Below are 57,671 nucleotides of genomic sequence, written 5' to 3' on the forward strand. Positions count from 1 at the left end.
GCTCTGTCGATAGCTTGGTAGAAAAGTGTTTTGCGCTCTAAACGCTAAATCGAGAAATTTGTAATTATCGTGATTGTATGCCTGTAGTAACACAGGTCTAAAAAGGGGTAAGTCATTGGCGATATAGGGTGTAACCACAAAAATTATACCAAGTATCGGTTTCACGATATTTCAATCCTATATCCCAAATATCGTTTAGTTGTTGCTCTATGCAACTTGCCTGCTACGTGAGGTAGATGTTATTTGGTCCGCACTCCTCTGTTTAATAAATATTTGCACACATTGAGTATTTTTCAACAAGTCAGTAATCGCTGGTATGGGGCCAGTATGAGTGTAAAATTAGTCACGATTGTTTCTGGAGGAGTATAAAAAACAGCTGTAATACTACAATTAGATCTATTGGTATCGATAGGCTAGGTAGTTGTCGGGGCTGAAATCTAGTTCTTCTTTTATTGCTGATTTGTCAATGGGAAGACATGAGTTATCTTTGGTAGCCAGAGGGCTGACTGTTGACTGTTGACTGTAAAGTCCAGCATTGTATTTCGTACAGCCGCATAGTAAATAGCAGAATCGCCGCTATTTTCCAATAGCGCTATTCGTCATAAATTTGATAGTATCTAGCTGATCAAGTGATTTGACTACAATAAATTCTAATGGAGTAGAACTTGACCTATTTGTTTTTATTTTTTGCGATCATTACCGAAGTTACAGCTACCCTACTACTTAAGGCTTCCAACGGTTGGGAAAAGTGGTGGCTGGGAATGGCCTCTATCTTTTTTTATTCTCTGGCGAGTCTATTTCTTGCGTTTGTACTAAAAAATATGAATGTGGGAATGACTTATGCCATCTGGTCAGGCGTTGGTATTGCTCTTGTTTGTGCAGCTTCTGTGGTTATTTGGCAGCAAAAGTTTGACGTATACGCTGTGAGTGGAGTTGCTTTGATATTTATGGGTACGGCTCTAATTACTATAAAATCCACTGTGTTTGAGCAGTAGCTTTTTCCTACAGCTTTTATAGGGCGGCTTTACTCAGAGAAAGGCCGGTGAGATTGGATTTACGGTGTAAATGCATCAATGAATTGCTGGCCTCCTCCGAAGAATAGGTTTGGGGCATTCTTTGAAGTGCCTCTTTTGTCATTTAGGTAAACCTGGTTTACTGCAATAATATATATGGTGTTGCGAATTAGGCAATTTTTGCGGTTCAACGGGGTGGGCTTGGCCTATTATTATAGATGACTGTAAACCCTTTGATGATATCTCTTAAAAGGGAAGGTATGGCTGTGGTTGAGTTGTGTGTTAAGGAAGTGTTATATGAAGCAGAGCACGCACGAAAGCTATGGGACTGCAGCTGATTTACAGTTGGCCTTGATTCGAATTTATATCGGGCTCAATTTTACCCATCATTTTGCTGAGAAGTTTGGTCTGTTGGGCGCAGACGCTTACAATTTTGTTGTTCATTATTTTGAGGGGATTGGATACTCATCCTCTATGGTGATTATCTCTGGTATTTGTGCGTTCTCTGCATTTGTTGGATTTACTTTCGGTTTGTTTACGCGGTTTGCCGCTGTTGGGACTGCTCTTTATTTGATGATTGCATTATTTGAAGGGCGGCATTATCTCGCAGGTTTTTCATGGGCAAGTCATGTCAGTGGTATAGATATTAGTGGAAATATACAAACCGTTTATGGTGGGTGGGAATACCCTCTTTTTTGGGCTTTTATTTGCTTATCTTTTGTGTTAACTGGTGGCAGAAAGTGGTCTGTAGATCAATATTTGAGGAAGACAAATTCTTCGGTGTTACAGTTTCTAAGTAGGTGATCTGGATTGTCTGAAACTAGGTGTAACCTATGGATAATTAGTGATTTATCGATGAGGCAATTTTTAGCTTTTGCTGATGAGGTGAGATACTCGTAGTGCAAAAAGAAATCGTTCGCCAAGATTTTTATCATCTTTGGTATGATAAAAGAGGAAGGTCAAGAACCACTGTAGGACATTTTTCAGATTTTGAATTGATTCAATACTCCAATCCTGTGCCCGAATATCACTATCGTGATTTGCCTAAAGTTATTCGAAGTGAGTTTGCAATTTTGCCTCCTGGGTGGAAAAGCGATTTTCACTCTACTCCGAACCCTCAATGGGTTATTACATTATCTGGCTGTTGGCGTACGACAACTCGGGACGGTGTTGAGGTGACATATAGGCCTGGAGATGTTCATTTTGGGGGAGATACGCCTGTTAATGGTATAGCTATTGACCAGCAGGGGCATTGTACGATTAATCCCTCCAAAACAGATCCCGCGAAATTACTTATATTAACTGTCGACTCTTTGCTTCCTGCTCCTGAAGAGTGAGTATCTAATGGTTTGCCTGATAGGCTCCGGATCATATTTCCTGTAGCTATTGAAAGCTATTTTTGATTAAAAAATCGCATATTTTAAACATTTACTTCGGTTGTTGAGTGGAATACGATTTTTCTCGAGATAATTCTATTTGTTAACTTAGGCTTTGAGAGCTGGGGAGGGTTTATGCCTGCAAAGGAGTTTTTCAGTAATGTCAAAAGTGCTTTAAAGGACTATTTTGGTAATAAGGCAACAGCACTTTGGCATACCTTTGATGATTCTGAAGTGGCGGTGGCAGGGAACTATCAGTGTGTAGATCTTGATGGTCGTGCTTGGTTGTGGACTCCTCGTGGAATGACAACAAACCGGTTAATTGTAACTGCTCACGGGTATCGCAGAACCACATCCAGTTTCAAAATAGAGCACAATGTTAACCTGCATTTTTACTCGCGTGATAAATTCAGTGTGAATGATCCTGGACTTGGGAGGTTTTATGATCGGGGGGCCAATTCTGTTGAAGATTTAGGTTTAAATGATACTTGTTTTAACTACATCCTGACGAAGTATACCAGTAGCGCTACTAATAGACACAATACTAACAATGAAACTTACACTTCGATTAATGCGATTATGTCTCACAATGATAGTGATAGTCGAAGACGCAGAATTCAGAATGCTAATAATATCGGAATGGTTGCCAAGGCAAATAGCATTCAGTCCTTTCAGCCGCCCAGTATTCTGACCATAAGAAATAGACAGTTTATGGCAGCTGTAAACCTGAAGTGGGTTTTGGATACCTTGGCGAAAAAGGGACATCACTTTAATGACATTGATTGTCTCTTCTGTAGAAATACTCTTTGGACTGGCACAGTAGCTGTGATGTCGGGTCTGTCCGGAGGAGATAAATATAGTGATGATGTTGCTATAAATTAGTAGTACTCGAAGGGGTTATTTTATAGTGTCGATATGGCCTTTTTTTGCGGTAAGAGCATTTATTGATCTACTTGGTGCTTTGAATTATCTCGTTGATATTTCCTTCTTTGTATGTTGATTGCATAAAAATTACTAGTAGGGAGAATATGACCTTACTAAACAGTTCAATTTGATTAGATTTGTAAGTGAGAAGGGATCGGATCGTCAGTGTCCCGCGGGTTAGCTAGTGCGGCTTCAATGGCAGCCTGTATCCCAAGGGCGGCAGTTTCTTTTGACATGCTGGGATTGCCGATATTTTCGGGTAGTGCGGCAATCTGGGGTAGCTGAGGAAGGTGTATCCAGCCGGCGGGGATATTTAGTTGATTAGTCGCGATATAGTGAAGCGCGCCATACATCATATGGTTGCAACAAAAAGTACCCGCAGTATCAGAAATGTCGGCAGGAATACCAATATTGCGCATTGCCATAACCATTGCGCGGATAGGGAGTGTGCTGTGATAAGCGACAGGACCATTTTGTACAGTCGGCTCACCCTGCATTTCAACTCCCCGGTTATCTTTCAAATTATATCTGGTGGAATCATTATAATTTTGTGCAATTCTCTCAGCCGTAATGATTGCACGGCCACTGTACTCTCCTAACATCACCACTAATTGCGGTTCTATTTCTTCAATAGCATCCGTGACAACTTCAATGCTTTCAAAGAAGTTGTTGGGTATCAAAAGACCATGAATATCACCATTGGCTATTCGTGTTCCGTCCAGCATACGCATAACTGATTCCGCGGGATTTATCGGTGTGTTACCAAAGGGCTCAAAGCCAGTCAATAAAACTTTTGCCATAGAGATGTTATCGTAAATAGATACAGAAAGATTGATATATTGTTATTTGTCAAAGGTAGCGTTGTGCAGGCTACCTTTGACTGGTTCGTGATCGGCTATTCAACTAAACCTAATTGCTCCAGGAAAGTGTATTTATCCCAGTCCACCCAGCTTTCCACCATTTTTCCATCTTTATATCTATCGGTATGTACGCCAGTCCAACTGCTGGTTTTTCCTGTTGCGTCATACTGTAGGAATTTACCCGTATGGGTGGCGGTAATCCTCCAGCGGGTACAAACATAATCACCCTCGGCAACTTGTACCAGAATTTCTAATTTTGTGTTGGAGAATCCCTGGTGAAATTCTGCGACTAAATCCAGGCAGTCTTTTATCGATAAAACCGACGTGGAACCGCCAGCATAGGGCATTTGGTGATTTTTATAATCCGGTGATAAATAATCTGTCGCTTTGTCGGGGAAGTTGTCCCCCCACAATTCCAGTATCGCTTTTGATGTCTCTTTGTGATTGTTCGCCATTTTTGTCCCACTGTCAGTTAGGTCGGAATTTGGTAGCCCAAGCATAGTTCAGTGAATTTAAGGGGGGAGCGAATCGAAGTGGGATTAGATTCAATATTGATAGTCGATTGATATGAGTTGGCGCAGATTACAAGGTAAATATATTGAGTAACTACTTTAAGCTTTACAGGGTGTTGTGCGTTCTGCGAACTTTAATAGAGTATTCAACTGCTGGGTTTTAGTGGCACTAGGCTTTTTAAGGTCTGGTTCGGCCAGTTCTTTATGGGTAAAACTATGACAAGTAGCGCAATCAAAGCCTTACTAAAGCGTCGTCGAATGCTACCCGTTTTGATACTTGGTGGAATTTTAATGGCTATGTCGCTGGTGGCCAGTCGACAGAAACCACAAAGATACGAAGGGCAAGTTCCGGAACTGCTGGTGGAAGCCATCGAAGTGAAGCGAATGCCTATTCGAGCTGAAACTGTTGCTTTTGGAGAGGTGATGCCGAGCCTTATCCTTGAGGCAAACTCTGAAGTTGGTGGTCGTGTGGTTTCAGTGTCGGCTGATTTGGAACCTGGCGCAATAATATCTGCCGGGGCACCAATCCTAAATATTGACGAAACCAGCTATCAATTGGCCGTTGCTCAAGCGGAGAGTGACTTGGCTGTTTATCGCGCAAAATTACAAGAACTGGAGGTTGAAAAGGCTAATAGCCAGCGTTCGTTGGAAATAGCTCAGAGGACACTGGAATTAGGGGAACAGGAATTACAGCGAAAAGAGCAGTTGGCGGTTAAGGGGATTGTTTCTCGCTCAGCGGCTGATGCGGAGGAGCAACGGGTATTGAAGTTGCGACAAGAAGTTGAACTTCAAAAGGGTAATCTCTCCCTATTTCCCACTCGTAGGCAGGTGATAAAGGCCCAGATAAGTCGTGCTGAAGCGCTGCTTGGTGAAAGTCGCTACCAGTTATCGCGAACCCGGATAAGCCTGCCCTATAACGTGCGGATCGGTGATGTCTATGTGGAGGCTGGCCAGTCTGTTGCCCATGGGACTCCGCTTTTTGTCGCTTATGGCATGGATCAGGTGGAGGTTTCAGCCGAACTGACAATGGCTCAAATAGTGCCTCTTTTTCGGAGTATTGAATCTCCCAGTGATCAAACTTTCTCGCCTGACGACTTCTCAGATGCCTTATTGGGATTGGAGGCCAGGGTTGGACTGGTAGGTGGTATTGAACCGGTGGAATGGCGGGGCAGGGTAGTGAGAGTTGGAGGTACCATGGATACCACAAGCAGAACTCTCTCCGTAGTGGTTGCAGTGGATAACCCTTATCGAAATATAGTAGCCGAGGGTCGGCCGCCCCTATTTCGTGGTATGTATGCCCGGATTAAGCTTGTTGCACCTCCTTCGCCAGCTTTGGTTATCCCTCGCAGAGCCATGCATGAAGGGCGGGTCTACTTGGCTGAAAATAATCAATTGAAGATTCGCACCATAACGGTGGACTACTACCTGGGTGATCTAGCTGTTATCCGCTCTGGCTTGGTGCCTGGAGATCAGGTGATAACTACTGATGTTATCCCAGCAATCAGCGGGACGGCAGTATCTGTCATCGATGTCAAAAAGGGAGTTTCAGACCTGGCCGTGGCAGCAGAGGAAGTTGGCGAGTGATTCGCTTTTTTGCGATCCACCCAACTGCTGCCAATTTGCTTATGGTGGGTTTAATGCTGGCTGGCTTTTTCGTATTGCCGACGATGAAGCGAGAGACTATGCCGGAAATCGACAAGTTCGAAGTACAAGTCTCAGTATTTTATCCTGGTGCAGCTACCGCTGAGGTCGAAGACAGTATCTGCCTCCCCCTCGAAGAGGCAACGGATGGCATCCCATTTATTGATGAGCGCCGTTGTGAAGCTGCAGACAATCTTGGCGTGATGAAACTGAAAATGCAGGAAGCAGGTGATATGGGGCAGTTTCTTGCCGACATTGAATCTGCAGTAGATGCGATAGACTCCCTTCCTGCTGAGAGCGAAAGGCCAGTCATAGAAGAGCTGGGACGCACCCAGCCGGTGGTGAGTGTTGCCCTAAGCGCAGATTTGCCTTTGATCCAGCTCAACCAATTGGCCGAGCACTATCGCCGAGAGTTACTTCGTCATCCGCTGGTGCCCATTGTCAAAATTTCCGGTTTTTCAGACCATCAATTGCAAGTGGAAATTTCAGATTACAATTTGCGACAGTATGGACTGAGTGTTGCCGATCTTGCCGCAATTATCGATAAGCAGGCAATTGATATGCCCGCCGGTAAGGTAACTGCACCTGATCGGGAGTATCAGGTTCGTTTTACCGAAAAGCGGCGCACCGCAGCTGAGCTTGAAGCACTTATTGTTGTAAAAGGGATGGCTGGCGCAGAGGTGCGCTTGGGCGATATTGCCACTATCTACGACAGTTTTGAAAAGGAGGAGGACAAAATCACTTTTGATGGGCAGCGAGCCGCATTGCTTGTTGTTCAGAAAAACAGCGTGGATGACAGTTTGAGGGTGCTGGAAGCGGTTCGCGAATTTGTCCAGGCGGAAAATGCCCGTTTACCGGAAGAAATGCGGTTGATTCTTACTCAGGATAGCGCCTCAATTGTTGCTGATCGTTTAAGGATGATTATTACCAACGCCTGGCAAGGGCTTATTCTTGTTGCGCTGACCCTTTATTTGTTTTTTAGCGGGCGATATGTGTTTTGGGTGGTGATGGGCTTGCCCGTTTCATTTCTCGGCGCCTTTGCTGTGATTACTGCTTTGGGTATATCCATCAATATGATCAGCTTGGTGGGGCTGCTGATTGCAATTGGCATCTTGATGGATGATGCCATTGTGCTTTCGGAAAGTATCGCCACCGAATACCGGGATGGCCGTACACCTCTTCAGGCGGTGGTTATCGGAACCAAGCGTGTTGCAAGGGGGGTTATCTCCTCATTTGTTACTACTGTGATCGTTTTTTCTGGATTAGCTTTTATCAAAGGGGACATGGGGCAGGTCCTCAAAGTTTTGCCTGTTGTTTTGATCTCTGTACTAGTGGTTAGCCTGATTGAAGCCTTTCTTATTCTCCCCGCCCATTTGCGTCATGCCCTTTCGTACAAGGAAAACCCACCAACCTGGAAAATCGCTTTTGCTCAGCGGTTTGAGTTGTGGAGAGAGTATGTCGGGCGTGTCGCTGATAAAGCGGTTGAATACAGATATGCTTTTGTCGGCGGCGTAGTGGGACTATTTTTTGTTACGGTGAGTTTACTTCCTGCGGGGTTAGTTAAATTCCAAGGGTTTCCTACATTGGAGGGAGATTTACTACAGGCCCGAATTCTAATGCCCCAAGGAACCTCCCTCGTAGAAATGGAAAAGCTGGTGGCGTATCAGAAGAAGGCCCTGTATTTAGCTGCTGAAAACCTCTCAGGGAAAGAGGTAGCGCCTCTTATCGAGCACATTAGTGTTACTTACGGGGTGAATGGCGATGCTTTTGAGAGTGGAGCTCATGTAGCCACAATAAATGTCGACCTACTGGCTGCAGAAGTTCGCCATACAAGTATCAGTGAGTTACGTCAGGCCTGGAGTAAGGCTGCTGGCGATATACCTGGTGCGATCGCGATTTTGTATAAGGAGCCATCGCCTGGTCCAGCTGGACGAGCTATTTACCTTCGCTTGGCCGGGCTGGATATTGATCAGCTAAAAGGAATATCTATACGTCTACAAAACTGGCTGCGCAGTTACGAAGGAGTGGTGAATGTACTAGATGACCTGCGTCCTGGTAAGCCACAGCTGACGGTCCGAATGCGGGAGGGGGTTTATGCTTCTGGTATTGATGCCAGTGTTGTGGCCACTCAACTGAGAGCTGCCTATCAGGGCACAGAGATTGATGAAGTGCAGTATCAGGGAGAGACTTACGAAATTCGTGTTCGAATGGATGAGCCATCTCGCAGTGCGCTGTCACGATTTGACGAGCTTGTCATTATCCACCCTGAAACAAGGCAGCGTGTACCCTTGATGGCAATTGCCGATATTGAAATGCACCGGGACTATGCGCGTATCCAGAGAATAAATGGTGAGCGTGTTGTTACGGTCTTTGCAGATGTTTTTACAGAGAGGGCCAATGCCAGTGAAATTCTGCTGGATACCCAGCAGAACTTTTTTGCACCATTGGAGCAGGAATTTCCGGGCCTAAGGGTAACCATGAAGGGAGAGATTGAAAATAGCCTCATTACAGGTCTATCGATGGGTAAGGCCTTGTTGATCGGGGCAATAGGAATTTATTTACTACTGTCGCTTCAATTTCGTAGTTATACCGAACCTGTAATTGTGATGATGGCGATTCCTCTGGCGTTAATAGGTGTAGTCTGGGGACATATTATTATGGGACAGAATATGACGATGCCCAGCATGATGGGATTTGTCTCTCTCACTGGAATTGTGGTGAATGATTCAATCCTGTTAGTAGAGTTTGTGAAGCTTCGTGTCCGAAAGGGAATGGACGTTCACTCGGCGGCGAGTCAAGCCAGTCGCGACCGGTTCAGGGCTATTTTCCTTACCTCACTGACAACAGTAGCCGGCTTGCTGCCACTGATGTTCGAAACCAGTCTTCAAGCCCAGATACTGATTCCACTGGTAACCAGTATTGTATTTGGGATAAGTAGTTCAACCGTTTTGATTCTGTTAGTCCTGCCAGCCCTTTATGGCATTCTCAAGGACTTTGGCTTAACTGAGCGAATTCAGGAGCCGCTAGATCGATTACCTGAAGATATCGCCGCTTCTACGACCTAAAGCACCCAGATAATCTTGGTTGTTGAAGTGAAAAAGTAGCCGAAATGAGTGGTAGAAGAAGGAAGACAAAAGAGAAGGCAGTGGTAATACTTTGAGCTCCAGGAAGAATTATTCATCAATTCTTAATTAGCGCACTTGTACGAGTATCCAACATAGGGTTTCGGAGTTGTTTTAATAAGTAGTCGAATGTTTCATGTACGTCACGGAATAAGTAGCGAATAGTCCTTGTTGTCCCCCGTACTTCAACTGATAATCAGGAAGATAAATTTGAACTTGCCTTCTTTTGTACAGATTCACTCTCAAAATGATTAGAAAATACAATAAAAATGACTATCCAAGTGTGCTGGATATATATGCCCGTTCAAAACTCGATGAGCTACGGTTTGAAAACCGGAGTTTCAATCTGCTGCCGCTGGATAAAGATCAAAAACGTTTGGCCCAGCTGATGGAGTCGGATATTTATGTGTACGAAAAAGGTGATGTTCTTGGCTATGGCGCGCGATATAAGAATGAGATTCGTGCACTGTTTGTGCATCCTTCGTTTAGAGGTCAGGGGGTAGGGCGGGAGTTGCTGGAGTACCTGTTAGGGGAAATCAGTGGCGCTGTACACCTGCAGGTTGCCAAAACCAACGACCCGGTGAAAAACCTGTATCGCAAATATGGTTTTGTGGTAACCAGGGAGCTGCAAACTACCTACAGCGGGGTTCCAGTACTTGCCAATGAAATGGTTCGCCCCCCCAGCGCCAACTAAATACACAAACACCTATGCTACAGGAGTGTCAGCAGGCGTTGTTCTCAAAACATTCCTCCAGAAACCTCCAAAAGGCATCCAGCTTGGCGGAGGCAGCTCTTCTCTGCTGATACACCGCAAAAAGTGGCCTGCTTGATTGCTGCCAATCCGGCAGAACCTGAACCAAGTTACCCGCCGCAATATCCCGCTCTACCAAATAATCGTAAAGGCAAGCTATACCGGCGCCAGACAGGGCTGCTTGGTAGAGGGAATAGTAGTTATTACTTGAAAAGTAGGGCTTGGGGGCAATCGTGATCGATTCCTGCCCTTTTTGAAAGGTCCAGGAGAGTGGATCGCGGCTGTACTTGTAACACAGTAGTTGGAATTTATTGAGTTGGTCCGGGGAGGAACAGGACTTAATCCTTGCCAGGTATTCAGGAGATGCTACCAGGAGCCGATCGTGCCGGCCGATTTGATGAGAGTAGAGTGTTGATTGGGGCTGCGCGGGTTGGGAGCGCAATGCCAGGTCAAACCCTTCACCGGTAAGGTCCCGAAGCTGATCATCCAGAATCAGATCCAAACGGATGTCTGGGTGCTCAGTTGTAAACTTCGGTAGCCTAGGTGCCAGCCAGAACTGCCCTAGAGCCGTTGGGGCGGTAATCCGCAACAATCCAGAGGGCTGCCCTTTGGAGCTGGTTAGGCGCTCTTCCACTTCCCTAAGATCATTAAGGACGCGCTCTGTGGTTTCCAGGTAGTCCCGCCCCGCATCCGTAAGGCTTTGGGATCGGGTAGTACGGTGAATTAGCCGAGTACCCAGTCGCTGCTCAAGCTGTTGGATGGCCTTGCTCACAGCGGACACCGTGGACCCCAATTCCCGGGCGGCACGGGTAAATGACCCCAATCGCGCCACCGTAGTGAACACCTGAATTAAGTGGAAGCGGTCCAAAGGAACCTCCAATAATTTCCTGGCAGGAAAAAGTGAATATCAAAATTATGCTATTAACGCATTTATAGGAAAAAGTCACAATATCTTGGCAGATCGACAAGTTAAGAAGGGTTTCTGATGAGAGTGATTGTATTGCTATGCCTGATTTTGGTTCCCAGCGCTTTTACGCTGGCCGAGGCACCGCCAAACAGCCAGCCATTTCACGTCAAGGGGGGGGATTTTAAGTTGCCAGTGGGTTGGCACTTTGGGGAGGTTGCGGGGGTGGTCCGCAGGGAGAATGGCCACTTTGTTGTGTTTCACCGAGGGTCTCATTCGCTGTTGGAGTTCGATGGACAGCGGCGCTTTGTTCGCGAAATTGGCGCGGGACTGTTTGAAAATCCGCATGGTCTTCGTATAGACCATAAGGGCAATATTTGGACTACCGATACTGCCACGCACCTGGTATTGAAATTTGCACCTGATGGCGAAGTAGCCATGGTATTGGGGAAGCGAGGTGCAGCCAGTGAAGGCTGGTTTGATCGCGACTACAACTTGGTGCTGTTCGATCAGCCCCAAGATGTGGCAGTGGATAGAAATGGATTTATTTATGTGGTGGATAAAGGCAACAGTCGCATTGTAAAGCTGGATAAGAATGGCCTTTTGGTAACCACCTGGGGTGGTCAGGGGGAGGCCCCTGGAGAGTTTAATTTCCCTCACTCCATTGTGATTGATTCTGAGGGGCAGATATATATTGCCGATCGTGAAAATCACAGGGTACAGATCTTTGATTCAAAGGGTAAATATTTAACTCAATGGCGTGGGATAGGTTACCCCTATGTCCTGTTTCTCAAAGGTGATGCTTTGTGGATGACAGATGCGCGGGCCGAGGAAGTGCGACAGTACGACCTGTCTGGTGATCTCAAGATGCGCTATCAGGGCCAGCCTGGGCGGGGACAGAAGCAATTTGGCTTCGTACATGGGATCTATGTGGATGACGACGGACTTTGGGTGTCCCATATCTTGAATTGGAGCATCAATCGCTTACTGCCAGCGGATACACTACCCGCTCCGGTCATGTAGCTTTTCTTTCAAAATTTACCTGGGAGTATTTATGCCTCACTGTGTTATCCAGTGTCCTTCTAACCTACTTGAGTCGGTAGATGTTGATAGCTTACTGACTTCTATCCATGCCGCTGCAGATCAGTCTGCACTCTTTGAGCCGGGGGATATTAAAGTTCGTTTGTTACCTGTCGAGCACTATTTGGTTGGACCTGAACCAGCACCGTTTGTACACCTGGAGTGCAGTCTGCTTTCAGGTAGAAGTATTGAGCAGCGACAAAGCTTGGCTCATTTACTAGCCAAGGCCCTATGTGCAGCCGTGCCCGATGTGGAGATGGTTTCTGTAGAGGTCCGCGAGATCGTGCGAGCTACATATTGTAATCGCGCTGCATTGGGGCTCGTTGCGTAGCTTATTTCCCATTTTTAAGTGTGCCGGGTTGAACTACAAGAAAGCTTCGGCAAAAGGTACTCATTCGCACAAGTGGAGGGCTTGGCCCCCACTTGCGCACTTTCAGGCCGGTTAGAGGCAGTAGCCCCCATCAACCTTCAGGTGTGCATTTCGCATACCGACTGAGTGATCTGTGGCCAGGTAGTGGATTGCTGGCACTATGTCATCTACCTCAAGGGCCCGGCCCAGTGGCGTTACCACCATACTCTCTGAGAGACTTTGAATGTCTGATTGGCTCATGCCGGCTTTTTCCTGGATTTCGGTCAGGGTGATTCCGGGGCGTACGCTATTTATACGAATTCCCCTCACCGCTAACTCCGCATTCAGGACCTGGGCATAACCTTCAATGGCAGACTTACTCGCACTATAAGCGGAAGTTCCCGAAAAAGTTTTCTCTACGGCAATACTCGAAAGCAAAACCACGCTGGAGGGGTTATTCATCACCGGTAGTAATTTTTGCAGCGTGAAAAAAGGCCCCTTCACATTGATATCAAAAGTGTGATCGAAGAGGGCTTCATCGGTTTCCTCAAATATCCCAGGCTTGAAAATACCGGCATTCAAGATAAGGGCATCCAGTTTAACCTCATCGTTTTGTAATTTGTTTCCCAGTTGCTCAATTTGGTCGAGTTTTCCACTATCACATAGGTGGCATGTCAGTTGGCCGCTACTCCCAAAGAGGCCCGCGATATCCTCGGCTGTTTGTTCCAGTTTTTCAGCGTTTCGGCCCGTGATGATGACTTGCCAGCCCTCGGATAAAAAGTGCTTAGCTGTTGCGAGTCCAATACCGGCAGTGCCACCAGTGATTGCGATGGTTTTTGTTCTCTGCTGGTGTCCCATAGATCCTCTCTTGCGATTGTAATGGTGCAATGAATGGCAGTTGCCAAGATTAGGCTTAGGAGGATATGTTGTTAGACTGGTATCAATAAGGCACCGTTAGGGCAACACTTTGGTTCTAATTTGGAAGCAATGAGGCAGAATGCAGCATCTACATCAATACTTGGGACATTTGTACGTCTTCCGGTTGGTCATTGAGCAAGGCAGTTTTCAGGGGGCTGCTAATCAGCTGGGCTTACCTCGCTCATCAGTCAGCAAGAAGCTGGCACAGCTGGAGGGGTTTGTTGATCAGCGTCTATTGCACAGAAGTACGCGGCAATTGCGCCTTACGGATGCCGGTGCTGCTTTGTTGGAAGCAACGGAGACTATGGCTCAGCTAATGAGCAATACCGAACACCTGATCCTCTCCCAACAGGATGAAGCTGTTGGTAGAGTTAAGATAAGTTGCTCTACCTTAATGGGGCAGCGGTACTTATTGCCATCCATACCACTACTAAAGCAACGCTACCCAAAAATTACTTTTCAAGTGAACTTAAGCGATAGGGTTGTGAACTTACTGGATGAAGGCGTTGATATTGCCATTCGCACGGGACACTTGCCGGACTCTTCATTGGTAGCGCGCCGAATAGGTGAAAAGCGTTGGGGGTGGTTTGCCAGCCCGGATTATTTGGCGAGTTGGGGGGAGCCTAATTCTCCAGATGATTTAAGCCAGCATCAATGCTTAGTGTTTAGTAACCAAACAACAACCATTGACCACTGGCACTTTTCTAACGATGGTAACGAAATAATGACCATTGCCATTGATCCGGCGATGGTGGTCGATGATGGCCGTACATTAGTTGAATTAGCTACAATGGGCCAAGGTATAGTTATGATTGATCCTCTTCTGGTGCGCAGGGAATTAGCGGAGGGCAAGTTGATATCTATCTTTCAGCAATGGAGAAGCCCTGAGTTGCAACCGATCCATCTAGTGTGCTTGGGAAGGTCTATAAGAAGTAAAGCGGTAGAGGTAGTTTGGCAGGCATTGGTTGAGGGCTTGCAGAGGGATTTAATCCAGCCTTAAAAGCAAATATGGCAGGGTTTTACGTATCATCTCTTTTGTTCTTTTGAATTTCCTGAAGCTTCTTTCTTTTTAATTCTCTTTTCTCTTGGTAGTAGCGCTTGTCGACATATCTAAGCAGTAGCCATAAGACAAGCGCAGCATCAATACCAAACAGGTATCCTTTTCCGTACATGCTATATGCGACCTTCTGCTGGCCAGATTGATACTCTATTCAACCAATCTGGCCTTTTTAGAAACCTGATTATTAGTAGGCAAAATAGGGTAGGTAGGAACTCCAGTCGGTCCATACGAGCCGCTGTACAGTTCTATTCACACCATTGGTTTGCATATAAAAGTTCCATTGGCCCGTTTCCTTAACACCTATTACGTTTTTATTTTGCAGATTAATGGCCGCAAAGTTTGATTGAATCAAAATATAACGATTAGGGGCCAAGCCGCCAACTTTAGAGGCATCGATCAGCTGAGTGACATCAGTTCGTAAATAGCTGCTCTGTGCGCTGGCAAATACACTGAGAGGTGTATTATTGATAATAGTTTGATTTACCTGGTTGTAACTATTAAAGGGATGGGGCTGCAAGTGTCCCATAGAGAGCTGACCACCACCCCAGTCAAGAATGATTAAGCTACAGCCAGTTTGACGCTCGGTTACCCAAAAATCCGCATTTGCCGTATTGGGCCGTAATAGTGCGGTATACCGATTCACAGAACTGTGCCCTCGCGTTGGGGTTGTGAGAGCCTGAATGTAGATTCTACTGTCGTTATTTGGTGCTCCTGGACCGATATTGATATTTCCCAAGTTGAGTGAGAATGGAACTCGAGCCAGCTGCGTTTGATGTCCAGGTTGGAGGCCGACTTGCAACCGATAATTTTGTAGTGCAGTTTGCGGGTTAGCTTTCAGTTCTCTCAATGCATTACGAGAATTTAGTTGATCTTGCAGCGGCATAGCTTTGAACTCCATTTCATTTATGTTTGGCATAATACCGCATATTTTTGGCTGTTTTCACCGTATTTTTCTTTTCAAATTTACTCGATTTGTATTTGGCTGATAGAGAGTTTCTATCGAATTAATTTGTACTGAGGTGCAGGTTAAATTTTGCCATGATTTGAATGATTTTGACTCAGAAAATCTTTGTCTTGATAATGTTCGAATTGATTCAGGTTATGTTAAAGGGATTTTTTGTGGTCAGAACGGTTGTTAAGCGAGCTATCACCTTATTTTTCATCATATTTATTTTTGGGGCAGCAGGTATAACCTACCTGCTAAGTGGTAGTAAGGTTATTAAAACTACAGGACAAGTCTTTCAAGGGATTAAGATTCCTATTGGTGATTCGGCTATTAGATGGCGTGCCGACTTGAGTAGAGTTGCTGAAAACCCGCTTCTAGAAAGGATGCAGGGGCCGGTGATCATTCAAAGCACAGATGGTTATATTTCACGGTGGTTCTGTGACGATAAAGTTAAAGAGCAGAGGTTCCTTTCTAAGGAAATTGTATTGGAATGTGGGGGCGATCAAAGAACTTATTCTTTGAGGGATGGTGAAGTTGAGTTTGTCCCCTATGATGGGGTAAGCCCTATTGCTGTGGTGAGTGACTTGGAAGGAGATCTAGACTTCTTTAAAAATTGGGCGAGAAACCTGGGTATTATTGATGCCAATGGAAAATGGACTTATGGCTCAGGCCAATTAGTGATTGTAGGTGATGTCTTTGATCGGGGGCGATATGTTTATGATTTGCTCTGGTTTATCTTTCATCTTGAGGAGCAAGCGGCCAATAGTGGTGGAGCTGTACATCTTCTACTAGGAAATCATGAACAGTATGCATTTACTTATAGAATTAAATCTGTAGAGGCTGAACACTTATGGGCTATAGAGCAGTTGAGGCCATATGATCAAGCTTTGGCAGAAGATACAGTTTTAGGAGCTTGGCTAAGGAGTAAAGATGTAATACTGAAGCTTGGATCAGTACTTTTTACCCATGGAGGTATAAGCCCTCAGGTGCTCAAGCAGGGGCTGAGCACCAGCGAATTTAATGATGCCCATAGAGCCTATTTAACAGGGGTCAAGATAGATAATAGCCTGTTAGTTGGGCCACACTCTCCAACGCAATATCGTGGCTATGCCTATGCGATGGATCAATATCCGGAGGCCGATCAGCAGTTAGTTAATGCTACTATGGAGCACTTTGACGTAAGCTATATTGTGGTAGGTCATAGCCATCAGGAAGAATTGGCTTCCAAGTTCCAGGGTAAGGTGTACTTGGTGGATAGCACTTTGTATGTACCAAAAGCACTGGTCTTTGAGTCGGGTAAACCAGTAATTCGTAATACTGGCGTAGTGCGTAAAAGTTTTATTGACAAAGATACAAAGGAAGAGCCATTTGATGTTCTAAATACTGTACATTGGATGGCTTTTTTGGGGATATTTTTGTAAGTATGCCTGTATAAAAAAGAGCATTTGAGGTCGTTGTTGGGAGCTGAAATAGAGTGTTTAGACCGACTTTTTGGTATTGGTATGTTTCAGCTCCATTAAGCAAATTGCCTATCTAATCATGATTTTTATTGTTTGGTGTATCGCTTATAACTTACAAAATGATAAAGCCAAACATGTATGTACATTAGTAGGTGGTGTTAAAATACGGTATATATTCAATATGATACGAGCTGGGTGATTGTGTGGGGCAGGGTATTAGAAAGCTGGTTGATAATTATGAGAGCAAAGAGGGGCGATTTTTTTCCATATTTATTCAGTGTCTGATAGTTGTATCGCTAATTTCTTTTTCTGTGGGTACTATCCCTGATTTAACACCAGAACAGAGAGCTGTATTGGATCACTTCGAATTGTTCTCAGTGATTGTGTTTACTTTGGAATATATATGTCGCGTGTACGCGGCGAGAAATAGACTGGGCTTTATCTTCAGTTTTTATGGTTTGATTGATCTTATGGCGTTCTTGCCATTTTATATAGCTTCAGGAATGGATTTAAGGGCGCTTAGAATTGTTCGCTTATTTCAAGTGTTTAGGGTTTTAAAGCTGTTGCGCTACAGTAAGGCAGTTGCTCGATTTAGCCGTGCATTTCGTATGGTTAAAGAGGAGCTGGTATTGTTTGGAGTAACAGCTCTGATCTTGCTTTATTTGTCATCTGTAGGTATCTATTATTTTGAGAGCGCTGCTCAGCCGGAACAATTTAAATCTATCTTTCACAGTTTGTGGTGGGCAGTTACAACCTTAACCACTGTGGGTTATGGTGACATGTATCCAGTTACTCTCGGTGGGAGAATATTTACTTTCTTTGTGCTTTTGATTGGTTTGGGGGTGGTTGCAATTCCGACAGGTCTTGTCGCTTCTGCCCTATCTAAAGCCCGGATTGAGGATGTAGAAAACGATTAGTAACAAGCGCTAATAGGGTATGGCCTCTTCGCCTGTGAGGCCATTCCAGGGTATTTAATTGAACTCAATCGATTTACTATTGATAAAGAGCTGGGTATCAACGGGTGTAGCACTGGAAACGGTTTGAAGTGACATACAGGCCTGTCGGCAACAATGCATAAATTTTACAAGTTTTTCTTCTGGCTCATCACTTTCAACAATCAAGTGTATTTCCACTCTATCCCCCTTGCCAAAGACTTCTTCCGGTTTGATACCCCCAAAATTCAAAGTGGTTGAGAACTCAGTTTTTTGCTCTAGCCTTACACTTTTTAATTTGATCCCGCCAAGTTTAGCCAGCATTTCGATGTGAGACATCATGCAAAGGGCTAGCCCTGCAGAGAAGTACATAATTGGAGATGGAGCGCTGCCTCTACCGCCGACGGCTGTGCCTTCGTCACATATTAGTTCCCAGGTTCCACCATTGGGAACGTTGGAAAATATGGTGGCTTTTTTTAGGTGATGCCCCTCAGGCATTTGTTCGACATTAATATGAGCGTGAAACTTCAGCAGCTCGCCTTGTTTCACCTTATCGAGATGAGGGGGAGGGAAGGTTACTTGGTGTGCATCCTCGTCCAACTTGCGAACGATGGTAGAACTCGACATTTCCCATTGAATTGGGTCCATTTCGAGGCTCCTCTGTTTTTGTGTCTCGACTGGAGGGTCGAGTAGAGTTGATTTGTGCACCCCTGCGGAGTTGGGTGGCAACAGCTTTAACAATGGAGGTTAGGGTGAGAAGGGCTATATCCCCACTTGTGCCTTAAGAGTACTGGCTCTTTAGTCCAGTAGGGGGAGCGCGGTAAAGAGCGCGAGTTCATGCGCGTAGGCCAGTGCATCATTCTTGGAGTGGAAGGCCTGCGCCTGGATACTATTGCTACCGTTATTTTGGCGGGGGACCAATATTACCTGCCAGCTGGAGTGGCTACTTTTACGGTCTGTGGTATGGGGTGAGTAGGAGACAACCTTAACCCCCTTGAACGCGGCTAGCGATTGCCTCTCGGTCCAGCTATGCCAGAGGGCTTGTCTCTTGGAAACATAGCTTTTTGATTCTCCATCAATGTAATGTGTTGCCCGAAATGAGAATGTGATTACTGCGAGAAGAGTGCAGAGAGCGGTGGCCAGCCAGGAGATGGTGGAGCCCCCATCGAGAGCAAAACTTAGGCTGACAAGTAGCCAGGTCAGAGTAAACCCACCAAAGATATAGATTGGTACTTTGTTGGACTGCAGTTCCATATGTGCTGCTTTCCTATTTCCCATAAATGTAAAATTAGGTGCCAGATTTCAACCTCAGTTAGTAGGCCGCTTATTTTTATTTAGCTGATTGAAGGAAGCATACGACAGCTATCTGTTACGGCAGGGCAAAAGTACTCTTTTTGTAGGGTCTTTATCAAGTGGATAGCGTAATTTGTAGGGAGATCAAGCTGTGGCGGTTATCTTTTCGGTAGGAAAGAGGCCCGTTATGGGCCTCTCCAGGGGGAGATCTAAGAGGAGCGTGCTTTAAGGGCTTCGCGCAGATGTTCGGCCATGCCTAACAGCAGGGACTCAGTAGTTTCCCAATCGATACATTTATCGGTTACCGAAACGCCATACTCCATATCGCTCAGGTTTGGCAGAATTTTCTGGTTGCCGGCTTTCAGGTTACTTTCCACCATAATGCCAATAATCGACTGATTGCCATCGAGGATTTGGTGAGTCACATTGTCGACCACCAGGGGCTGTAATTCGTGGTTTTTATTGGAGTTGGCATGACTGCAGTCGACCATAATGTTTGGCACGATATTGGACTTACGCAGCTCCTGCTCGCACATTGCAACACTCACTGAATCGTAATTTGGCTTGTCATTGCCCCCGCGAAGTACAACGTGACCGTATGGGTTGCCTGCGGTGTGGATAATCGCAACTTGACCGTGCTTATTGATGCCGAGGAAACGATGGGGGTTGGCGACCGATTGAAGGGCATTGATAGCCACCTCCAGGCCACCATCGGTACCATTCTTGAAGCCCACGGCAGAGGATAGGCCGCTTGCCATTTCCCGGTGAGTCTGTGACTCTGTGGTTCGCGCGCCAATGGCAGACCATGAAATTAGGTCCTGCAGGTACTGAGGGGAGATTGGGTCTAGTGCTTCTGTTGCTGTAGGCAGCCCTAGCTCGGCAACATCTAATAGCAGCTTGCGGCCAATATGCAGCCCCTCCTCAATCTTGAAGGAGTCGTTCAAGTGAGGGTCGTTGATCAAGCCCTTCCAGCCAACAGTGGTGCGGGGCTTCTCAAAATAGACGCGCATTACAATTAGCAGGGTATCGGAAACCTTGTCCGCAATCGCCTTCAAGCGCTTGGCATAATCCATTGCGGCGTTCACATCGTGAACGGAGCATGGCCCGATTACCACCATCAGGCGGTGGTCTTTGCGATCTAGGATGTCGCGCACGGCGGCGCGTCCTCCAGCGACAGTCGCCTCGGCGGCATCGCTAATGGGGAGTTCTGCTTTCAGCGTCTCCGGGCTGATCAGTACTTCCTGGGAGACAACATTTAAGTCGTCGAACTGCTGTGTGGTCATGGCGTCTTCTGGTTTCTCTATTCCTTAGTGCCGCGCTGCACCTGCAGGCGGAGTACCTATCCTACTTTGCCATCAAGAATAGGGCGAGGGTTTCATTTGCAACCAAATAATTGGCCTTCTTTTGGGGTGGCCATTTACTAGCGACCCTTAGACTGGTTGGTGCAATGCGTTAGTAGAGAGTGCCCATTGCCGCCATCTTTAGCAGCCAAATGGTGGCAGATGGCATTAGCGCTTCTATGGAGTATGCAGCCAGAAGCGCAGTATTCAGAGGGCTCCTTACAGAGTAATAGCTGAAAACAATTCGCGAGTGCCAGGAGTGGGTGGCATTCAAGACAAGCCGCGGATAATTTTGATTAAAGATGCTCGATAGTTAACGTCACCGGGCGGTATTTGATTTAGCTATATTAGCGATCTAAATCATTGAATAAGCTACACGGGCGCTGAAATTGGCGGGCAAGCTGTCTGTAAATCCCTGGATTATATCTGTGTAGTTTGCGAAGCTAGTGCTCGAGAATAGAGCCGGCTATTGCCTCGTATATGAGTCTTAAAGCTTCCCCATAAAACGAAATAATAAACTGATCAGCTATGTCTTGCATTTCAAAAAGGGCTCGCAAGTTTTTTCAACTAATTTTGTAGTTATCGCAAACATCCATGTGAACAGCAATTGTCATTTCTGAGCATTACAGATTCTAATTTGATGAGAATCTTCTCTGCTAGACATAAAGGTGTTCTTATATCAAATTGGGCTTTTTGTAGGAGCTACAGTGTAGTCAAGTTGATGATTGTTGCGAATAAATTTTCTTTTTTCGGTGCGGATCGATTTCTACAAAATGTAGAAAATTGGCTTGCCTTTTCTTTGTAAGGGGTTAGGGTTTTGTATTGTGCAAAAATAGGAGTATTAATTTTTGTGGACACTCACCTCTATCCATGTGATCAATAATTACTTTTTGATTGCGGGTGAAAAGAGCATAATTATATTTTCAATCTTATGAAGCTGGGGTTGTGTCTTTTTCCTGTATTGGGTAAGCAAAATTTATACCTTCTTACTTTTAATTGACTAGGCTGTGTTGTGAATAACTAGAGAAGTTATGCCCAACGCTTTGCAAAAGATTTACTGCAAGAGCCTTGTTTATAATGCTGTGATATGGTCTGCAAAACCTGAGAGATAAAGAAGCGTTTTTTTTAGTGCGACTTGGTTAACCGTCTAACCTGTCTTGTCGTACTCTTTCTGATATCAAATATATTTCCAACATTGGCAGCAAGCTTAGGGTCCAGTGTCTTGGTAGATATTGAAATACTCAAGGTATGCCTTAATTGCCTGATGAATGAGCATGGGAAGCTAACTCAAGGGAAGGCTAAGTTAAGTGCACTTATAACGCCTTGCTTTCGTTACATAGCTAGTTATCAAGCCTCAAGAGAAGACTGATAATTTTCTATGTTCTATAAATAGCCAATAGATTTGTAAGCCTTAGTAGTCAAAAAGAGCCGTCGTGGAAAAGTTAAGTAAGTCAATAAATTTTAGTGGTGGCTTTAATTTTAAGTCAGGGTGACTCAATCAAAGAACTGGTTCACGGTACCCGCGAGGAGATACGGATAAGCTTCGTTTGTTAATTTCAGTATTTCTAAATGACAAGTAATGTTTATACGTATCAGCAAAACAAATCGCTCCGAAAAGGCATTTAAGGCCCCCCTCGTATTATTATTAAGTGCACTCCTTTTTGGTTGTGGCGGGGGAGGTGGTAGTAACGATGAGACGACACCGCAAGAGAACACTGGCGGTGATAACTCGGGCGGTGGAAATTCGGGTGGGGGAGTGGTAGATACCCCGGATGAAGGTGATGATTCTAACACGCTGCCCATTGCCAATGATCAGTTGGTACAGATGGCCGCACACGGCCGACTTGCAAAATCTATATTTCTTGCTGCGTATGATGAAGATCTGGATTCTCTAGAATATTCTATTCAGTCGGAGCCGGCGCATGGCACTTTAACAGGAAGTGGGCGTCGCTGGGAGTACCTCCCTACAACAGACTTTACGGGTACTGATAGCTTCTCATATCTAGCGTCAGATAGTAGTGGTGCTAGTAATATTGCGACAGTTACTATTGAAGTTGCGGCAAATGATTGTGCCAGCGATTTCCTGGATGGACCAGCTGACAGCCTTCTGGTGCATGTTCCGTCTCACTTGGAATTCCGTGATGTAGCGGGTGGAAATTCTGTGATTGTTGAGGGTACTGCGCTAACAGAAAGTGCATCTTCGGATCCAGATGTAGAAGGGCGCACAATGTTTGTCAGTCGCAACGACTTTAATAATGCAGACATGACGGTGGCTCTTCCTGAGAAAGATGGCCTCGCGCATTTTAGCTTGTCTTTTAAGTTCATCCCGGATAGTACTGAAGGCGATGAAGTGATGGTGAGATCAATTGCCGACCCTAATGGTGATAATAACTCCGGCAGCTTTTATATAGGCATCAGTGATGATGTTGTTGTAGGGCAATTGGGCGGCCAAGACAGCCAGCAGTTTTCTAACGCAGAAAGTACTTTAAAAACCCGTAGCTGTAATCATGTCGCAGTTACGGTCGACAATGGCACGCTAACCGTGTACGTAAACGGTGAGGCTTCTACTTCCATATCTGTTGATGGTGATAGCTATCCTTACTTGGGCGACATGCTGCAATTTGGGCCCTTTGCGGGAAAAATCTGGGATGCGCGACTCTATGAACGTGTGCTGACATACGATGAAGTCATGGACCTGGGTGGCAGTAAGTGTAATGAATCCATGATTGCTACCAGCCCCTATGATGGTTACAACAACTATCTTTGTTCAACGTACCAGTGCCAATGGTGGTCGGATGATACCGACAAAACCATGGCTAATTTTGAGCATTATATTGTGGCTCAAGAGCGGGTATGGGAGAGGAATATCTTTGAAGCTGGCATGTATGGAAAAGGCGAGCTTTGCACTTACTTCAGTGATGAAGGTTCCACCCGTGATTTAGAGCTCAATGACTCAATCAGTAATACGTTCGTTAAGAATTACACCCTGGAGGATAATCCGCTTACGCAGTCTAATGCCCAGCACTGGATGCATGAGAACTTCCACTCCTATCAGGGTAAGCTAAACAGGGTCACAGGTGAGTCCAGTGGTAAGTACACCCTGGAATCCTCCGCAAGCTGGGGCGCGGATCACAATATCCCGGGCGTTAAAGACAGCTTGCTGGGTTACTACACCCTCCATCCGCATATTACCCTTTGGGCCATTCAAGACTCTCCCGTCGATCACCAATATGGTTATGACTTTAAAGGCGGGCATCAGTACGGTGCATATATTTTCTGGTCTTGGCTGACTAATTATGCTGTGAGTAAGGATCTGATGGGAGGTGTATTCCGTGACTCCAGGGATGGGCTCAACGACCTGGAAGCAGCGGATGCCTATCTAACAGCACAAGGGCACGATATGAAGGCCCTGTTTGCAGATTTTGCCGCACAAATCACGACCTGGGATATGGTTGAGAGTGAGGCCTACCAGGTATCGGAGGCAGCCTCTTTGAGTCGGATGTTGAGTGAGCACCCTGATGCCAGCACCCACGATAATAAGTACACTCAAACATTTGACCAGGAAGGGACGGGTAACAGCTGGACTGATATGGATACCGGTTTTGTACCAGGCTCTTGGGCTTTTAATGCCTTTAAGGTAGAAGGTATTACTGAAGACAGTAACTATACCATTGCGGTTAGGGTTGATGCTGAAAATAACCCAGCTCATGCGGACTTCCGTGGTCGTGCAGTGGTTTACAACCCATCTACCGGCTCTCGTAGTTATTATCCATTTGATATTGATAGCTCCGGGGAAGATTCAAGTACCATAGTGCCGGTACCTGCCAATCATGAACTCTATGCTCTCGTAGTCACAACTCCTGACACCTTCAGGGATTTTGAGTTTTATGATTATGATTTTGCTATCTATCCATCTGGTGGCGACGTAAATACCGATCCAGTGGGTGATACTTCAGATGAGGATGTTGTAAAAGTTGTGGTTATGGCAGGCCAGTCCAATATGGAAGGCAACAACACCCGGTTAGATCGCTTGCAAGAGCTGATTTGCCATGCCAATGCAGATTACACCTACGGCGATGTCGACTGTGGTTCTACGGCGATTAGTGATGACCAGATAACAGAGCAGTTTATCAATAATAGTGATTCGCTAGCCGATTATAACCAGAGACTTAGCGATGATAACGAAGATCCTGTGGTGCAGAAGCTCGGGCAATTCCTCTGCCGTGCAGGCAGTCTCGACTCCCATACAGGTGAAACCTGTGATAGCCGTAACTTTGATCTGACTGACCGACTCTTTGCCACCATCAGTAGATATTACTTCTCCTCTAGCGATGACTCCTATGGGTACAACTACGATGCCTGGATGCAAATGAGTACTGCTATGGAGGTAGCTGAAATTTATACTGATGGTCACCTGGACGCAGCTCTTGAAGGTACACGAGACGATATTACTGTACTGCAGTATCAGGGTTCATTGAATGATACCGGTTCTCTCTCCTTCTCTGAGCGCCATGGTGAATTGTTCCCCAATTACGGCGTGTCTACTAACCGCTATGGACCAGAGCTCACTTTAGGGCACTACCTCGGTGAAGAGACTGAGAACGATCTGTTGCTTTTAAAAGTGGTTCAGGGTGGTACTGACCTGAGAGTTGACTGGAAGGTCCCCGGCTGCCATGACTCCGCCGCTAATGAGTGGACCCAAGATGAGGAAAATCAGGAGTCTCTTTACACTGCGATGTTGGAGAAGATTGAGGCCTTGCGCGACCCTGAAGTCTTGGCTGGTTACTTTCCGCAGTATGAAAATAAGTCGATTGAAATCGATAGTTTTATCTGGTTCCAGGGTTGGAATGATGGAGGGCAAACTGTAAATGAAAACAACTATGAGGCGAATTTGACCTGTCTGGTGAATGGCCTACGGGAAGCGCTAAATGATTATGACTTGCCCATTGTTATTGCTAAAAGCCACTATGGTGATGCCAGTGGAGCTATCCAGTCTGCCCAACAGTCTGTTGCAGACAACATCTACAATGTTGAGGCTCATGAAACAGATGATCTCTCAGGTTATTACCATTTTGATCCAGCTGCGCATTTAGCGATAGGTAAGCGCATGAAGGAAGAGAGAGACAACTTGCGCTGATTAAAAATCATACTCGGTAGCAAGTGCGTAGATAAGGCCTCCCTGCTGAAAGTCTTATCTACGCTCACCTAGCCCACAAAGCCAAAAAACAAGTATTATCCCTTCCGTTTATCTTGTCAGATTTTTCAAACCATACTGTATCTCGCTCTAATAGCGTGATATCAATAGCACTATACTCAAGTAGTTTACCCCATCAAAAGGTGCGTACTTTAGCGTTTGAGATAGGCGTTACATTGATTACCTGTGTCTTCAAAATTACTTTTGCTGAAAAAAATATGTGAAGGGAATATTGATATCGGAAGAGGTGTAGCCTTTGGGTTTTAAGTTTAGTTACTCTAAGGTGAGTATCGATAGTAGTGCGTATCACAAGGGACCGCCACAATTCTAAGTAGCGGATTAATTCTAATAGATAGAAGTTTAGTAGCATGAAAACCTTGCCAAAACATATAGGTATAGTTGGATGCTCCGCAGAAGGGGCCGCCCTTTGCTACAGAACAATATGTACTGAAAGCCCCAAAATTTTGGGGGAGTATGCGCACCCGGAAATCTCCATGCATACTCACTCTTTGGCAGACTATGTAAATCGATTGAATAATAGCGATTTGTTGGGTGTTGGTGACCTAATGCTTTCTTCAGCTAAAAAGCTCAAAGCTCAAAGCTCAAAGCTCAAAGCTCAAAGCTCAAAGCTCAAAGCTCAAAGCTCAAAGCTCAAAGCTCAAAGCTCAAAGCTCAAAGCTCAAAGCTCAAAGCGCAGGGTGCTGATTTCTTAATTTGTCCAGATAATACCATTCATCAGGCGTTTGAGTATGTAAAAGAATTATCACCGCTACCTTGGCTCCATATTGCTGAAGTTGTAGCAGAGAATGTGAAATCTCGCGGTTATCAAAAGCTTGGTATTTTAGGCACCAAATGGCTGGTGGAAAGTGATGTTTACCCAAAGAAAATTGAAGGGCAGAACCTTGCTTGGCTGCGACCTACAAATTAGCAGGTACACAATATAGACAGCTTAATTATGGAAGAATTGGTCTGTGGTGTCTCGACGCCAGATTCAGTAACTTACTTTCAAGAGGTAATTCAAAGTTTGAAGGCTAATGGTTGTGATGTCGTTATACTTGGGTGTACAGAAATACCGCTAATAATTAGTGACTCGAACTCCCCTCTGCCTACCTTGAACTCCAATCATTTATTGGCGGAGGCAGCAATTAGGTTGGCTGTTGGATGTGCAGAATATTCCTAGTAAGCGCAATAGTGGGTGCTCGATCGGCATTTATCATATATAAAGCGAAGCTCTAATGTATGGATTTAGATGGCAGCAAAGCAAAAAACCATTTCACGGATAGGTTAGTATGGCTTTTGCTGCTGCCTGTATGGAAAATACGGCGGAAGTATCATACTTATCTTAAGCTGTTTTGCCGCGAAGTATTCAGTTTCAGTTGCTATCTTAACACCTGCCTTAACACGCCAAGGTAGTTATCAGCCAGCTCTACATCATCATAGTACCCGCGGGCCTTAAGAAACTTATGGAGTGCCCTTAAGTTATAGGTGGGCACACCCATAAAAGCGTGATGCTCACAATGGTAGCTTAATCCATCGGTGGGGCTGACAAAGAGTAATCCTAAAATTCCCCTTGGAACCGATCGTGTATTATATTTTGGTTCCAGATGATAGAGATCTTTAACCCCGGCATGCTCAGCGATTTGACGCATTCGAATGATGGCCATATAGACTGTAAAGTAGGCTATCACCCATAGGATATACAACTGCGGAAAGCCAGAGGCCCACAACGCCGCAAACATGATACCGTTAACAAACAGGCCCCGTGTCAACTGATAATTAACTCTCTTATTTCTGCTCAACAAATCTCGACCGCTTAAAAAAAGATATAGGTTTGCCTTTAAACCAGTGATTCCCAAAAAATCTCTAATGAATTTTCTCGCTAGACTCCTTTTACTTACAGGATAGTCTTTATAGTTCTTCAGATCCGGATCTTTATCTGTGCCAGCATTTCGATGATGTTTTAGATGGCTCTTAATATAGGTATCACCATCCATCAATAAAAATGGTGAAGACAACCACTTGGCAACGAATTTATTATAGGCCCGGGTTGCGAAAAGCGTTTTATGACTGGCTTCATGCATGATTGCAGCTAAGGCCTGTTGACGCCCAGCAAGCAAGAATACTGCTGCAATATATACGTACCAATACGGTAATAGTGCTGCAATAAAAAAAATACTAACGATGCCAATCCAAGCGCTTGCTACTATCCACCAAGCTCTGGCATCACTACGCTGTAGAAAAGGCTTGAGTTCTTCTTTGCTAATTGGGATATTCATTGAGGAGTACCTTGTTGTGATTATTAGTCAACACCTAACTTCTTCAACTGTTCCAGCCAAATGTTACGGCCAACACGATCGTACTTACGCACGATATTCTTCAATTCTTGGTACTTCTCTTGCGGTCTTATTATCTTTGGGAGTAGAGGATCAATCGCTAGGCGATGAATGGCCTCACCACCCAACCGGCATGTTTCTGATAATGTTGTATAAATAGGTTTATTTGACAGAGTCTTAAGGCTGTTCTCAAGGAACTGCACGAGATCGTCATATTCGCTATCAAGCCTTTCGATATCCCATAGCTGGTGAGCCCATTGAGAGACTAATGAATCCGGAACCTCATGCAATACAAAACAGTTAGCCCCTACCTCAAGTCCAAGAGTATCTAATGAAGCGATTATTTCGGTATGGGCGAGTTTTAGATTGTTAGGTCGTACCCACAGGTGGTCGAGGCCTACGGAAAAACCATACCATTGGAGAACCGATAATGACTTTCTACGAACCGTACGTGATATTCCTTTAGGTAAGTGACAAGTAAGCCAACTACCGTCCCAAGTTTCATAATGAAAAGTATCATGTTGCCAGCGGTTGATAAAAGCGCGTTTGGCGATCGCTTTTTCTGTTAAACGGTACACCCCTCGCCCATCATGGCTGACCAATTCGGTACTCACCAATCTATTTAATGTTACTCGTAGACTATTGATAGAAATGTCAAATGCATCAGATATAAAGCTGAGCTGACTGGTTCCAAGCTCGTGACGCTTGTTTACGCCCATCAGATCCAGTAGGACATTTTTGGGGGTAGGCTCATACGTAAACTGATACATAATGATATTTCTGACAATAATCCTGGTATTTATTCTACGTGATATTACAGAGTAGAGCACAACTTGCAAGGCATTGTAATCTTTGAGTTAAACAAATAGACGCTTAAATCCACGGTAATGCCATCTACTGCTATCCGATATCCTTATAATCGTGAGAGAAATCTATTGGGGAGGATTATATTCAAGTGCTTATAAGTGCTTGATAAGCTCTCTGTGCAAGGATGAGATGATAATTTCAAGCATTGTTGCTAAGGCAGTTAAAGTTGTAGATGTTAATAGCTAACACAGGTGTAACTTGTAAAAATTATGTGTTCTAGAAATTCTAACAGAAGCAATTTTGTGTATTACTTTAACAATATCCTTAAAGCAAATGCCTAAGAATAGGTGCTTTTTAGCACTATCTAGCAGTTTAATAGTTGCTGTTGATCTAGTGATCGATAGAGGAATCTCATAATAATAAGGGAATTCTATGTATACCTCTAGATTGTCTTTTCGTCAGATTGATAACTGTTCTTTTGTGTGGGTCGGGAAGGGACTGGATATGTCAATTGCTATATGCCACTAAAAGGTATTTCTATAGTTCGGCACCCTTTAATCTAGGGGGAAATATATGGTTGCTTGACTTGTTAAAAATTTTTTGTACTTGGGTAACATTTGTTTGTGCAGTTTAGGTTAAAATGCTTGGAGGTCTTATAAAAAATGGTGGTAGAACATGAGTGAAACATCAAAGTTTGGAGTCGTAATATATGCAAGAGATATACGGAGTCTCTCCGAGTTCTATCTAAAAATGTTTGATTTTCATGTGCTACATAAAACAGATAAGTTAATTAGTATAGGTAAAGATGGATTTAATATTGTTGTACACGTCCCGCCCATAGAGCTCCCTGAGCGAAATTTCAACACAATTAAACTATTTGTCATGGTGGAGTGTCTTGAAGATGCAAAGAGTAAGGCTGAGACACTTGGGGGCAGGGCTATGGAAGGTGAGTGATCAAATCCAATTTTCAAGGTTTGTAACGTAGCTGATCCTGAGGGGAATCACATTCAGCTTAGGCAAGCTAAATCTTAGTAATAGGAGTCAGTTTTATTTATATTGGTGAAGCATGACCTTCAGTGATGCTGCTTGGTGGCGAGTATATGTTTCTTTACAGTTTTGTATTTTAAAGTTTGAATTCCAAAGTAACGCTTCAATGTGGTGCGTAATAGTGAGTTGGAGGATAGGTGGATTTAATATTAAAAGATATAATTTCTTTATCATGTAAGGCTCTGCAGGAGGAGGATCAGTATCTTCAGGAGTCACTTTCCAATAATTCTTGCTACTCGTGTGACCAAGCTGGGATTCTAAAAATAAACAATGAGAGATATTATCAGTTCATCATTGCCAGGTACCTTTTTAGATGCTTCGCCAGAAGGATTCAGGTCGAGTATGACTTAATTGATCTTGTTGTTTTCCGGGAAGATGTGCCATCAGAAATAGAAGTGGTGGTGGAAATGAAGAGGTGGATGAGCTCAACAGGCAGTCCTGAAATACCTAAAATTAGAAGTGACTTTGATAAATTAAGCAAGTGTAGTCCGGCAAAAGGACTGGCTCTAATAATTTCTTCTAATCCAAAGGGTGTATCAATTAAAGATAATATACAGTATCTTTCTGATGAGCTAGATAGAAATTTAGATTCAGACCTATGGGTATATGAGTCGTTCGATACAATAGGTATAAATGGTGAAGAAAATGTATTTTGGGTGGCCGGTTATAACCCTGCTTATTGATAAGAGTCAGTTGTAAAAAGACATGATTTCTTCTGTAATTTACTATTTGAGTAATTCTTCTAGCTTAAAATCGTTTATTGCCTATATAGGCTTTTTTATTTTAGATGGTTCGGAACCAGTTGCTTAGAGATTAATATGATCTATCCTGCTTGTTGGTTGTAAGCTAGTCATAACTCTCAATAGAGGCAGTCTTCAATCAGGTGGACGAGAAAATAATTTTCAAACTTGCTGGCAGAGTATAGGTTGGCTCTACTGACCTTTATTGGCTGAAGCACATTTAAAGCAATAAGCTACTATGATTGGATGCTAATTACTTGAGCGAGAAAAGGAGAAGTTGGTATGGACGCTGCTTCCGTTAAATTCCCAGCGCATTCTGAGCTTCAGAAAGTGCTTAAAGATATTGTAAGCGAAAAAAATGGTGGATTTAACTTAAATATGTGGGCAACTATCGTTGACAGGGATGGTGTCGTTAAATTAGTTGCCTTTTCAGGCAAGGATCGAGGTGATCAATGGCCTGGGAGTAGAGTTATTTCAGCGCAAAAGGCAAACACGGCGAATGCTTTCAGTCTTCCCGACCTATCACTATCAACGGCCAACCTTTTTTCGGCTGTACAGCCTGGTGGTAGTTTATATGGCTTACAGCATAGCAATCCAGTTGATACAAATGTCGCTTATGGTGGTTCATCAAATCTAATTGGCACAGAAGATGACCCGATGGTAGGTAAAAAGATTGGAGGAATTAATGTATTTGGTGGCGGTTTAGCTCTGTATAATAAGGATGGACAGCTTATCGGCGCTCTAGGGGTTAGCGGTGATAGTTCATGTGCAGATCATAATATCGCATGGAAATTGCGCCACAACCTCCAGCTAGATTATGTGCCTTCAGGAGTTAGCCCCAATAAGGATGATAATATTGTCTATGATATTGTTGATGGCGTTAGCGCCAGTGGTTGGGGACATCCTGCATGTTCTCCTGAATCAGTTGATATAGCGACAAGCTTCTCCAAAATTTATTCGGTTAGAACAAAAAAGTAATTTAGTTTCCAGTAAGAGCAGTATTCAGCACTATCCCAATAATGATAATGGCAAGCCGAGCGAGTTTTTTGTAGATCTGTCCTTATTTGATGTTGCCCAACAAGGTAAAGGCTATGGCCCAAAAACTATGAGACTTCTGTGTGAGGAAGTTGGAAAAGTGAAAAATTTTAACCCTGTATCCCGTTGCTACATAGCAATCCATGCTTTTATTAAGAAACTTTTGAGCGATTTAATTTTTAAGTTGTAGATCGAGACGAGTTTGATGAGTCAATAATGGAATTGCATTATGTTCAGTCAGTTCTGTGGGTCTTTGTCTACGCTGTTTTCTTTTATATATCCCCCTTCACGAAGAACGAGTAGGGGGATATAAAGCTCTACCTTTGCAATTGTGATCATAACTTAAACATTAAGTTTTTTATTTACTGGCAGATTGCGAATTCTGGTTCCTGTTGCTGCAAATATCGCGTTGGTCAATGCAGGGGCTACGGGTGGCACACCAGGCTCACCAACGCCTGCTGGAGCAGAATTGGCACTCACTACCGTTACCGAAATATCAGGGCACTGCCCCATACGAAGTACAGGGTAATCATGGAAGTTGGACTGCTTAACCTTCCCATCTTCAAAGGCTACCTCTCCCATCATCGCCAAGCTTAAGCCAAAAATCACCGCGCCTTCGGTTTGTGAGACAACTCTATCAGGGTTAACAACAAGTCCAGCATCAATAGCTGCAATTGCTTGCAGTACCTTAAGATTTGTGTTTTCCACCTCCACCAGAATAGCTATAGCTACATAGCTATTAAAGCTTCGATGAACGGCAAAGCCCCAGCCTTGATTTGGCTGGTTAGGTGCAAATTCAGCCATATTCCTTTCAACAATATCAATCACCTGATGGTAGCGACCAATATCGACTGGGTGACGTGATAGATCCTCTCCGTAGTTTCCGTATTTGAACTGTTGACCGGAAAAGTCGATATGCCTAGGTTGGCCCAACATTTCTTTCCACATCTTTGGGCATGATACTTTGGCATTGTGTGCCAGTTCATCCACGAAACTACCAATACCAAAGGCGTGCTGAATATTACTCACTGAGCGCATCCAGCCGATACGGGTATGCGCCAATGCTTTAACCGCTTCACAACGATGACTTGGCACAGTAAATGGAATGTCGACAAAGCCAAGGTCCAGTTCTCCAGCTGAGGGGTACTCCACGTTCTCGGCAAAGGTAGTGCTAATAGATGGAAAGGCGGTACGTTGTAGTATTGCCGTTGGCATTTGATCGCTATCAAGTTTTGCTTGATAAAATTGGGCACTAATTGCGTGCATGTAGCCGTTTTGGATATCGTCCTCGCGGCTCCAGCTAACTTTAACCGGCCGTCCAAGCTTTTTAGACAATAGTGCCGCTTCCACACTAAAGTCAGGTTTTGACTTCCTTCCAAAGCCGCCCCCTAATAGCGTGACGTTAACTTTCACTTGTTCGTCATTGAGCCCGAGGTTTGCTGCTACATTTTGCTGCGTACTTTGCGGTGTTTGTGTTGATGCCCAGATTTCACAGCCATTTGGTGTAACTGAAGCTACAGCAGCAGGAGCTTCCATCGGTGCGTGGGCCAAATAGGGCACTGTGTATATGGCTTGCTGGGTAGAGTCCTCCGGCCAATCGGTGTTTTCAACTCCTTGTTGGCGAACTAATTTACCAGGCTCCTTGACCCCCTGAATTAACGACTCCATAAAACTTGTGCTGCTGTGGCTATCATTCTTACTGGCAGTCCAAGTTATTTCTAATGCTTTACGCCCTTGCAAGGCACTCCAGGTGTTAGTAGCAATAACTGCTACACCACCTAAAACTTGAAACTTAGGTGGTCCTTCGGGCACAGGTAATTGAATTACATCCACAACCCCGGGAACCTTGCGAGCCAGGGTATCATCTAAACTTTCTACATCACTACCTAGAACCGGGGGCCTGCTTATACTGGCATATAGCATGCCATCTATTTGAATGTCGTAGCCATATCTAGCTCTTCCGGATAGCATATTATCCATGTCGACAATCTTGTGAGATTTGCCGATATGTTTAAAGTCCTTGTTTTCCTTCAGTTTCACGTGGTTCAATTCTGGTATGGGCAGTTTCGCAGCAGCAACTGCTAGCTCTCCATAACTAAAGCTTCTGCCCGACTTTACGTGCACGACTTTATGATTCCTGGCTTCCACTTCTCCGACAGGCACTTGCCATGAGTCTGCTGCAGCTTGTTCCAGCATGGTCCGAGCTATTGCCCCCATTTGTCGCATTTTGTCATAATGCTTACGAATACTGCGTGACCCATCGGTATTCTGGCTTCCATAGCGCTTATCGGCTAACCCTTGAATCACAACGACATGTTGCCAATCAGCCTCAAGCTCATCAGCGAGTATCTGAGGTATCCCGGTTCTAATACCTTGGCCCATCTCTGAACGATGACAGGTAAGATAGACTTTATTGTCTTCGCCAACAGCAACAAACAGGTTTAACCTCGGCTCCTTTCCTTGTGCTATGGCCATCGGACTCCAGCTTATCCCACTTGCACCTAAAGCTAAGCCCCCGCCAGTTGCTCCAAATAGTTTAAGTACATCCCGGCGGCTGAAATTTTTTACAGCTGTAAAGCTACTCATTATTAAGTTCTCTTTTTAGCGGTGTCTTGAATAGCAGCTCGAATTCGTATGTAGGTACCACAACGGCAAATATTTCCAGCCATGGCAGAGTTAATCTCTTCATCACTTGGTGATGGGTTTTGGGTCAATAGCGCGGCAGCAGTCATAAGCTGGCCAGACTGACAATAGCCACATTGTGGAACGTTATTGTCGCTCCATGCTTGCTTCAATTCAGCAAATTGCAGCCCCTCGATGGTAGTTACTTTCTTACCTTTGGCTTGCGAAACCGTCGTTAAACATGCTCGCGTCGGCGTTCCGTCCAAGTGGATTGTGCAAGCTCCACACAATCCAGCACCGCAACCATATTTAGTGCCTGTTAATCCAAGCAAATCTCTGATTGCCCACAAAAGTGGCATCTCTGGTGCAACATCTAGTGCGTAACTTTCGTCGTTGATGGTTAAGGTTAACTTCTTATCTGACATTACCCGCTCCTTGATAATCCCGCTAGTAATTGCGTATCGGTGGCGAAATCGCTTCTTTTCGTTAACTGGTTATGAATTGGAAATCTGACTATCGCAGAGCTAGTTTTACGGAAGTACTTATGTAAATTGATACTCTCACTAAAAACTGAAAATAAGCCCTAACTGATATTTTCCACAATCATTTTTTGCCATTTTTCTATATCAGCTCTACGATCTATATCTACGGCGACACCCTCGATCTCAACAATTGATAAAGCATCAAGATTAGATTTCTTTTTCAATAAGTGCTTTGCGCCCGTATCGCCTGTGAGAGATGCGAGATCAGTAAAATCTGAGGAGTTAAATACTGCAGGTACGCCAAAACTATTTTGATATTGGGCGCAGCAAGTTTGCCCATATGACTGCCACACAGTAATTAATTTTTGATAATCATCCAAAGTTACGCCTATGTGATCAGCCAAGGCAATTAGCAAACCATCTACCTTAAGGGCCTCGGCTTCGATAACTGCTTCTTTAATAGAGCTTGCAATACCACTTTGCCAGTTAGTGTTAAATCGTCGGTTCACATCGGAAGACAACAAATTAGCCAGCTTCTCTTGATGCGCTCCCAGAACTACCAATAAATCTACTTTTAGCCCGGTTGATGTTTTTGTGTTTAGGCTGGTTAGTTTATCAAGCGTTTGCAACAGCAGAGGCTGACTCTTAATCTTCCCATTTGAGTCAATCACATCTACTGTTGCTTGTAATTTTATACCATTAAATCTACGACTTTCTCCGGCAGCAAGCAATGCTACCAGTATCCGTTTTGAAGGTTGTCTAGCTGTCTCCCGGATAAATTTATTCACGTTGCGACCTTGTCTAGGGGTAACAATCTAGCTTGATGCAATACTCCGTGACATTGAGCCAGGATGCTCAAAGCAATGGACTCAGGTAGCTCACCACCTAATGCTAAACCTGCCGGTGCGGAAAAGACACCATAGAAATCACTTACTTTTATCCCCGCTCTATCAAGAACTTTATCACGTCTATGTGGAGGGCCGAGCAGCGCAACATAGTGTAGCTTCGTCAGGCTTACGGCTTGTAACGCCTTCGCATCCAAGTCCAAGTTGTGGTGCATCACAATCGCCGCATCAAACTGATTCAGCAGCGATGTATTCAGCTGTGAATAGGGTTTCTTTAGAATACTTGCACCAGGGAAATCGTAATGACGGGCAAAACTTGCGCGTTCATCAATCACCGTAATGTGCCAGCCTAGTTCTTGAGCAATTTTGACTACTGGCTGAGCATCTAACCCGCCACCAAAAACAGCAATATGGAAGCGGGGTAGGCAGGGAATAATTAATCTCGGATGCAGAGCATCTGCTTTTCCATTTTGTAGTGATAGGGTAGCTTTGGTAGTGCTATCAATCTGGTAGCCCATTGCTTCTGGGGCAATAACTCTCGCAACAAGATCTCTTGAATTGGTATTTTGAATAGGTAACTCCAGTTCGTAGAAAGCGGAGTTTCCCGAGTTCAAATATTCTAAAAGGCAATGCAACTGAAGATATTGGTTTCTATGCGTTAGGGGAAATAAAATTAATTCTACAATGCCGCCACAGCCTAATTGATAGCTAGCATCCGACTCATCACTGGCATCGTAAATCACTTTAATCGAAGTATCATACTGAATAGCGCGTTGAGCGTATCGTTTTAAATCAGCCTCTAAGCAACCACCACTGACTAGGCCAATACTCTTACCTAGTGGGTGAAACAACATCATCGCTCCTGCCTTACGATAAGCTGAGCCCTGAACTTTGGTGATTACGGCTAGTACCCAATCATCCTCAGGCGATGCCTGCCATTCACTTAATAGGGCTTCAATATGGTGCGACATAACTCTGTGCTCGAATACATGAAAAATGACCTACAAACCTACTTGGAACCCAGTAAACTGTAAAACACCACAATTTAGCGATACTCCAAGAATGTGAATAAAATGCAAGGTCGTTCCCAGAAAAAGCGGCAGCTGTGCTGTTAAGTGCGATAGTCGGAAATTGATGCGTGCTTTCGTCTAATAATGGGCTGCTTCTATAAGGGTAGAATCTGAGGCGAGGCAGTGGAGTTTTGTCCTAAATGGCTCTTATTGGATTATTTTCTATTTTGGCTGCTTCTGAAACAGTGGTACCAGCTCACTAGATTGTTCTGAGTCGAATCAGTAACCTATTTCCTAGTGATATTTTGGGTAAGGAAAGGCTTAGTGCGTAGAGGTTCTTGTAATTGATCTTTGGTAGAAGAGTAAAGCAAGGCAAAAGGGTAATAGATGTAGAATGGAAACTTAGATATTAAGCTGCTAGTGCTGGGAAGCCATTGGTTACATCAATATTTATAAGGTTCACTAAACGTTGGTATTGCAATGCCAGGAAAATTTCGAGATCCGTATGAAATTCTATCGATAGCCGGTCTTGTTTAAGCGATAAGTAGTGTTTGATTCAAAGATTGTAACAGATAAAGTTAGAGTACGGTGAATTTTAAATCTGTTTAGTTGTGTTTTGTGGTATGCCATATAAAGATAAATTGATAAGGATGGTTATGAATACCAAGTCGATTCTCAATTTTCTCATCGCAGGTATCATATTATTTGGTGTTTCAATTCTTGCTGAAAATAGCGGTATTCTAAAGCATGGGGTATTAAAGGTGTGGAATTATCTATTTCGCCGTATCGTGAAGTTCTTGGTTTGAGTTATGTAGTTGATGGGGAGTAATTGTGAAATTTACACAGAGTTTATTAGTTAAGTATTGCCTTGTTTTATTGTTCCTTTTCTACAGTGCGGTAACTCTGGCACAGAACAATAAAATAGATTATTTGGACATTTTGATTCTTGATGGAAAAGTTATCGATGGTTCAGGTAATCCATGGATAAAGCAAGATGTAGGAGTGGTCGATGACAAGATAGTCTTTGTAGGGAACGCTGATAGTCTTAGGAGCAAGGCTAAATTAACCATTAATGCTGAGGGGTTATATGTTACTCCTGGGTTTATTGACATGCATAGCCATGCAGATCTCAATGACCCGCAGGGTAAAAAAATGTTACCCCAGATCTTTCAGGGCGTGACGTCGGTAATTATTGGTGTAGATGGCTTTGGGAAAAATGATGTTCTAGAGCAATATAAAGTCGCTGAGGAGGGAGGTGAAAGGCTCAGTGATACCGGCGTCAATATAGGAACCTATGTGGGTTTCAATCAGGCTCGCTTGAACGTTATGGGGATGAATGATAGACCTGCCAGCAATGAAGAGCGTTCAAAGACGACGCAGTATCTTGAAAGTGGTATGCAGCAAGGTGCTTTTGGGGTCTCAACGGGTCTTTTTTACCGACCGGCTTCTTATGCCTCAACAAAAGAAGTGATTGAATCCCTGTCATTCTTAAATAAGTATAAAGCTATTTATGATACCCATGATAGGGATTTGGGAGCAGTTCTAAACGGTATAGGATACGATGCTTCTGTTGCTGAAGCTATCAAAATTGGTTCTGCAATAGATGCGAGAATTATCTTTAGCCATTTTACTCCGCAGGGTAAGCATAACGACGGACGAGCTAACGTAGGGATAGATTTGATCAATAATGCTAGGGCGGATGGTGCTCAGGTATTTGCTGCACAACATCCATATACTGCAACGCAGAGTTCATTGTTGGCTTATACTATTCCAGACTGGGCCTTAGCTGGAGGAATGACATCTTTACTTGAACGGTTACAAAGTAAAAATCTCCTAAATCGTTTACATTCAGAACATAGGCAGATGCTTGACATTCGTGGTGGTCCGGAAAAATTATTATTTACTGATAATAATAAAGACCTCAATGGCAAAACGTTAGCACAAGTATCCAAGGAATTAAATCTATCAACTTTAGATACTGTACTTCATATTGCTAAGGAGCAAAGAGATGCTTCTGTGATGAATCTTGAATTATATGATATGGACAATATTCGCTTATTAGCAACACAGGAATGGATGATGACGAGCTCGGATGGAGGCTCACACGCTGTGCCAGGCCAGCGTGCACATCCTAGGACATTTGGAGCGTTTGCTAAGAAGATAAGGCAGTTTGTTGTTGATGAATCTCTGATTTCTTTACCATTCTTGATTAGGGGGATGACAGCATTGCCCGCGAGTTTCTTAGGCATTCAGGATCGGGGGCGATTGGCTCCTGGATATTATGCCGATATTGCTATCTTTGATTTGGATCAGGTCAATGATCGAGCAACCTACGAAGATCCGCAGCAGCTCGCAGAAGGGTTTATTCATGTATTAGTTAATGGAGAGTTGGCCTTGTACCACGGTGAAATAAAGAGTACAGATTTAGGACAGGTTTTACTTAGGCACCAGCCGCTAGTGAATGAAATGCCAACCGCACTACAAGTTAAAGAAAGTCTCTTAGGTGCTTTTGGAGGGAAGGATTCATTACATAAGATTGAATCTTTAACGTCTACAATAGAGTTATCTTCAGAAAGCAAGCCGTCGCGTACAAAAATTCAATATTTAAATTTCTTGAATGAATCTATCGCCGAATATTCAGATCGTGAAAATGTAGTTCACTTTGGAGTAGACGGTCAATACGAACTATATCAAGGTGGCAATTCAATTGACCCTGAGTCAGCTGCCTATATTAGCTTAAATAAGAAGGATAATTTGCTTCAGGGGTTATGGCTTAATTTCCTTTATTTTCTACGTGACCCATCGATGGAAGTGCAGGGTCCATTTGATGTGCCTGAGCACAGAAGTGAAAGCTGGTGGAAGCTCGTCTCAGGGGGAAGGATTACCCCTTTACTTGGTATAGACCCTGATACTGGGTATATTAGAAAGGTACTTTATAATAATGGTGTTTATGTTGAGGAGTTTGATTATAGAAGGATTGAGCCAGGCGTCGTTTGGCCACATCAATTTAAAGTAATAAATAATGGTAAAGTTAGCCTGAGCGGTCGATACAGCACTTTAAAGGTTAACTCAGGTTCAGGGTTTGTGGAATTACCATCTTGGTTCCCTGAGAATTAGTTTACTAGGAAAACACATTGCTACTCGCCTATGAATAGATAGTTGGCTACGGTTGGCCCGAGGGTGAGCCTTGCTTGTATTAATTCGGATTTTGATTGGCAGTGTGTTTTCCACAACAGTGGTAATTGGAAGGTCAGGATTGAATTGGTATATGTGAGTATTTATCGTCTTAAATTATAGTTTGGGCTTTTGCCTTATAGTCAGGATTGGCTAATTTAGAAGTCCAACCTCAGGTAAGTCAGCCTCCTTGTATGAGAAATTATTCACCAATATTTATTAGCTTTAGCTCCATGCGAACAGAGATTTCTCTCAATATAGGCGGTAGCTTTGAGCTTTCGCAAAGTCCACTACCTAGCCATGCAAAGCCTACATCGTCACCTATGTCTCCACTTTAGTATCTGTTTCATCTACTAAGCTCTATACCCCTTTAAAAGAGCATGGTTTTTCATACTTCATTTCGACGGCTTTTTGCTCGCGGTATTGGCCGAGTAATGAGATACCTATTCCGGACATAATAATGATACCCCCAATGATTTGAGCAAAGTTGGGAACCTCTTGCAGGATAAGAAAGGCGAAGAAAGTACCGGCTACGGGGGTAATGGCTGTCGCGATAGAGATATCAGCAGAGCTCGCCCCTCCTTGGAGTCCTTTAAACCAGGTGATCTGCCCAAAGACAATAATGATTGCTCCGTATACAAGCATCCATACCCAGAGGAAGGGAGAGAATAGGTCGTCAAAGTGGTGGGGGCCAAATACAGAGAGGACAATGACCGAAAAGAGTATCGCTCCCGCAAGCATGCGGAAAGTTGAAAAGACGCCAATAGGGACGCGATCAAGCAGTTTCCGGCTCGCCTGAACGGCAATGACTCCTAAGAGTGTTGCTACAGCGGTTAAAATTTCTCCAGCTTTGGGAAGGTCTTGAAGAAATTGGTTCATGGCTGGATTTCCAAGGTTCAGCATTTTCATACTCATTGGATCTTCCATCGGGGATTGGTGTAGGACAAAAATTGCAATAACACCAACCGTTACCACAAGGGCTCCCACTATTGCGAACCCAGTAGGCCTTTCCCTGAACATCAGATAAGCGAACAAAAGCCCCAAGGGAGCATCTAGAGTTGCAATTAAAACGACATTGGTCACTTCCGTGAGCATCAGAGCAATAAAGAAGAAGGCCGGGGCAAGAACTCCAGACATCAAAATAAGCACGAACATGTAAAACCAGTCTTTGAATGGATATTGCTTTAAGATGCTGAGACGCCAATCTTTCCTATAGATTATTAAAAGAGTGATACCCGCCAAGAGATTTCCAGCGAACAAAAGGTTGCAAAAAGAGATTGGGTTGTTTCCATTAATGGGGTGGCTGGCACCTAACTCCCCGATTTTTGCAACGACTGAGTTGGAGGCAGCAAAAATAAGAATCGAAATCCACAGCCAAAATCTGGTACTTTTTACGGCGTGTTGATTTTCCATCTAGTATCCCTTGAGCGCCATGGTGGGCTGTAATGAGTTTACCTCACCCAAAGCAAAGTACGCCTTTACTATCTGGCCGTTGAGGAGAGGTGATTCTGATCTGGATTAGTTTAGACCAAATCCAATAGTTGTCTGGAAAAGAGAATTTTATTGTATATAAGGATATTGGGGTTTTTATCTAGAATGGGGATGTTGTTAGGTATTATCTTTGTTTAGCAACTTACTGGATAGGGTGTGTCTATGCAGTTCATCCAGAGTATATGGAAGTAAGATCTTTACCTACTTTACTAACATTGAAGTTCTATAAGTTCACCATATGGTGAACTAGATTTCGCATTTTCTGCTTTATTGGCATGTTACTATTAGGTATAAATATAGTGATGATACCTCAGCGCAATGTATCTTTTCGTAGGCAGCCATTCCATTTTTACTTGATCCTGTGAATGCCTAGTTTACTTGCGATTAGATTGTCTAAACTGAATTTTCCAGGACCTGTAATTATTAGCCATATGAATAAAATAATATATAAAACTTGAGGTAAATAGAGAAACCAGCTCATCCAATCTAATGGTCCAATATCTTTAGGGATGACACTTTCTATTTCAACAGTAATAATGGCAACAATCATCACAATAGACAGGACGACGGCGACAAGTGTTGACAGTAGGCCTACCATTAAAAGTAACCCTCCGAAGAACTCCACAGAAGCTAAAAAAAATGCCATAAATTCATGAAATGGAACTCCTATTTCATTCATTAAGTTAATAAGATCTGCATGCCTCTCAGGGATAAATAGCTTGTTGTATCCTGATACCGAAAAAAACAATCCCAGTGATACTCGCGTAATTAAAATAGGCAACCACTCCCATCCGGGATTGCCGACAAGTATTTTATTAATTAGAGGAGAGGATTTTGTGAACATCTTTACGCTCCAGTAGGGTGTTTTTTGCGCCTGATATTGGATGGTCTCTATTTTTCATATAGTTACATATTGTTTATATTCCTGAGTTGTATATAAGCAGGATGTAAATGAATAGCTGAATCAGTCATTGTTACTGTACTTTTGTAAATTCTGGAGGGGGTTGAGGATTCACCGATAACAGCCGGTATAGTAGACATCCTCTTATTAACAAGCAAAGATAATGAAAGCGATGCTTTGCATGACAGTAACTCATTCATTCCTCATCCCAAATGAACCATTTGGGTTTGTGCTCATGCCGGAATACCATGCGCTAGCGAGATATTTAAAACAAAAGCTACGATATCCAGATAACTAAAACATATTAGCTTACTTACACGCCAAGGCAAGCGAATTGATACGTGACCATAGTAATTACGCCAAATAGATAGTCCTCGACAATTTGGTTAGCTAACTAACCATATTTGGTAGGAGCGTAAGATGACTTTCTAGATATCTTATAGCGACATATGACGTTAATACTACCCAAAATTTGTATTTATACCAACTCATTAAGTGCTTTTTGCATTCTATTCGTAGTGGCATCTATACCATAAGAGCTTAAGCCCACAGTAGTAAGATATGTGTATCTTTTGATAGGGTATACCTAGAAGATTTTCTTGTTCGGAACAGAAGCTATCAACCTGTAAAAAGTTATAATCTGCAAGCCCGGCTGTAGAGCCTGGTATTCATTTGTTATCAAGCTTTTCTGAAGTAGGGTATTATCATGTTGTTAAAGGTGAGTTGGGGTGGAAAGGAATCTGTACATGAGGAAAGCTAGCGGTTTTTCTGGAGGTTCTTGACAAGAAGGCAGTTCACTTGCTGGATTTTTCATGTGTTAGATGTACATGACTTCGCTATCGTCTCACAGTTACGATGACAGAGTAGCTGTAGTTATCACAGCGTTGGCAAACAAGGATTGAGGTAATATTTAAGTTGGAAGATAGGATTATTGGATCTCTCGTAGGGTTAGCTTGCGGAGATGCTGTAGGTACTACGCTGGAGTTTGAGGTACGAGGTACGTTCGAGCCAATTAAAGATATGGTTGGAGGCGGCCCTTTTAGGCTACAACGTGGAGAATGGACAGATGACACATCTATGGCTCTTTGCCTTGCTCATAGCCTCTTAAGCAAACTCGACTTTGATCCAGAAGACCAAATGAATCGCTACTGTAATTGGTATCAATACGGGTATATGAGTAGTAACGGACGATGTTTTGATATCGGAATTACCGTATCCAAGTCCTTAGAGCAATACCTTCAAACTAGAGATCCATTTTCTGGAAGTATAGATATACGGTCATCTGGGAATGGATCGCTAATGAGGCTGGCACCAATACCTATTTTCTTCAGTAAGAGCGAAGAGCTTTGTATCAAATATGCTGGAGAAAGCTCAAGGACAACACATGGGTCTTATCTTTGCATAAGCTCTTGCCGGATGCTTTCACTATTGATTTATCGAGCTTTTAGAGCGGGAAGTAAAGATGAAGTTTTTGATGGGTTAGATCCAACTGATTATTGCGAGGAACTTCGATCACTAACCAACAAGGATTTCTCCGCACTTGGCTATAAAGAGATAAATGGCAGTGGATATGTGATAGAGAGTTTGATTGCGGCTGCTTGGTGCTTTTATCATGGAAATAGTTTTCGCGAGTGTATCCTTTTGGCTGCAAATCTCGGTAATGATGCGGATACAACTGCGGCTATTTGCGGGCAGATGGCGGGTGCTTTTTATGGGTACTCCAACATTCCAGTTAATTGGCGAGAGGGGATTGTAATGTCAGCTGAGATAAGAAAGTTGGCGATTGACCTATATCATGCAGGTAGGACCATCTAACCAGGATATAAATCTCGTTTTAGCCACTTGTTTGGCTTTCAACGGGTCTGCGACATACTATACGTTATGCTAATGATGGTGGGGTGAGTACGGTAAATACACTTATATGCTGCTACCTAAAAGGGTAGTGGTGCTTCCTTAGAGTTTGGCCCTCTATTCGGCTTGATGCTTTAGATAATCGACTACCCGCTTTCATTCCGTGTAGCTCCTTCCTTCGTGGGGGATGTGAGAATTGAGGGTATGAATGCCTATCTTGACTTGATTGCCATTCGCTTTTAGGAAGAAAAACCTAGTTGTTTATCACTGAAACTCTGGATATGAGTATTCATTCTTTGAAGAATACCTTGGGAGTTGGTTCTTGTGGACTGAATAAACTGGAGGTGCGGAGGAGGACAGTTTGGTAGGCTTTAGAATTATAGGGAACCGTGATATATAGTCGCTACTTGTGAGTGAACTGTTATATTTTGGAAGTAGATTAAGGAGTATTAATGTGGACGGAAATATCTATGAACAGCCCACATCTGAGCTTGAACGAAACCTAGTATTTTGTAGAGACTGCGGGTCCCAGATTTCAAGAACGGCACCCTCTTGCCCAAGTTGTGGTGCGGCTCAGCAGGTAGGCGGCAAAGGAAAGGTGGCTGCAGGGTTGCTGGCTATATTCTTAGGTGGCTTTGGTATTCATCGATTCTATCTAGGGCAGTGGTGGGGATTGTTCTATCTTCTATTCTGCTGGACGGGAATTCCAGGACTAATCTCCTTTATCGAAGGAATTGTGTTCTTATGCACTTCTGACGAGAAGTGGTTAGATAAATATGGGCATAAAAATGGAAGTTCTGCATTAGTTTTAGTGCTTATACTCTTCTTTGTAGTAATACCTGTAATTGGAATCTTAGCTGCGGTTTCAATTCCTGCATATCAAGACTATGTTGAGCGCGCTCAGCAACAACAATTAGAGTCTCGTTAGCTTTATAATAACTTAATGACGGTCTCTCTTAGTGGAGTCGTCATTAAGGCTCAGTGGAGTTACATAAATAGACTTAGATCTTGGAATTCAAATGTTTTCACGACCTTAAATTCCTATAGGGTTCAACACTTTGGCTCACTCTGTGAGCGGCTCAGTAAAATACAGTTAAGAATAGTATTACATTAAGCATATGGCAGTAAATGTGAAGATCACAACTAGAGATGAACTTGTTGATTTTGTAAATCAAGGCAATAGGGTGAAGTATATCTTTTTCTGGGGGCACCAGGAAATAGGAAGTCAAGTATCAAAGAGCTGTTTTAGTCAGTGGTATGAGTCAAAGTTCGTAGAAGATGCAAATAAATTTATCACTGCAGAGCATTACATGATGTACCATAAGGCGAAGTTATTTGGTGACGACAGCGCGTGCAAGAAAGTTCTCCTTGCTGGCACTCCTGGAGAGGCTAAGGCAATTGGTCGCGGGGTACGTGGCTTCCAGCAAGAAATATGGAATGAGAAACGATTTGAGATTGTGGTAAATGCTAATTTTGCTAAGTTTTCTCAAAATTCTGAGCTAAAGCAATTTTTGCTTAATACAGAAGACAGAGTATTAGTTGAGGCTAGTCCAGTAGATAGAATATGGGGGATTGGTCTGGCCCAAGATAATTCTTCGTCAGAAAACCCTAACGATTGGAAAGGCCTTAATCTTTTAGGGTTCGCACTTATGGAAGTGAGAGCCAGGCTAACAGGCTTCTAAAATTGCCTGTGGGTATAGAATAGGCGAAAGTGGATGCCGAGCTGTCAGTAGGAGGTAACTCCTCGCATCACACAAATGTGTAGTGCCAAAATTAATTTAGTGCTCTAGTTTCTAGTTCTTTGCTTAACTCACTTCTTCGCTCAGCAGCGGGATTTCCAAGTCGTGAACCTCTAAAGCCAAATCAGCACAGGAAGTTCACGATAACCAGCCCAAGTAGCCTTAGATCCGTGGCAACCACATTCCCATCGTAGCGGCAAAAATACCAATGGTCATAAACACTGTCAGAGGTATCAGGGCACTGACAAAAGCAATCTGGGTACCTTGTACGGTTCCACGCTTTTGACAGTGAAAATACCATTCCAGCATTGCCAGCGGGAGCAGGTATTGACCGAAGCCCAGTGCATACAGGAATGGCCCAGTAAAAGATTCCCAGTCGACCCCCCAGCCGCCGGTGAGCATTGCCCAGCCCATCAAGGCCACGCGGAAGAACCACACCGCACTGGCAGCCATAAATAGGCGCAGGGCCCAGCGACGGTGCTCAGCAAAGCGCCTGGCCATCGCGGTACGCACCGCCAGAAAGGCAAACACCAAAATTAGTATGCCGTCCATGGTGATACTGATCTGCGATACCAGATTACCAATAGTGTGCCGCGTCCAGGTCATGTAGAGCCCCGCGATACTGGCTATGACAGCGGTCAGCAGATAGCTGCGTCCCAGCCAGCGGTGGAAGTTAGGGGCATGGCGCCGCACCGAGGGGATCAGCTGAAGTGGACCACCGCCAATGACAATCGCGGCCAATAGCACGTGGCTCACCGAAGCCAGGTTGCCTAATATATCTCCCTCGCGGAAGCCTGCCGGTAGGTGCAGCCCTTTCAAGCCATGCACTCCTGATTCGGCAATGGGTGGGTAGAAGACGGCCAGGATATAGGCGAAGAAGATCGCATGGCCGATAGCCGCGATGCAGAACCAGGTTTTTACCGACAGGTTAACTGCCCGCCGGGTGTCGAATGGTCGCGGTAGTGTTTGGCTGAGTACAGCGTCGTTCATGGGGTTCTCCAGGCGATTATGGTCCGCATTGGGTCTGAGTGTGCTTGCCGAGCATGTTCTGCTTTTTCAGACCTACGCACATCGGCCGCAGGCAGGAATCGAACTCCCCCAAAAGGTGGAGAGTTTGCCGTATCCATCTCCCCCGAAAGTCCCATGACAGTTGGTTGCCCCTGGTTTAGCATGCGGAAATGAAATCTTCGTCCCTAAGTACGCCTGCGCCGAATCCGCCCAATGCCAGCGCGGAACTGCCCAAGCTCCCTATGTGGCGGCCCTTACGTGGGCCGTTTGAGCGATGGCCGCACCTGACCGACTTGTTTATTGCGTTGCTTATGTTCTTGCTGACGCTTTTGATGTGGTCGCGCAACGGCTCCCCCGAAGTACTATCCATGCAGAGCCTGTGGGATGTTGTTGCTTTCCAGTGTGCATTCGTTGGCTCCTTCGCTCTGTTGTGGCGTCGCACCCACCCTTGGCAGGTACAGGCTGTTATTCTCGGCGCAACAATATTGCTGGAGCTGGGTTTGCCGGCAGATGGCATCGTGGCTATGGCGATTTCGCTGTATAGCCTCGGTCGTTACGAGGCCAATACCCGGGCCAGCTTTTTTGGCGTTATCGCGACGCTGGTTTTTGTGGCGCTTGACCAGGGTATTCCGGTTCAGCCAACTGCAGCAGGCACAGTAACGGTGATGCTGGTATGGGCGCTGTGGTATATCGGCCGCCGGCTGCGCTTTCGCGGTGAATATCTGCGCTTGTTGGAAGAGAGGGCCAAGTATTTGGAGCGCGAGCGCAATGCCGAATCCGAGCGCGCAGTTGTGGCTGAGCGCACTCGAATCGCCCGTGAGATGCATGATGTGGTGGCACACCAAGTGAGTCTTATGACTGTGCAGGCCGGTGCCGCCAGGGCTATCAGCCGCAATAACCCGCAAGCTGCCAATGAGGCTATGGCTTCTGTAGAGGCGGCTGGCCGCCAGGCCATGGCAGAAATGCGTCATTTACTCGGTGTACTGCGACCGACTAATAACGACACTGCGCTCACTCCGCAACCAGAACTCGGCGATTTGCCAGATCTGATTGAAAAGGTCCGACAGGTGTTAACCCAGGTTGACTACGAGGCCAACGGTGCACTGGAGAAAGTGCCAACCAGCGTCGCGCTCGCCGCCTATCGCATCGTTCAGGAATCCCTCACCAATGTCATCAAGCACGTCGGTGCCGCAGCGCGAGTGCAAGTGAGTGTGCGCGCAGACCACGGCACTCTCACAATTCGAGTGCGCGATGATGGAAATGCTCTCGGCGAGCGGCCCATGAGGGAAATAGCTATTGATGGGCAGCCAGGCAGTGGGCACGGCATCGCGGGAATGCGCGAGCGTGCGGAACTGCTCGGTGGCTATCTGTATGCGGGGGTAGTCGATGGTGGCGGTTTTGAGGTATATGCACAACTACCTACAGGAATGGTGAAAACATAATGTTGCGAGTGATGGTAGTGGACGACCAGGCTTTGGTGCGACGCGGTTTTGCCCTGATTCTGGATAACCAGCCCGATATCGAGGTGGTCGCCGAGGCCGGTACCGGTGTCGAGGCAATTGAAGCCTCGCGAGTGTACCAGCCGGATATCATCCTAATGGATATCCGTATGCCGGAGATGGACGGGCTGGAATCCACAGCGCGCATCCTGGAAGCTAGTGATGCAACTTGCCGTGTCATTATTTTGACTACGTTCGATCCTGATGAATACGTGTTTCGTGCGCTGCGGGCTGGCGCCAGTGGCTTTGTGCTCAAGGACATTCCCCCAGAGGCGCTGGTACAGGCAGTGCGCACCGTAGCAGAGGGCGGTGCCATGCTTGCACCGGGCATCACCCAACGCTTGATCAGCCAGTTCGCACAGAAACTGGGAACTGGGCGCAACCTGGCAAAGCGGCTGGAGCGCCTGACCACCCGGGAGCGTGAAGTACTGGAAGCCATCGCCGCAGGCAAGAGTAATGCAGAGATTGCTGAGACCCTGTTTATTGGCCCTGCTACCGTGAAAACCCACGTTTCCAGTATGCTGTCAAAATTGGAGGTGCGCGATCGTGCGCAGGCAGTCGTATTTGCCTACGAATGTGGCCTAGCCACAGTGGGGGAGCGTGATGTCGGCTTCTAGATCAAAGCCTGCTTTGCAACGCAATGCACTTTATCGCCTTGCCGCCTGTGGCACTGTGGTTCTGGGGCTGTTTCTCTTCCTTGGAGCCCAGGGCCACTTTTTTGCCATCTGGCCGTTGGTAACCAGCGATGGTATCGGTTTATTCCGTCGTTTGTTTTTGATGTTACCCGGTGTGATGCTCGCCGGAACGGCGGTGTTGAACCTCCTGCTCTGTAAGCCACTCTGGCAAGAACGTCGCTATGCCCTCAACGTTACTCTCGCGGTAAATTTGCTTACTACAAGCTATTTGTTCTACCTAATGATACGCGGGGTTCCCAATCACCCTATTGGTATATTTCTCGCATTGGAGATGTCTTTTGTATTATTGCTCCTAGTAACAAGAACTGGACTGGTATGGCCTATGTCAGCAGAACCGCCGGTTGAGATGGACATTTAGCAGCACAAGCGCTCGGCGAGTTTTGCTAACATTCAACACCATAAACCTCAAGGTGTTTTATTCAAAAACAACTCCATCGGTTAAATTGGTTTTGGTGGAGCATCACTTTGTTAGATCCATTTCAAATAGACTTGAAGTGAACCCTTCCGATAACTTCATGGCTTTTTTCGCCGCAGCTCATTAGATAGCTTTCCGGGTAAATTCACCAGAAACAACGTATGGCTTCTTTTCTTTTCCAGTTCTGCGACTGAGAGATTTGTTCCAATTTGTAGGTAAACTAGCTCTTTGGGGCGGAGTAGGTGGGCGCGGGATTAGATGATATGAAAGGGCCAGCGGATTAAGTGCTTAATTACCCGAGGGAGGAGAGTGGAAGCAGTTTTGGTGGCTATACTTTATTATGTATAGCAGCTATTTCAATAGCTCGTTAACCTAAACTAGAATCTCTAAAAAATATAGAAAATGGAAAGGGTAGAATTATAGCGGGTCTTGTCCAATGTCTGACTTGAACATCCGTATCAGTTACAGCGGGCTTTTAATTCTCAGAACTTTTTGTGTAATTCGACTAATGAGCTATGAAACTAGATAAAAGCGTGATATATAAGTTTCTGATGGATTAACTGTTATACATCGGAGTGTATTTGAGTATCAAGCGAATAAATCTACTTTCTTGTGCTGCTTTTATTTTAGCTGGTTGTAGTACCGGGCCATACTTAAAACCGAGTGCTCCAATAGGGTGGTACAGCACCGAAAACCCGGCATGTTCTGGTGCTGAAAAAGTACTAGAGTTCAGTCTTCCTGATTATGATTGGCTGATATTTAGAGTCTTGGCCAGACAACCTACAAAGCGTCACCCTGAAGGTACAAAATTAATTGCCTATGTAAGGCCTGTCTTGTATAGACATCCTGAGCCAAATGGCACGTGGTCATTATTTCCCTCAGAGCAAGAAAAGAAGACTAAAGAGAGCTTAATCGCCGAACGCAAATCCCAACATATCGAGATCTCATTCTCAAGTGCTGTAGCTACTATCACTTTTCTTGATGGTAGTGAATCTCAAGTTGAGCTGCCATTTTTTCAACAGCTATACCAAATACCATCTGATGAGTCTTATGGGTTCTGGGGACCTGAGGTAGTAATATCTCCTGAAAATCTGGAGTATTTTACGGTAAAACTGCCGCCTCTATTTGTAAATGGTGAAGAAGTTACAATCCCGCCAATCGAATTTAAAGTCAGCGAAAGTACATATGTTCCAGTGCTAAATTGTTAAAGAATAGCGCTTGATAAGTAAAAGTAGAAAATTCTCTACACTGCTACCTTGAGGGTAAATAGATATGAGTAATGAGCTTCCAATTTAAAACATTAGTGTTAATTATATTCTTCCTGTTTGGGGGAATTATGGTGTATGTCGAATCCTGAACTATGATAAGGGATGGATTGAATCTATTGAGCAACTAGAGCACTACAAAGACTAAAGTCTGTTACAGTACTATGTCTTCCAAGTATAAAAGCAGCTGGCTACATACACTAATGAATTCCAGCCCAAAAACTACCGTTTGTACCATGCTGGGTACACATTGTTTCGCCTGGATAAAGGCTTGATATTAAGATTTTGAAGGAGTTCAGAGGTTGTTAAATGGAAAAATTCAACGAAACAACTTTTGTTCTTATTAATCAATTTGCAGGAAAAAGTGCAATTTTAGATACTGTTTTAATAGCTGCAGCAGAGGTCATGCCTTATATTTTTATGCTCGTGATGCTCTATCTATGGTTTGATCCAAGTATAGAAAGAAAAAGGTCCAGCCTGAATTGCGGGTTGTCTGTGTTACTCGGCATGTTAATGAGCTATATTATTTCTATTTTTTATTATCATTCTCGTCCATTTGTGAATAATCTCGGTACGCAATTAGTAGAACATGCGCCGGACTCTTCATTTCCTTCAGACCATACTACGTTTATTTTTTCGATAGCTATAGTGCTTCTATTTAACAAATCAACTAGGGTAATCGGTGCTGTTTTGTGCCTGTTGAGTGTTGTTAGTGGCTTATCCAGAGTTTTTGTTGGTGTTCACTATCCTTTAGATATACTAGGTGCCATTTTGGTAGCAATTTTCTCATCAGTTGTCGTATTTAAAATACAATATAAAACTCAATTCCTTTTAAATTTTTTGGTTAAAAAGTTACCTGGGAAGAGAGTCGGTTAGAACTAAAAGTAGTTGATGTTTCTCTTGCATTTATAATATTTACTTTCTATTTTATATACCATACATTGGGTTAGGGGGCTGTCATTTATAGTGAAGAAATAGAAGTGGAGTTTTCATTGTTCCTCTCGATTAATGGTATGCTGAACTGGATTGATGGAAGCGATGAGATCGTGCGAACCTCAGGTAGGAAATCATAAGGGTTTGTGTTTCTGAAGCTTGGTTAACAGTCGGTTGATATGGATTCCTCCATTTTGTGGTTTTTAATTCCAGCCTCTTTCCAAGTTAGTACGGCTGAGTGGCACACATAACTTGTTCTTACTTAATTTTAACATCCATAGGGGAGGTCTGCTTTAGCTCCTTAAGAAAGATATGTATCTTACTTGTTTACTCTCAAAGTAAAGAGTGGGCATGTGTAAAAATTGGAGAGGAATAGTTTTTTTGTTGGTAAACATAGGTGCCAACTTAATACGATTCCTTTATCTATCGCTCTTTTTACTGTAGGGGCGAGAAGCTTTAGAATTATAGGTAGGCATGGTATATAGATACTGCTTGTTAGTTAATAGTTGTAAGAGGACCGCATGAATAAGGAATTTCTAGACCACATAATTTCGTATATATATTTCCCGTCTTTAGGAGCGTTGCTGTTAGCTACGCTTTTTGCTCCGATAGGACTGAAGGGATTGTCAAAATTCTCTAAATTCGCCCGTTTTTCGGTTGGTGTTTATTTAAGTATCACAATTGCCGCTTGTTCTGCTTTGCTCGCATTTTCATATGGAGGTTGCTTCGAGAACTGTTCTGAGAGCGTAGACGATGAGATTGGTATTTTTATTGCTAGTATAATCAATTTTATAGGTGCAGTATTTGTATTTCGCTTCCTTTCAAAGAACTGGCCTAATAAGCAAAAGCAAGGTGCTGCATAAATGTACTCAGGCTTAAGACATTAGCTGTATAAGGTAAGCTATCGCTGCGTTACTACTTGTGTTTGTGATTCATGTCGCTATTGAACTCATGTATGGTAAATGCTTGCCGTGTTTCTTTTTCTAGTTGTTAGTGGTCTTTATAATCCAGCGCTATACTCGCTTCCGGCATATTCGTGCCTATATAGCTGAGATTGGCGTTATTCGGCACAAATTATTCATCTCTTTCGCGAGAATCAACCAATGAGAAACTTAGCCATATTAGTATTTCAAACACTTGACGGAGTAATGCAAGCACCGAGTTTGCCTGAGGAAGATTTTTCAGGTGGCTTTAGTCATGGAGGCTGGGCCAAGGATTATTGGGGTGAAGTTATGGAGCAAGTCGGAAGGGAGGCCATGGCGGAACCTTATGATCTGCTATTAGGACGTAATACGTACAATTTATTTGCCACAAGTTTTTCAAATGCCAAACCTGGAAATCCAACTGCAGACAAACTTAATCAAGCAAAAAAGTATGTCGTAACATCAGGTAATGATGATCTTACATGGAATAATTCATTCAAGCTAAAGGGGGCAGATGCGGTCGTCGAGATAACCAAAATTAAGAAAATGAATGGGCCTTTACTACAAGTTCATGGAAGTTGGCAGTTGGTGCAGTCACTTCTAAAGCATAACTTGGTAGATGAGCTTAGGCTTTGGACGTTTCCAGTAGTTGTTGGAGAAGGGAAGCGACTGTTCGAAAGCGGTGAAATTTCATCAAAATACAAACTCATCAATTTTGCGAAGTGCCCCTCAGGGGCTTTTATGCATTTTTACAAATCACTGGATGGCAGGGCTATTTAAAGAGCGTTGTTAAATAGAAAGCTCACTCATGCGACTATCCTTGCTGAGATTGTTGTTGAAATAAAAGCAATATTTTCGAATTTACTGCGAATTTATCAAAATGATTAGGTTATATAACCGTAACGATCTGCCTACTATATTGGACATTTGGTTGCAAGCTTCTATTCAAGCTCATGATTTCATGCCTTCAGATTTCTGGGAGTCACAGTTAAGTGATATGAGAGATGTTTACATTCCTTCATCAGAGACATATGTCTATGAGGTGGAAAGTAAAGCAGTAGGCTTTTACTCACTTAGTGGGGATACGCTTGCAGCTATATTTGTTTCTCCCTCTCTACAGGGAAGAGGAATAGGCAAACAGCTCCTTAACCATGCAAAATCGAAAAGAGATAGGCTGATACTTTCTGTTTACAAAGAGAACGCTTCTAGCTATCAGTTTTACTTGTCTCAAGAATTTAAAGTAGTAAAAGAACAAAGAGATGAGCATACTGGTCACCCAGAATACTTAATGAGTACTAAAATATAAAAAGGAGTTCAAGTCGGCTTAACTTCTGTCGTTTAGCGCGACGTTATGCATAAAGCGAGAATAAGATATCCCAAATATGAAACCTGAAGAGAAGAATTGTATAGAGAAAAGAGTTAGGAATAGGATCATCGAAGTTCTAGAACTTTTCTTAGATGAATTTAGATTTGATGTTGCAATTGCCAACCTTGAATTCTGGGGTGATTGGTTTGATGCTAATTCAATAACTCAATTTGATAAAGAGGTATTTGTGAGAGAAGAAATTGAATCTTTATTAGTTGTAAATAAATTCTGGGAGAGAGTTCAGCCAGGTTCGAAACAGTCCTCTCAAGAGTGGTGTGATCTGTTATTTGAGTCAAAGCATGCTTTAAATATATTTCTCAAGCGTGGTAAATTTTATGAGTAATTCTTTTAGTTTATTGCTGCTAACGTAAGTCATACAGCTTACTTAAGGTTAAAGTAATAATACATGAAATATATACTAGCTTTATTCGCTTTGGCAATTTCACTTGATGCCTATTTCTACGAGTTGTTGGATATCGTTCCATGACAAGGTAGTTCAGGTGAATGAAATAGAGTTTGTTGTTGATAGAAGCAGAATCATTTTTATAGGTAGCGCTGAGAGTATTGGAACAGAAGTAATCGCAGAGGGTAGTGGTTAGGGCGGACATGTTTCAGAAGTACACATTTTTTCGATGTTGAAGAGTCAATAAAGGGAAATATCGCAGGTAAGAAGCTAGTTACTTCTGGTAATATTTACTCTTGCAAATATGATTTTGAGGCTGGAGTGAGCTATTTAATCTTTTCTACTGATAGAAAGGGGATCCTGTACCTGGACAGTTGTGTCTAGCAATACTTAGTCTCTAGCCTGGTCTCGACTACATCCTTATATATGACATCTGTTCACAGATGCCTCGTGTTAGCTATTATTTGGTCTCATTTGGTAAATTCGCAGATATCTTCACTTTGGACCAGCAGGGAATTGTGGGGCGTGGTTGTATACTATTACTTGATTTCTATTCAATTTCTGCTCTATAACAGATACATTTGTACCGACTCTTCAGCTTTTACTAGTTCGCTGCTTTGTACCAAAGTATTCGATACCGGATGCTGCTCCAGCATACAATTGATCTTGCTTTGACAGACAAGCTTGGTACGTATGCAATAGGTGTACCTGGAAGATAGTAAGCGGAGAATAGGGAGGTCTCATTTCGAAATCGCTACTAATGCGTTTTTGATGGTTGTGATCTGGGCGATTTTATTGTGTGCGATTGGGTAGGCATATTTTGTAATTATTGATAATCGTGCTATATAAACTCTGCTTTTGAATTTACTATTGGGCTCAATCAGCTTATGCATGAACTTAAGCAATTAGCAAAGCAGATACTAAAGGGGAGTAAGAACTTACCTTTTTCAGTATATTCCTCATATAGAGAACAAAATATTTTTAGTGTTCCTATTGTAAATCCGACCTTGATATGTGTGCTTGATGGATGCAAAGAGATGGGTGGTGACAGGCAAAAGAGTTGCTCAACAGGGGAGTTTATATTTTTATCTAATAGCCCTAAAATTGATATGCGAAATATCCCAGGTGATTCAGAATACTTCGCATTGCTTATTGAGTTTGAATACAATGATTTCGATAGATTAACGCCTGTAAGAAACAAAGAAGAAAAATATTTTACGGGAGATATAGATTCTACTTTAGAGTTAGCCCTTCATCAGTTTATGGAATGGAGTTCTTCCGTTCCTTTTGATCTATGGCATATTCGAAGACAGGAAATATTACAAACATTACTCTATTTGGGATACCAGGAAGTAGCTTCTGTTTTTGAATTGGCAAGTGTAAGCCAAAAATTATATAAAATTATCAGTGAAAACCCAGCTGCGGACTTAAGAGTGGATATGTTGGCTTCAAAATTGTCAATGAGTGAGTCAACATTAAGAAGAAAGTTAAATAGCGAAGGTACGAGCATTAAAGTCATTATAGATGACATCAGGCTTGGATTGGGGTTGCACTTACTTCAAACGACTTTTGAGCCAGTGGGCCGTATATCAGAAAGATGTGGCTATAAATCCCAGTCTAGATTTTCAGATAAGTTTAAAAGATCTTTTGGTATAACTCCTATAGAGCTGAGAAAAACACGAGTGAACGTTTGAGGCGAAAGTTTGCCTGTTTTTGATATATTACCCTGAACATAATGCTCCTATGATAAGTAATCATTTTTAATATGTTTGGAGTAAATATGTTTAGCCTAATTAGTAAAATTAAATGTGCCGTCTTTACAGTGCTTATATCCGGCGTAGCCTCTGCAGAATCATTTTTGCTCTCGAGTAATGATATAGATACTGGAAAGTATATGAGTAAAGAGCATGAGTTCCAGGGGTTCGGTTGCACTGGTAATAATATTTCACCCCAATTATCTTGGGCAAATGCCCCAAAGGGGACAGAAGCTTTTGCTGTTTTTGCATATGATCCTGATGCACCAACAGGCAGTGGTTGGTGGCATTGGCAAATTGTAAATATTCCCAAAAATATAAGTTCACTGGAAGCTGGCGCAGGAAACTCAGAAAAAAATCGCACTCCTCAGGGTAGTGTACAAATAGTAAATGATTATGGAGTAAGAGGTTATGGTGGTGCTTGCCCACCGAAAGGGCATGGTGCGCATCGGTATCAGTTTACCGTTTTTGCGCTATCAAAGAAACTAGATTTACCAAGCGATGCATCAGGGGCACTAACTGGCTATATAGTTAAGGCTAACTCTTTGGGGGAAAGTACTATTGAAGCTTTATACATGCGGGAGTGACTCTCCAGCAAGCAAATTCAGATGAGGCTTTGGCGGATCTGATCTGTGCGAGAGCGAAATAATCGAAGCTCGTTGTTACTTGTTATCGCATAAAGTTAAACAACTTAAGAAAAAGCTGCACTAGGCCTCCTTTGGTGAGGCTGTTCCCTTAATACTTCATTTATATGTGCAGTAAGATTCTATCCGTTTGATGACGGTGGTGAAGCGTGGATGCCTATCTTTAATTGGCATCCATCCACCAATAGTACTTTGATTGACAGATTGATTCCAAATCTTAGATTTCGTAAGTTCGGATCTCTTAGGTCAGCATATTTTTTTACTGATATGCAATCTATGGGTACAGAATCTTTGAAAGACAAGCTTGGAAGGCGGCTTTTGGAAACGGAGTAGCTGGGTTTACCGGTGTGGATTAGAGGCTGGCTAAAATACCTCAAAAATATGGGTAAAAGCTGTTTCGTTGATTACGCTACGATATGAATATCAAAATTCAATAGACGCTGCTTTACATCTTACTTTGATTATTAGTGCCACCTAGCGGTAGCTTCTTTATCATTTGTCTTTTTTTTTCCGATCAGGCTGATAAGCTTAGGAAATATAGAGAAGTGTGATATATAGGTGTTACTTGTCGATTGATTATTAGATCTTTAAGGTTAGACCATGGAAGTATCACTTCGTCAGATTACCAAACAGAATTATGAAGCAGTATGTGATCTTGATGTTGCATCGGATCAAGAAGATTACATTGCCTGCAATATGTGGTCACTAGTTGAATCGATGTTTAACGAAGGCTATGAAACTCGTGCTATTTACTTGGACAATGAAGCCGTTGGATTTCTAATGTGGGTACAAGAAAGCTTAGAAAAAATCTCAATCTGGCGGTTTATGATTGATCAAAATTACCAACAAAAAGGTATTGGTCGCATAGCTCTGGATCTTGCTTTAGGAGAAATTCGGGACGTTGCGGGACTTCAAGAGATTGAAATTTGTTATAACCCTAATAATCCCGTTGCAAAAGTTTTTTATTCTAGTTTCGGCTTTGTTGAGGTCGGAATGGATGATGATGGAGAAGAT

General features: G+C 43.7%; 50 protein-coding genes and 1 pseudogene (1 of these 51 cut by a window edge). 34 read left to right on the forward strand and 17 right to left on the reverse strand.

What is annotated here, in order from left to right:
* The first annotated feature begins 665 nt into the window (after window positions 1-665).
* The 4 genes from ACJJI1_RS17730 (at window position 666) to ACJJI1_RS17745 (ending at window position 3,271) form a co-directional block, all read left to right on the forward strand.
* Window positions 666-995, forward strand: coding sequence for a DMT family transporter (locus ACJJI1_RS17730; protein ID WP_413665519.1), 330 nt, complete (start codon window positions 666-668; stop codon window positions 993-995).
* A 315-nt stretch (window positions 996-1,310) separates the two neighbouring features.
* Entirely contained in the window at window positions 1,311-1,817 is a 507-nt protein-coding gene (locus tag ACJJI1_RS17735; RefSeq protein WP_444957461.1) for a DoxX family protein, read from the forward strand.
* A 95-nt stretch (window positions 1,818-1,912) separates the two neighbouring features.
* Complete coding sequence (locus ACJJI1_RS17740; protein ID WP_444905512.1) at window positions 1,913-2,350, forward strand: cupin domain-containing protein; 438 nt, start codon at window positions 1,913-1,915, stop codon at window positions 2,348-2,350.
* A gap of 174 nt (window positions 2,351-2,524) precedes the next feature.
* Complete coding sequence (locus tag ACJJI1_RS17745; RefSeq protein WP_444905511.1) at window positions 2,525-3,271, forward strand: putative adhesin; 747 nt, start codon at window positions 2,525-2,527, stop codon at window positions 3,269-3,271.
* A 173-nt stretch (window positions 3,272-3,444) separates the two neighbouring features.
* Here the strand turns inward: ACJJI1_RS17745 and pcp are convergent, their stop codons facing one another.
* Window positions 3,445-4,113 carry a pyroglutamyl-peptidase I gene (gene pcp / locus ACJJI1_RS17750; RefSeq protein ID WP_444913559.1) on the reverse strand — a complete coding sequence of 223 codons (669 nt, stop codon included), beginning with the start codon at window positions 4,111-4,113 and terminating at the stop codon, window positions 3,445-3,447.
* 95 nt (window positions 4,114-4,208) lie between these two features.
* On the reverse strand, window positions 4,209-4,628 hold the full coding sequence (locus ACJJI1_RS17755; protein ID WP_282933128.1) for an ester cyclase: 420 nt from the start codon (window positions 4,626-4,628) through the stop codon (window positions 4,209-4,211).
* 273 nt (window positions 4,629-4,901) lie between these two features.
* Between ACJJI1_RS17755 and ACJJI1_RS17760 the strand changes: the two genes are divergently transcribed.
* The 3 genes from ACJJI1_RS17760 to ACJJI1_RS17770 all read left to right on the forward strand — a co-directional run bounded on the left by ACJJI1_RS17760 (window position 4,902) and on the right by ACJJI1_RS17770 (window position 10,142).
* Window positions 4,902-6,269: an efflux RND transporter periplasmic adaptor subunit gene (locus ACJJI1_RS17760; protein ID WP_444957462.1), complete on the forward strand. Its 1,368-nt coding sequence runs from the start codon at window positions 4,902-4,904 to the stop codon at window positions 6,267-6,269.
* A complete protein-coding gene (locus ACJJI1_RS17765) occupies window positions 6,266-9,391 on the forward strand; it encodes an efflux RND transporter permease subunit (protein ID WP_444957463.1) in 3,126 nt (1,041 codons plus the stop codon). The genes ACJJI1_RS17760 and ACJJI1_RS17765 overlap by 4 nt, the downstream gene beginning before the upstream one ends.
* Before the next feature lie 304 nt (window positions 9,392-9,695).
* Window positions 9,696-10,142, forward strand: a complete 447-nt coding sequence (locus tag ACJJI1_RS17770) for a GNAT family N-acetyltransferase (RefSeq protein ID WP_444897554.1) — start codon at window positions 9,696-9,698, stop codon at window positions 10,140-10,142.
* Between the two features lie 28 nt (window positions 10,143-10,170).
* On the opposite strand, the gene ACJJI1_RS17775 is transcribed toward ACJJI1_RS17770, so the two are convergent.
* Window positions 10,171-11,067 (reverse strand): LysR family transcriptional regulator, encoded by an 897-nt coding sequence (locus ACJJI1_RS17775; RefSeq protein ID WP_444957464.1) that lies wholly within the window; start codon window positions 11,065-11,067, stop codon window positions 10,171-10,173.
* A 117-nt stretch (window positions 11,068-11,184) separates the two neighbouring features.
* On the opposite strand from ACJJI1_RS17775, the gene ACJJI1_RS17780 reads away from it, so the two are divergent.
* A complete protein-coding gene (locus ACJJI1_RS17780) occupies window positions 11,185-12,126 on the forward strand; it encodes a peptidyl-alpha-hydroxyglycine alpha-amidating lyase family protein (RefSeq protein ID WP_444957465.1) in 942 nt (313 codons plus the stop codon).
* Window positions 12,127-12,157: 31 nt separating this feature from the next.
* The gene (locus ACJJI1_RS17785; protein ID WP_444894103.1) at window positions 12,158-12,514 is read left to right on the forward strand and encodes a 5-carboxymethyl-2-hydroxymuconate Delta-isomerase; all 357 of its coding nucleotides are present in this window, start codon (window positions 12,158-12,160) and stop codon (window positions 12,512-12,514) included.
* Between the two features lie 111 nt (window positions 12,515-12,625).
* On the opposite strand, the gene ACJJI1_RS17790 is transcribed toward ACJJI1_RS17785, so the two are convergent.
* Window positions 12,626-13,390 carry an SDR family NAD(P)-dependent oxidoreductase gene (locus tag ACJJI1_RS17790; RefSeq protein WP_444897551.1) on the reverse strand — a complete coding sequence of 255 codons (765 nt, stop codon included), beginning with the start codon at window positions 13,388-13,390 and terminating at the stop codon, window positions 12,626-12,628.
* Window positions 13,391-13,529: 139 nt separating this feature from the next.
* On the opposite strand from ACJJI1_RS17790, the gene ACJJI1_RS17795 reads away from it, so the two are divergent.
* Window positions 13,530-14,450: a LysR family transcriptional regulator gene (locus ACJJI1_RS17795; RefSeq protein ID WP_444957466.1), complete on the forward strand. Its 921-nt coding sequence runs from the start codon at window positions 13,530-13,532 to the stop codon at window positions 14,448-14,450.
* 244 nt (window positions 14,451-14,694) lie between these two features.
* On the opposite strand, the gene ACJJI1_RS17800 is transcribed toward ACJJI1_RS17795, so the two are convergent.
* A complete protein-coding gene (locus tag ACJJI1_RS17800; RefSeq protein WP_444957467.1) occupies window positions 14,695-15,393 on the reverse strand; it encodes a hypothetical protein in 699 nt (232 codons plus the stop codon).
* Between the two features lie 236 nt (window positions 15,394-15,629).
* On the opposite strand from ACJJI1_RS17800, the gene ACJJI1_RS17805 reads away from it, so the two are divergent.
* Together ACJJI1_RS17805 and ACJJI1_RS17810 are read left to right on the forward strand one after the other, a co-directional pair.
* Complete coding sequence (locus tag ACJJI1_RS17805; RefSeq protein WP_444957468.1) at window positions 15,630-16,877, forward strand: metallophosphoesterase; 1,248 nt, start codon at window positions 15,630-15,632, stop codon at window positions 16,875-16,877.
* Between the two features lie 242 nt (window positions 16,878-17,119).
* On the forward strand, window positions 17,120-17,833 hold the full coding sequence (locus tag ACJJI1_RS17810; protein WP_444957469.1) for an ion transporter: 714 nt from the start codon (window positions 17,120-17,122) through the stop codon (window positions 17,831-17,833).
* 54 nt (window positions 17,834-17,887) lie between these two features.
* Here the strand turns inward: ACJJI1_RS17810 and ACJJI1_RS17815 are convergent, their stop codons facing one another.
* The 3 genes from ACJJI1_RS17815 to ACJJI1_RS17825 all read right to left on the reverse strand — a co-directional run bounded on the left by ACJJI1_RS17815 (window position 17,888) and on the right by ACJJI1_RS17825 (window position 20,424).
* Window positions 17,888-18,496, reverse strand: a complete 609-nt coding sequence (locus ACJJI1_RS17815; RefSeq protein WP_444957470.1) for an OsmC-related (seleno)protein — start codon at window positions 18,494-18,496, stop codon at window positions 17,888-17,890.
* 150 nt (window positions 18,497-18,646) lie between these two features.
* A complete protein-coding gene (locus ACJJI1_RS17820) occupies window positions 18,647-19,102 on the reverse strand; it encodes a hypothetical protein (RefSeq protein WP_444957471.1) in 456 nt (151 codons plus the stop codon).
* 248 nt (window positions 19,103-19,350) lie between these two features.
* Complete coding sequence (locus ACJJI1_RS17825; RefSeq protein WP_444957472.1) at window positions 19,351-20,424, reverse strand: 3-deoxy-7-phosphoheptulonate synthase; 1,074 nt, start codon at window positions 20,422-20,424, stop codon at window positions 19,351-19,353.
* 1,636 nt (window positions 20,425-22,060) lie between these two features.
* Between ACJJI1_RS17825 and ACJJI1_RS17830 the strand changes: the two genes are divergently transcribed.
* From ACJJI1_RS17830 to ACJJI1_RS17840, 3 genes and pseudogenes are all read left to right on the forward strand, one after another.
* Complete coding sequence (locus ACJJI1_RS17830; protein ID WP_444957473.1) at window positions 22,061-25,618, forward strand: sialate O-acetylesterase; 3,558 nt, start codon at window positions 22,061-22,063, stop codon at window positions 25,616-25,618.
* A 425-nt stretch (window positions 25,619-26,043) separates the two neighbouring features.
* Window positions 26,044-26,388 carry a hypothetical protein gene (locus ACJJI1_RS17835; protein WP_444957474.1) on the forward strand — a complete coding sequence of 115 codons (345 nt, stop codon included), beginning with the start codon at window positions 26,044-26,046 and terminating at the stop codon, window positions 26,386-26,388.
* A pseudogene (locus tag ACJJI1_RS17840) lies at window positions 26,388-26,855 on the forward strand (aspartate/glutamate racemase family protein). Before ACJJI1_RS17835 ends, ACJJI1_RS17840 begins: the two are co-directional and overlap by 1 nt.
* Before the next feature lie 199 nt (window positions 26,856-27,054).
* On the opposite strand, the gene ACJJI1_RS17845 reads toward ACJJI1_RS17840, so the two are convergent.
* Both ACJJI1_RS17845 and ACJJI1_RS17850 read right to left on the reverse strand, forming a co-directional pair.
* Window positions 27,055-27,951 carry a fatty acid desaturase family protein gene (locus ACJJI1_RS17845; RefSeq protein WP_444957475.1) on the reverse strand — a complete coding sequence of 299 codons (897 nt, stop codon included), beginning with the start codon at window positions 27,949-27,951 and terminating at the stop codon, window positions 27,055-27,057.
* 23 nt (window positions 27,952-27,974) lie between these two features.
* On the reverse strand, window positions 27,975-28,778 hold the full coding sequence (locus tag ACJJI1_RS17850) for a hypothetical protein (RefSeq protein ID WP_444957476.1): 804 nt from the start codon (window positions 28,776-28,778) through the stop codon (window positions 27,975-27,977).
* Window positions 28,779-29,490: 712 nt separating this feature from the next.
* Here ACJJI1_RS17850 and ACJJI1_RS17855 point away from each other — a divergent pair.
* The 3 genes from ACJJI1_RS17855 (at window position 29,491) to ACJJI1_RS17865 (ending at window position 31,580) form a co-directional block, all read left to right on the forward strand.
* Window positions 29,491-29,769, forward strand: coding sequence for a hypothetical protein (locus tag ACJJI1_RS17855; RefSeq protein WP_444957477.1), 279 nt, complete (start codon window positions 29,491-29,493; stop codon window positions 29,767-29,769).
* Between the two features lie 230 nt (window positions 29,770-29,999).
* Entirely contained in the window at window positions 30,000-30,545 is a 546-nt protein-coding gene (locus tag ACJJI1_RS17860; RefSeq protein ID WP_444957478.1) for a hypothetical protein, read from the forward strand.
* A gap of 339 nt (window positions 30,546-30,884) precedes the next feature.
* Entirely contained in the window at window positions 30,885-31,580 is a 696-nt protein-coding gene (locus ACJJI1_RS17865; protein ID WP_444957479.1) for a GlcG/HbpS family heme-binding protein, read from the forward strand.
* A gap of 399 nt (window positions 31,581-31,979) precedes the next feature.
* On the opposite strand, the gene ACJJI1_RS17870 is transcribed toward ACJJI1_RS17865, so the two are convergent.
* The 4 genes from ACJJI1_RS17870 to ACJJI1_RS17885 form a co-directional block, all read right to left on the reverse strand.
* Window positions 31,980-34,223, reverse strand: coding sequence for a xanthine dehydrogenase family protein molybdopterin-binding subunit (locus ACJJI1_RS17870; protein WP_444957480.1), 2,244 nt, complete (start codon window positions 34,221-34,223; stop codon window positions 31,980-31,982).
* Between the two features lie 2 nt (window positions 34,224-34,225).
* Window positions 34,226-34,684 (reverse strand): (2Fe-2S)-binding protein, encoded by a 459-nt coding sequence (locus tag ACJJI1_RS17875; RefSeq protein WP_444957481.1) that lies wholly within the window; start codon window positions 34,682-34,684, stop codon window positions 34,226-34,228.
* A gap of 158 nt (window positions 34,685-34,842) precedes the next feature.
* Window positions 34,843-35,529 carry a nucleotidyltransferase family protein gene (locus ACJJI1_RS17880; RefSeq protein WP_444957482.1) on the reverse strand — a complete coding sequence of 229 codons (687 nt, stop codon included), beginning with the start codon at window positions 35,527-35,529 and terminating at the stop codon, window positions 34,843-34,845.
* Window positions 35,526-36,557 (reverse strand): XdhC family protein, encoded by a 1,032-nt coding sequence (locus tag ACJJI1_RS17885; RefSeq protein ID WP_444957483.1) that lies wholly within the window; start codon window positions 36,555-36,557, stop codon window positions 35,526-35,528. The genes ACJJI1_RS17880 and ACJJI1_RS17885 overlap by 4 nt, the downstream gene beginning before the upstream one ends.
* Window positions 36,558-37,427: 870 nt before the next feature.
* Here ACJJI1_RS17885 and ACJJI1_RS17890 point away from each other — a divergent pair.
* Complete coding sequence (locus ACJJI1_RS17890) at window positions 37,428-39,713, forward strand: N-acyl-D-amino-acid deacylase family protein (RefSeq protein ID WP_444957484.1); 2,286 nt, start codon at window positions 37,428-37,430, stop codon at window positions 39,711-39,713.
* Between the two features lie 417 nt (window positions 39,714-40,130).
* On the opposite strand, the gene ACJJI1_RS17895 is transcribed toward ACJJI1_RS17890, so the two are convergent.
* Together ACJJI1_RS17895 and ACJJI1_RS17900 are read right to left on the reverse strand one after the other, a co-directional pair.
* Window positions 40,131-41,183: a DMT family transporter gene (locus ACJJI1_RS17895; protein WP_444957485.1), complete on the reverse strand. Its 1,053-nt coding sequence runs from the start codon at window positions 41,181-41,183 to the stop codon at window positions 40,131-40,133.
* 427 nt (window positions 41,184-41,610) lie between these two features.
* Window positions 41,611-42,105: a DoxX family protein gene (locus ACJJI1_RS17900; RefSeq protein WP_444905478.1), complete on the reverse strand. Its 495-nt coding sequence runs from the start codon at window positions 42,103-42,105 to the stop codon at window positions 41,611-41,613.
* A 972-nt stretch (window positions 42,106-43,077) separates the two neighbouring features.
* Here ACJJI1_RS17900 and ACJJI1_RS17905 point away from each other — a divergent pair.
* From ACJJI1_RS17905 to ybiA, 3 genes are all read left to right on the forward strand, one after another.
* Complete coding sequence (locus tag ACJJI1_RS17905; RefSeq protein WP_444905477.1) at window positions 43,078-43,977, forward strand: ADP-ribosylglycohydrolase family protein; 900 nt, start codon at window positions 43,078-43,080, stop codon at window positions 43,975-43,977.
* Between the two features lie 490 nt (window positions 43,978-44,467).
* Complete coding sequence (locus tag ACJJI1_RS17910) at window positions 44,468-44,941, forward strand: NINE protein (RefSeq protein WP_444905476.1); 474 nt, start codon at window positions 44,468-44,470, stop codon at window positions 44,939-44,941.
* Window positions 44,942-45,143: 202 nt separating this feature from the next.
* Window positions 45,144-45,695 (forward strand): riboflavin biosynthesis intermediates N-glycosidase, encoded by a 552-nt coding sequence (gene ybiA, locus ACJJI1_RS17915; RefSeq protein WP_444905475.1) that lies wholly within the window; start codon window positions 45,144-45,146, stop codon window positions 45,693-45,695.
* Between the two features lie 219 nt (window positions 45,696-45,914).
* Here ybiA and ACJJI1_RS17920 read toward each other — a convergent pair whose 3' ends face one another.
* A complete protein-coding gene (locus ACJJI1_RS17920) occupies window positions 45,915-46,742 on the reverse strand; it encodes a DUF2306 domain-containing protein (protein WP_444957486.1) in 828 nt (275 codons plus the stop codon).
* Window positions 46,743-46,930: 188 nt separating this feature from the next.
* Between ACJJI1_RS17920 and ACJJI1_RS17925 the strand changes: the two genes are divergently transcribed.
* From ACJJI1_RS17925 to ACJJI1_RS17980, 12 genes are all read left to right on the forward strand, one after another.
* The gene (locus tag ACJJI1_RS17925; RefSeq protein ID WP_444916989.1) at window positions 46,931-48,202 is read left to right on the forward strand and encodes a sensor histidine kinase; all 1,272 of its coding nucleotides are present in this window, start codon (window positions 46,931-46,933) and stop codon (window positions 48,200-48,202) included.
* Window positions 48,202-48,876: a response regulator gene (locus tag ACJJI1_RS17930; RefSeq protein ID WP_444916990.1), complete on the forward strand. Its 675-nt coding sequence runs from the start codon at window positions 48,202-48,204 to the stop codon at window positions 48,874-48,876. Before ACJJI1_RS17925 ends, ACJJI1_RS17930 begins: the two co-directional genes overlap by 1 nt.
* Entirely contained in the window at window positions 48,863-49,312 is a 450-nt protein-coding gene (locus tag ACJJI1_RS17935) for a hypothetical protein (RefSeq protein ID WP_444957487.1), read from the forward strand. Before ACJJI1_RS17930 ends, ACJJI1_RS17935 begins: the two co-directional genes overlap by 14 nt.
* A gap of 638 nt (window positions 49,313-49,950) precedes the next feature.
* A complete protein-coding gene (locus tag ACJJI1_RS17940; RefSeq protein ID WP_444957488.1) occupies window positions 49,951-50,577 on the forward strand; it encodes a hypothetical protein in 627 nt (208 codons plus the stop codon).
* Window positions 50,578-50,943: 366 nt separating this feature from the next.
* On the forward strand, window positions 50,944-51,510 hold the full coding sequence (locus ACJJI1_RS17945) for an undecaprenyl-diphosphatase (RefSeq protein WP_444912894.1): 567 nt from the start codon (window positions 50,944-50,946) through the stop codon (window positions 51,508-51,510).
* A gap of 578 nt (window positions 51,511-52,088) precedes the next feature.
* On the forward strand, window positions 52,089-52,430 hold the full coding sequence (locus ACJJI1_RS17950) for a hypothetical protein (RefSeq protein WP_413665561.1): 342 nt from the start codon (window positions 52,089-52,091) through the stop codon (window positions 52,428-52,430).
* 240 nt (window positions 52,431-52,670) lie between these two features.
* A complete protein-coding gene (locus ACJJI1_RS17955; protein WP_444957489.1) occupies window positions 52,671-53,270 on the forward strand; it encodes a dihydrofolate reductase family protein in 600 nt (199 codons plus the stop codon).
* Window positions 53,271-53,421: 151 nt separating this feature from the next.
* On the forward strand, window positions 53,422-53,796 hold the full coding sequence (locus ACJJI1_RS17960; protein ID WP_413665563.1) for a GNAT family N-acetyltransferase: 375 nt from the start codon (window positions 53,422-53,424) through the stop codon (window positions 53,794-53,796).
* A 76-nt stretch (window positions 53,797-53,872) separates the two neighbouring features.
* A complete protein-coding gene (locus ACJJI1_RS17965) occupies window positions 53,873-54,199 on the forward strand; it encodes a hypothetical protein (RefSeq protein ID WP_444957490.1) in 327 nt (108 codons plus the stop codon).
* 947 nt (window positions 54,200-55,146) lie between these two features.
* Entirely contained in the window at window positions 55,147-55,953 is an 807-nt protein-coding gene (locus ACJJI1_RS17970) for an AraC family transcriptional regulator (RefSeq protein WP_444905465.1), read from the forward strand.
* An 86-nt stretch (window positions 55,954-56,039) separates the two neighbouring features.
* Window positions 56,040-56,600 (forward strand): YbhB/YbcL family Raf kinase inhibitor-like protein, encoded by a 561-nt coding sequence (locus ACJJI1_RS17975; RefSeq protein WP_413665567.1) that lies wholly within the window; start codon window positions 56,040-56,042, stop codon window positions 56,598-56,600.
* A gap of 657 nt (window positions 56,601-57,257) precedes the next feature.
* Window positions 57,258-57,671: the 5' portion of a GNAT family N-acetyltransferase gene (locus tag ACJJI1_RS17980; protein WP_444957491.1), read on the forward strand. It continues 72 nt past the right edge of the window; only the first 414 of its 486 coding nucleotides appear in the window; the start codon lies at window positions 57,258-57,260; the stop codon falls past the right edge of the window.

Source organism: Microbulbifer maximicatervae (SeqCode) (assembly GCF_052467065.1).

Bases quoted from the DNA above. Each gene is read 5' to 3' on its own strand.
- ACJJI1_RS17735 (WP_444957461.1), top strand. From the start codon at position 1,311: ATGAAGCAGAGCACGCACGAAAGCTATGGGACTGCAGCTGATTTACAG.
- ACJJI1_RS17745 (WP_444905511.1), top strand. From the start codon at position 2,525: ATGCCTGCAAAGGAGTTTTTCAGTAATGTCAAAAGTGCTTTAAAGGAC.
- pcp (WP_444913559.1), bottom strand. From the start codon at position 4,113: ATGGCAAAAGTTTTATTGACTGGCTTTGAGCCCTTTGGTAACACACCG.
- ACJJI1_RS17755 (WP_282933128.1), bottom strand. From the start codon at position 4,628: ATGGCGAACAATCACAAAGAGACATCAAAAGCGATACTGGAATTGTGG.
- ACJJI1_RS17760 (WP_444957462.1), top strand. From the start codon at position 4,902: ATGACAAGTAGCGCAATCAAAGCCTTACTAAAGCGTCGTCGAATGCTA.
- ACJJI1_RS17770 (WP_444897554.1), top strand. From the start codon at position 9,696: ATGATTAGAAAATACAATAAAAATGACTATCCAAGTGTGCTGGATATA.
- ACJJI1_RS17780 (WP_444957465.1), top strand. From the start codon at position 11,185: ATGAGAGTGATTGTATTGCTATGCCTGATTTTGGTTCCCAGCGCTTTT.
- ACJJI1_RS17785 (WP_444894103.1), top strand. From the start codon at position 12,158: ATGCCTCACTGTGTTATCCAGTGTCCTTCTAACCTACTTGAGTCGGTA.
- ACJJI1_RS17790 (WP_444897551.1), bottom strand. From the start codon at position 13,390: ATGGGACACCAGCAGAGAACAAAAACCATCGCAATCACTGGTGGCACT.
- ACJJI1_RS17795 (WP_444957466.1), top strand. From the start codon at position 13,530: ATGCAGCATCTACATCAATACTTGGGACATTTGTACGTCTTCCGGTTG.
- ACJJI1_RS17800 (WP_444957467.1), bottom strand. From the start codon at position 15,393: ATGCCGCTGCAAGATCAACTAAATTCTCGTAATGCATTGAGAGAACTG.
- ACJJI1_RS17815 (WP_444957470.1), bottom strand. From the start codon at position 18,496: ATGGACCCAATTCAATGGGAAATGTCGAGTTCTACCATCGTTCGCAAG.
- ACJJI1_RS17820 (WP_444957471.1), bottom strand. From the start codon at position 19,102: ATGGAACTGCAGTCCAACAAAGTACCAATCTATATCTTTGGTGGGTTT.
- ACJJI1_RS17825 (WP_444957472.1), bottom strand. From the start codon at position 20,424: ATGACCACACAGCAGTTCGACGACTTAAATGTTGTCTCCCAGGAAGTA.
- ACJJI1_RS17830 (WP_444957473.1), top strand. From the start codon at position 22,061: ATGTTTATACGTATCAGCAAAACAAATCGCTCCGAAAAGGCATTTAAG.
- ACJJI1_RS17835 (WP_444957474.1), top strand. From the start codon at position 26,044: ATGAAAACCTTGCCAAAACATATAGGTATAGTTGGATGCTCCGCAGAA.
- ACJJI1_RS17845 (WP_444957475.1), bottom strand. From the start codon at position 27,951: ATGAATATCCCAATTAGCAAAGAAGAACTCAAGCCTTTTCTACAGCGT.
- ACJJI1_RS17850 (WP_444957476.1), bottom strand. From the start codon at position 28,778: ATGTATCAGTTTACGTATGAGCCTACCCCCAAAAATGTCCTACTGGAT.
- ACJJI1_RS17855 (WP_444957477.1), top strand. From the start codon at position 29,491: ATGAGTGAAACATCAAAGTTTGGAGTCGTAATATATGCAAGAGATATA.
- ACJJI1_RS17865 (WP_444957479.1), top strand. From the start codon at position 30,885: ATGGACGCTGCTTCCGTTAAATTCCCAGCGCATTCTGAGCTTCAGAAA.
- ACJJI1_RS17870 (WP_444957480.1), bottom strand. From the start codon at position 34,223: ATGAGTAGCTTTACAGCTGTAAAAAATTTCAGCCGCCGGGATGTACTT.
- ACJJI1_RS17875 (WP_444957481.1), bottom strand. From the start codon at position 34,684: ATGTCAGATAAGAAGTTAACCTTAACCATCAACGACGAAAGTTACGCA.
- ACJJI1_RS17885 (WP_444957483.1), bottom strand. From the start codon at position 36,557: ATGTCGCACCATATTGAAGCCCTATTAAGTGAATGGCAGGCATCGCCT.
- ACJJI1_RS17895 (WP_444957485.1), bottom strand. From the start codon at position 41,183: ATGGAAAATCAACACGCCGTAAAAAGTACCAGATTTTGGCTGTGGATT.
- ACJJI1_RS17900 (WP_444905478.1), bottom strand. From the start codon at position 42,105: ATGTTCACAAAATCCTCTCCTCTAATTAATAAAATACTTGTCGGCAAT.
- ACJJI1_RS17920 (WP_444957486.1), bottom strand. From the start codon at position 46,742: ATGAACGACGCTGTACTCAGCCAAACACTACCGCGACCATTCGACACC.
- ACJJI1_RS17925 (WP_444916989.1), top strand. From the start codon at position 46,931: ATGAAATCTTCGTCCCTAAGTACGCCTGCGCCGAATCCGCCCAATGCC.
- ACJJI1_RS17930 (WP_444916990.1), top strand. From the start codon at position 48,202: ATGTTGCGAGTGATGGTAGTGGACGACCAGGCTTTGGTGCGACGCGGT.
- ACJJI1_RS17935 (WP_444957487.1), top strand. From the start codon at position 48,863: ATGTCGGCTTCTAGATCAAAGCCTGCTTTGCAACGCAATGCACTTTAT.
- ACJJI1_RS17945 (WP_444912894.1), top strand. From the start codon at position 50,944: ATGGAAAAATTCAACGAAACAACTTTTGTTCTTATTAATCAATTTGCA.
- ACJJI1_RS17950 (WP_413665561.1), top strand. From the start codon at position 52,089: ATGAATAAGGAATTTCTAGACCACATAATTTCGTATATATATTTCCCG.
- ACJJI1_RS17955 (WP_444957489.1), top strand. From the start codon at position 52,671: ATGAGAAACTTAGCCATATTAGTATTTCAAACACTTGACGGAGTAATG.
- ACJJI1_RS17965 (WP_444957490.1), top strand. From the start codon at position 53,873: ATGAAACCTGAAGAGAAGAATTGTATAGAGAAAAGAGTTAGGAATAGG.
- ACJJI1_RS17970 (WP_444905465.1), top strand. From the start codon at position 55,147: ATGCATGAACTTAAGCAATTAGCAAAGCAGATACTAAAGGGGAGTAAG.
- ACJJI1_RS17975 (WP_413665567.1), top strand. From the start codon at position 56,040: ATGTTTAGCCTAATTAGTAAAATTAAATGTGCCGTCTTTACAGTGCTT.